The sequence below is a fragment of the Aeromonas sp. 96A genome, assembly GCF_051919165.1.
GTDB classification, from domain to species: domain Bacteria; phylum Pseudomonadota; class Gammaproteobacteria; order Enterobacterales; family Aeromonadaceae; genus Aeromonas; species Aeromonas veronii.
In genome coordinates this window covers 1,030,916-1,088,586 of record NZ_JBQBFE010000001.1, presented here as the reverse complement: position 1 = coordinate 1,088,586, position 57,671 = coordinate 1,030,916, and the positions used below count along the sequence as shown (strand labels likewise).

Annotated in this window: 50 protein-coding genes and 2 pseudogenes (2 of these 52 running past the window's edge); 22 read left to right on the top strand and 30 right to left on the bottom strand. The window is 53.8% G+C overall.

Going from position 1 to position 57,671, the window contains the following annotated elements:
* Positions 1-1,869, top strand: partial view of a hypothetical protein gene (locus ACTG2W_RS04955; RefSeq protein WP_127908164.1) — the 3' portion only. It extends 522 nt beyond the left edge of the window; only the last 1,869 of its 2,391 coding nucleotides appear in the window; the start codon falls outside the window, past its left edge; it ends in the stop codon at positions 1,867-1,869.
* Positions 1,870-2,070: 201 nt separating this feature from the next.
* Here the strand turns inward: ACTG2W_RS04955 and ACTG2W_RS04950 are convergent, their stop codons facing one another.
* The 6 genes from ACTG2W_RS04950 to ACTG2W_RS04925 all read right to left on the bottom strand — a co-directional run bounded on the left by ACTG2W_RS04950 (position 2,071) and on the right by ACTG2W_RS04925 (position 10,814).
* Positions 2,071-2,754 (bottom strand): metallophosphoesterase family protein, encoded by a 684-nt coding sequence (locus ACTG2W_RS04950; RefSeq protein WP_227656869.1) that lies wholly within the window; start codon positions 2,752-2,754, stop codon positions 2,071-2,073.
* Positions 2,755-2,905: 151 nt separating this feature from the next.
* Complete coding sequence (locus ACTG2W_RS04945) at positions 2,906-5,215, bottom strand: RNaseH domain-containing protein (protein ID WP_193758648.1); 2,310 nt, start codon at positions 5,213-5,215, stop codon at positions 2,906-2,908.
* A gap of 8 nt (positions 5,216-5,223) precedes the next feature.
* Positions 5,224-8,292, bottom strand: a complete 3,069-nt coding sequence (locus ACTG2W_RS04940) for a hypothetical protein (RefSeq protein WP_102988538.1) — start codon at positions 8,290-8,292, stop codon at positions 5,224-5,226.
* Positions 8,280-9,311: a restriction endonuclease-related protein gene (locus tag ACTG2W_RS04935; protein ID WP_127908165.1), complete on the bottom strand. Its 1,032-nt coding sequence runs from the start codon at positions 9,309-9,311 to the stop codon at positions 8,280-8,282. Before ACTG2W_RS04935 ends, ACTG2W_RS04940 begins: the two co-directional genes overlap by 13 nt.
* Before the next feature lie 297 nt (positions 9,312-9,608).
* Complete coding sequence (locus ACTG2W_RS04930) at positions 9,609-9,857, bottom strand: helix-turn-helix domain-containing protein (protein ID WP_440016076.1); 249 nt, start codon at positions 9,855-9,857, stop codon at positions 9,609-9,611.
* Positions 9,858-10,436: 579 nt separating this feature from the next.
* Complete coding sequence (locus ACTG2W_RS04925; RefSeq protein ID WP_102988540.1) at positions 10,437-10,814, bottom strand: hypothetical protein; 378 nt, start codon at positions 10,812-10,814, stop codon at positions 10,437-10,439.
* A gap of 166 nt (positions 10,815-10,980) precedes the next feature.
* On the opposite strand from ACTG2W_RS04925, the gene ACTG2W_RS04920 reads away from it, so the two are divergent.
* The 3 genes and pseudogenes from ACTG2W_RS04920 to ACTG2W_RS04910 all read left to right on the top strand — a co-directional run.
* On the top strand, positions 10,981-11,886 hold the full coding sequence (locus tag ACTG2W_RS04920; protein ID WP_102988541.1) for a hypothetical protein: 906 nt from the start codon (positions 10,981-10,983) through the stop codon (positions 11,884-11,886).
* A complete protein-coding gene (locus ACTG2W_RS04915) occupies positions 11,873-12,148 on the top strand; it encodes a hypothetical protein (RefSeq protein WP_102989885.1) in 276 nt (91 codons plus the stop codon). Before ACTG2W_RS04920 ends, ACTG2W_RS04915 begins: the two co-directional genes overlap by 14 nt.
* Positions 12,149-12,653: 505 nt before the next feature.
* Positions 12,654-13,286: pseudogene (locus tag ACTG2W_RS04910) on the top strand (M3 family metallopeptidase); the annotation flags it as partial.
* 63 nt (positions 13,287-13,349) lie between these two features.
* Here the strand turns inward: ACTG2W_RS04910 and ACTG2W_RS04905 are convergent.
* Complete coding sequence (locus ACTG2W_RS04905; RefSeq protein ID WP_440016075.1) at positions 13,350-13,703, bottom strand: solute carrier family 23 protein; 354 nt, start codon at positions 13,701-13,703, stop codon at positions 13,350-13,352.
* Positions 13,652-14,634: pseudogene (locus ACTG2W_RS04900) on the bottom strand (solute carrier family 23 protein). The gene ACTG2W_RS04905 and the pseudogene ACTG2W_RS04900 overlap by 52 nt, the downstream one beginning before the upstream one ends.
* A gap of 625 nt (positions 14,635-15,259) precedes the next feature.
* Here ACTG2W_RS04900 and ycfP point away from each other — a divergent pair.
* Entirely contained in the window at positions 15,260-15,799 is a 540-nt protein-coding gene (gene ycfP / locus ACTG2W_RS04895) for an alpha/beta hydrolase YcfP (RefSeq protein ID WP_440016074.1), read from the top strand.
* Between the two features lie 74 nt (positions 15,800-15,873).
* Complete coding sequence (locus tag ACTG2W_RS04890) at positions 15,874-17,166, top strand: NAD(P)/FAD-dependent oxidoreductase (RefSeq protein ID WP_440016073.1); 1,293 nt, start codon at positions 15,874-15,876, stop codon at positions 17,164-17,166.
* Between the two features lie 84 nt (positions 17,167-17,250).
* Here ACTG2W_RS04890 and ACTG2W_RS04885 read toward each other — a convergent pair whose 3' ends face one another.
* The 3 genes from ACTG2W_RS04885 to ACTG2W_RS04875 all read right to left on the bottom strand — a co-directional run bounded on the left by ACTG2W_RS04885 (position 17,251) and on the right by ACTG2W_RS04875 (position 21,780).
* Entirely contained in the window at positions 17,251-17,892 is a 642-nt protein-coding gene (locus ACTG2W_RS04885) for an energy-coupling factor ABC transporter permease (protein ID WP_064337685.1), read from the bottom strand.
* An 88-nt stretch (positions 17,893-17,980) separates the two neighbouring features.
* Positions 17,981-18,778: a pyruvate formate lyase 1-activating protein gene (gene pflA / locus ACTG2W_RS04880; protein WP_118853640.1), complete on the bottom strand. Its 798-nt coding sequence runs from the start codon at positions 18,776-18,778 to the stop codon at positions 17,981-17,983.
* Between the two features lie 65 nt (positions 18,779-18,843).
* Positions 18,844-21,780 (bottom strand): sensor domain-containing phosphodiesterase, encoded by a 2,937-nt coding sequence (locus ACTG2W_RS04875; protein WP_139494557.1) that lies wholly within the window; start codon positions 21,778-21,780, stop codon positions 18,844-18,846.
* A gap of 135 nt (positions 21,781-21,915) precedes the next feature.
* On the opposite strand from ACTG2W_RS04875, the gene ACTG2W_RS04870 reads away from it, so the two are divergent.
* From ACTG2W_RS04870 to pbpC, 4 genes are all read left to right on the top strand, one after another.
* Positions 21,916-23,604 (top strand): FAD-dependent oxidoreductase, encoded by a 1,689-nt coding sequence (locus ACTG2W_RS04870; protein ID WP_106843122.1) that lies wholly within the window; start codon positions 21,916-21,918, stop codon positions 23,602-23,604.
* Positions 23,605-23,818: 214 nt separating this feature from the next.
* A complete protein-coding gene (locus tag ACTG2W_RS04865; protein WP_106843121.1) occupies positions 23,819-24,478 on the top strand; it encodes a DedA family protein in 660 nt (219 codons plus the stop codon).
* 165 nt (positions 24,479-24,643) lie between these two features.
* Positions 24,644-29,530, top strand: a complete 4,887-nt coding sequence (locus ACTG2W_RS04860) for an alpha-2-macroglobulin family protein (RefSeq protein ID WP_440016072.1) — start codon at positions 24,644-24,646, stop codon at positions 29,528-29,530.
* Between the two features lies 1 nt (position 29,531).
* Positions 29,532-31,928, top strand: coding sequence for a penicillin-binding protein 1C (pbpC, locus tag ACTG2W_RS04855; RefSeq protein ID WP_440016539.1), 2,397 nt, complete (start codon positions 29,532-29,534; stop codon positions 31,926-31,928).
* Between the two features lie 426 nt (positions 31,929-32,354).
* Here the strand turns inward: pbpC and ACTG2W_RS04850 are convergent, their stop codons facing one another.
* Positions 32,355-33,320: a hypothetical protein gene (locus tag ACTG2W_RS04850; protein ID WP_113739236.1), complete on the bottom strand. Its 966-nt coding sequence runs from the start codon at positions 33,318-33,320 to the stop codon at positions 32,355-32,357.
* Between the two features lie 304 nt (positions 33,321-33,624).
* Here ACTG2W_RS04850 and ACTG2W_RS04845 point away from each other — a divergent pair, with 304 nt between their 5' ends.
* Both ACTG2W_RS04845 and ACTG2W_RS04840 read left to right on the top strand, forming a co-directional pair.
* A complete protein-coding gene (locus ACTG2W_RS04845) occupies positions 33,625-34,983 on the top strand; it encodes a tyrosine-type recombinase/integrase (protein ID WP_106843044.1) in 1,359 nt (452 codons plus the stop codon).
* 631 nt (positions 34,984-35,614) lie between these two features.
* Positions 35,615-36,067, top strand: a complete 453-nt coding sequence (locus ACTG2W_RS04840; RefSeq protein WP_106843228.1) for a hypothetical protein — start codon at positions 35,615-35,617, stop codon at positions 36,065-36,067.
* Between the two features lie 583 nt (positions 36,068-36,650).
* On the opposite strand, the gene ACTG2W_RS04835 is transcribed toward ACTG2W_RS04840, so the two are convergent.
* Positions 36,651-37,376 (bottom strand): KilA-N domain-containing protein, encoded by a 726-nt coding sequence (locus tag ACTG2W_RS04835; protein ID WP_106843043.1) that lies wholly within the window; start codon positions 37,374-37,376, stop codon positions 36,651-36,653.
* Positions 37,377-37,617: 241 nt separating this feature from the next.
* Here ACTG2W_RS04835 and ACTG2W_RS04830 point away from each other — a divergent pair, with 241 nt between their 5' ends.
* On the top strand, positions 37,618-37,860 hold the full coding sequence (locus ACTG2W_RS04830) for a hypothetical protein (RefSeq protein ID WP_146142113.1): 243 nt from the start codon (positions 37,618-37,620) through the stop codon (positions 37,858-37,860).
* A gap of 99 nt (positions 37,861-37,959) precedes the next feature.
* Here the strand turns inward: ACTG2W_RS04830 and ACTG2W_RS04825 are convergent, their stop codons facing one another.
* The 13 genes from ACTG2W_RS04825 to ACTG2W_RS04765 all read right to left on the bottom strand — a co-directional run bounded on the left by ACTG2W_RS04825 (position 37,960) and on the right by ACTG2W_RS04765 (position 47,655).
* On the bottom strand, positions 37,960-38,430 hold the full coding sequence (locus tag ACTG2W_RS04825) for a ribonuclease H family protein (protein WP_106843042.1): 471 nt from the start codon (positions 38,428-38,430) through the stop codon (positions 37,960-37,962).
* On the bottom strand, positions 38,427-38,627 hold the full coding sequence (locus ACTG2W_RS04820; RefSeq protein ID WP_106843041.1) for a hypothetical protein: 201 nt from the start codon (positions 38,625-38,627) through the stop codon (positions 38,427-38,429). The genes ACTG2W_RS04825 and ACTG2W_RS04820 overlap by 4 nt, the downstream gene beginning before the upstream one ends.
* Positions 38,624-38,839, bottom strand: a complete 216-nt coding sequence (locus ACTG2W_RS04815; protein ID WP_106843040.1) for a hypothetical protein — start codon at positions 38,837-38,839, stop codon at positions 38,624-38,626. Before ACTG2W_RS04815 ends, ACTG2W_RS04820 begins: the two co-directional genes overlap by 4 nt.
* 57 nt (positions 38,840-38,896) lie before the next feature.
* A complete protein-coding gene (locus ACTG2W_RS04810) occupies positions 38,897-39,400 on the bottom strand; it encodes a hypothetical protein (protein ID WP_005901957.1) in 504 nt (167 codons plus the stop codon).
* Positions 39,401-39,510: 110 nt separating this feature from the next.
* Entirely contained in the window at positions 39,511-40,095 is a 585-nt protein-coding gene (locus ACTG2W_RS04805; protein ID WP_106843039.1) for a hypothetical protein, read from the bottom strand.
* Complete coding sequence (locus ACTG2W_RS04800; RefSeq protein ID WP_106843038.1) at positions 40,095-40,319, bottom strand: hypothetical protein; 225 nt, start codon at positions 40,317-40,319, stop codon at positions 40,095-40,097. Before ACTG2W_RS04800 ends, ACTG2W_RS04805 begins: the two co-directional genes overlap by 1 nt.
* Positions 40,320-40,523: 204 nt before the next feature.
* Positions 40,524-41,609 (bottom strand): capsid protein, encoded by a 1,086-nt coding sequence (locus tag ACTG2W_RS04795; protein ID WP_106843037.1) that lies wholly within the window; start codon positions 41,607-41,609, stop codon positions 40,524-40,526.
* Between the two features lie 627 nt (positions 41,610-42,236).
* The gene (locus tag ACTG2W_RS04790; RefSeq protein ID WP_106843036.1) at positions 42,237-42,425 is read right to left on the bottom strand and encodes a hypothetical protein; all 189 of its coding nucleotides are present in this window, start codon (positions 42,423-42,425) and stop codon (positions 42,237-42,239) included.
* 2,717 nt (positions 42,426-45,142) lie between these two features.
* On the bottom strand, positions 45,143-45,715 hold the full coding sequence (locus ACTG2W_RS04785; RefSeq protein WP_106843034.1) for a recombinase family protein: 573 nt from the start codon (positions 45,713-45,715) through the stop codon (positions 45,143-45,145).
* Between the two features lie 13 nt (positions 45,716-45,728).
* The gene (locus tag ACTG2W_RS04780; RefSeq protein WP_106843033.1) at positions 45,729-45,941 is read right to left on the bottom strand and encodes an Hha/YmoA family nucleoid-associated regulatory protein; all 213 of its coding nucleotides are present in this window, start codon (positions 45,939-45,941) and stop codon (positions 45,729-45,731) included.
* Between the two features lie 464 nt (positions 45,942-46,405).
* A complete protein-coding gene (locus ACTG2W_RS04775; protein ID WP_141108821.1) occupies positions 46,406-46,696 on the bottom strand; it encodes a hypothetical protein in 291 nt (96 codons plus the stop codon).
* Between the two features lie 40 nt (positions 46,697-46,736).
* Positions 46,737-46,922: a hypothetical protein gene (locus tag ACTG2W_RS04770; protein WP_106843032.1), complete on the bottom strand. Its 186-nt coding sequence runs from the start codon at positions 46,920-46,922 to the stop codon at positions 46,737-46,739.
* A 589-nt stretch (positions 46,923-47,511) separates the two neighbouring features.
* Entirely contained in the window at positions 47,512-47,655 is a 144-nt protein-coding gene (locus tag ACTG2W_RS04765; protein WP_235656991.1) for a hypothetical protein, read from the bottom strand.
* An 86-nt stretch (positions 47,656-47,741) separates the two neighbouring features.
* Here ACTG2W_RS04765 and ACTG2W_RS04760 point away from each other — a divergent pair, with 86 nt between their 5' ends.
* Positions 47,742-48,206 carry a toll/interleukin-1 receptor domain-containing protein gene (locus ACTG2W_RS04760; protein WP_234799738.1) on the top strand — a complete coding sequence of 155 codons (465 nt, stop codon included), beginning with the start codon at positions 47,742-47,744 and terminating at the stop codon, positions 48,204-48,206.
* A gap of 54 nt (positions 48,207-48,260) precedes the next feature.
* Here the strand turns inward: ACTG2W_RS04760 and ACTG2W_RS04755 are convergent, their stop codons facing one another.
* Together ACTG2W_RS04755 and ACTG2W_RS04750 are read right to left on the bottom strand one after the other, a co-directional pair.
* Positions 48,261-48,410 (bottom strand): hypothetical protein, encoded by a 150-nt coding sequence (locus ACTG2W_RS04755; RefSeq protein ID WP_440016071.1) that lies wholly within the window; start codon positions 48,408-48,410, stop codon positions 48,261-48,263.
* 86 nt (positions 48,411-48,496) lie between these two features.
* Positions 48,497-49,078: a helix-turn-helix domain-containing protein gene (locus tag ACTG2W_RS04750; RefSeq protein WP_420093698.1), complete on the bottom strand. Its 582-nt coding sequence runs from the start codon at positions 49,076-49,078 to the stop codon at positions 48,497-48,499.
* A gap of 46 nt (positions 49,079-49,124) precedes the next feature.
* Between ACTG2W_RS04750 and thiI the strand changes: the two genes are divergently transcribed.
* The gene (thiI, locus tag ACTG2W_RS04745) at positions 49,125-50,573 is read left to right on the top strand and encodes a tRNA uracil 4-sulfurtransferase ThiI (protein ID WP_106843029.1); all 1,449 of its coding nucleotides are present in this window, start codon (positions 49,125-49,127) and stop codon (positions 50,571-50,573) included.
* 75 nt (positions 50,574-50,648) lie between these two features.
* Here the strand turns inward: thiI and ACTG2W_RS04740 are convergent, their stop codons facing one another.
* Complete coding sequence (locus ACTG2W_RS04740) at positions 50,649-51,041, bottom strand: hypothetical protein (protein ID WP_005361529.1); 393 nt, start codon at positions 51,039-51,041, stop codon at positions 50,649-50,651.
* Between the two features lie 100 nt (positions 51,042-51,141).
* Positions 51,142-51,774: a trimeric intracellular cation channel family protein gene (locus ACTG2W_RS04735; RefSeq protein ID WP_005333975.1), complete on the bottom strand. Its 633-nt coding sequence runs from the start codon at positions 51,772-51,774 to the stop codon at positions 51,142-51,144.
* A 373-nt stretch (positions 51,775-52,147) separates the two neighbouring features.
* On the opposite strand from ACTG2W_RS04735, the gene ACTG2W_RS04730 reads away from it, so the two are divergent.
* The 7 genes from ACTG2W_RS04730 to ACTG2W_RS04700 form a co-directional block, all read left to right on the top strand.
* Complete coding sequence (locus ACTG2W_RS04730) at positions 52,148-53,056, top strand: flagellin N-terminal helical domain-containing protein (protein ID WP_106843028.1); 909 nt, start codon at positions 52,148-52,150, stop codon at positions 53,054-53,056.
* A gap of 580 nt (positions 53,057-53,636) precedes the next feature.
* Complete coding sequence (locus ACTG2W_RS04725) at positions 53,637-54,542, top strand: flagellin N-terminal helical domain-containing protein (protein ID WP_106843027.1); 906 nt, start codon at positions 53,637-53,639, stop codon at positions 54,540-54,542.
* Between the two features lie 36 nt (positions 54,543-54,578).
* Positions 54,579-55,013: a flagellar protein FlaG gene (locus ACTG2W_RS04720; RefSeq protein WP_106843026.1), complete on the top strand. Its 435-nt coding sequence runs from the start codon at positions 54,579-54,581 to the stop codon at positions 55,011-55,013.
* A 25-nt stretch (positions 55,014-55,038) separates the two neighbouring features.
* Positions 55,039-56,436: a flagellar filament capping protein FliD gene (gene fliD / locus ACTG2W_RS04715; RefSeq protein ID WP_106843025.1), complete on the top strand. Its 1,398-nt coding sequence runs from the start codon at positions 55,039-55,041 to the stop codon at positions 56,434-56,436.
* A 23-nt stretch (positions 56,437-56,459) separates the two neighbouring features.
* Positions 56,460-56,882, top strand: a complete 423-nt coding sequence (gene fliS, locus ACTG2W_RS04710; protein ID WP_106843024.1) for a flagellar export chaperone FliS — start codon at positions 56,460-56,462, stop codon at positions 56,880-56,882.
* On the top strand, positions 56,882-57,205 hold the full coding sequence (locus ACTG2W_RS04705) for a hypothetical protein (protein ID WP_106843023.1): 324 nt from the start codon (positions 56,882-56,884) through the stop codon (positions 57,203-57,205). Before fliS ends, ACTG2W_RS04705 begins: the two co-directional genes overlap by 1 nt.
* On the top strand, positions 57,205-57,671 hold the beginning of the coding sequence (locus ACTG2W_RS04700) for a motility associated factor glycosyltransferase family protein (RefSeq protein WP_106843022.1). Its footprint extends 1,624 nt past the window's final position; the window shows 467 of its 2,091 coding nt (coding positions 1-467); its start codon is at positions 57,205-57,207; its stop codon lies beyond the right edge, outside the window. Before ACTG2W_RS04705 ends, ACTG2W_RS04700 begins: the two co-directional genes overlap by 1 nt.

The following is a 57,671-nucleotide window of genomic DNA, read 5'->3' as shown; positions in this document are numbered from 1 at the left end:
CGTCGTCCACTATTCGTCGTCTATGACGAAGGACATAACCTTTCAGAGCAGCAGTCGGAAATTCTTGCAGAATTAGAGCCGGACGCATACTTACTTGCCAGTGCAACCCTGAAGCTGCCTGCGAGCTTCAACAAGGCCGTAATCCAGCCAATCAGGCTGTGGGTGGATGAGGCCGCGCAGGATAGCAAGGTGTTTACTGACCTTGGTGCTGTTGATAATAGCGGAAATCCTGATGCACAGCGCTTTGTCACGACTGCAGTTGATAGTAAGAAGGTGGTCTCTGCTCAACTGGTTAAGAAGGCAATTCAGTTCGATGGCACGACGGCCCCGATGGAGAAATGCCTAGATGACCTCCACAAGCGGTTGGGGCTCATTGAGGACGAGATAGAGTCATGCGGCTTCGGCTTCAAACCGAAGGCTATATATGTCTGTAAAACCAACATTGCGGATGATGGCGAGAAAGATGACCATACCAAGCCCTTCGAGCATCGCAAGGCTCCACCAATTCGTATTTGGAGGTATCTTGTCGAGGAAAAGGGGATTGCGCCGGAAGAGATCGCTATCTATGCCAACTTATCTTTTGCCAACGGGAACAAGCCCGATGCGGTCAATTTATTTTCCAAGGGTGAGAACGATTTCGATGATTTCCGATCAGGAGATTACAAGCACATCATTTTCAACCTCTCGCTGCAAGAGGGCTGGGACGACCCTGCGTGCTATCTCGCCTACATCGATAAGAGCATGGGATCCTCTATTCAGGTGGAGCAGATCATCGGACGGGTACTGAGACAGTACAACGCCAAACACTACGACTCGCCCCTACTTAATAGTGCCCACTTTTTCCTACGTGTGGATAGTCAGAGCGTCTTCGCCGATGCCATTGGGGCTGTAAAAGAGAGACTCAAGGCCGAGGGCGCTCCTATCGAGATCACTGACAATTTTGGTGGTGGAGCAGGAGGAGTGGATGAGTTGACTCCGAAAGACGGGGTTGATGTTGTTATCCACCAGGTGCATGTCGATGCCTCGGACGCATGTATGCAGATCGCGGACATTGTCGCGGACTTTCCTGTTTTTACGGAGGGAGGGTCGGACACCTTGGGGCAGGCCCACACAGCATCCCAGATTATTGAACTTGACGGCCTGGCTAAGGAGGGCGGAGGCGCGGAATGGAAGGCTGATGGGCACACTAACCCGGTTCGGCTGCGCTGGCTAGTAAACACGGCCATCCGAGCACGCTCCAATCGAGCTTTGGCTGTGACCGATCTCAACGATCCAAAATTCGATGTCAGGGTGCAAATACAGAGCCCTGCAGAGCGCTATGCTATCAAGCTCGCAGCGGAAATCGTTTCAGCCTACTATGCTCATTCCGAACTTGCGTATGAGAGTGAGGCCCCATTCCGGTTTGGAGTACTTCGTACCGCCAAGAATGCGACAGCATTCCAAAATGGCCTATACGAGAAATACACCGGAATGAATAAATTTGAGGGGCCATTCGCTGCAGCTCTCGACGAGTCTGGTCATACTTGGCACCGTAACCCAAGCAGTGGTGGTTTCCATATACCGCTGCTGTCCGAAGGCGATACAGCCTCCTTCTACCCCGATTTCATCGTGTGGAAGGGAGGTTTAGTCTATTGTCTTGACACCAAGGGTGGGCATCTTTTGACTGACGCGGTTGCCCGTAAGCTCTTTGATATTCAAGAGGATGGGAAAACGAAGTTGCTCGTGCGCTTCATCACTGAGGGAAAGCAGACTGAATTGCGTGGTAGGGCAATAAAGGGAGGGTACACAGTCTGGAAAATGAAATCTGGAACTCCGACACCCATTCACGTAGCCGATCTTGATAAAGCAGTGAAGGAGTGTCTGAGATAAGCAACGCTTATAGCCAAAGTAGTTGAACGGGAAAGGAAACTACGTGTGCTTCTCATCGCACCTCTAAGGCAGCTGAGGCACTTAGAAATAAAGTGATTTGCCCCTCCGTAAGCGGCGGTTCGTTCAGTGCGCAGCATTGGGGCTTATTTCCAAGACCTCTAGGGGGCAGTGCAATCTGTTCTTCTGGAAAAGTCATAATTCTCAGCAAGTCAATTCAAACAAATCCCGCAAGCCGATATTCATATAGTTTTGTGAACCATAGTTGAAAGGATCGTGATGATGACCATGAATGATGAATTTTGCCTCTAGTGACTTAGCCAGCTTGTCGATAGCCTGAAAGCCATGAGGGTGGGCGCTTGGGGCCTCATGGGTTACAAGGATATCGGCCTTGAGACCATCGAAAGATTGTATGTCCTCGGGGAAAATTGAACTTCGATGCTTGCGAGGCAGGCCGCCTCGCCATAGGTTCCCTTTCCCACAGCGAGCCATGAAATCATTTTTGGTGATGTGTTGTGGCTCTTCAGGTGGATACCATACTTGATTACGAAAAATGCCACCAAGACCGGCAATTTTTAGTCCGTCAATTTCAATGACACGACCATGAAGGTTGCGGTCATGGTAAGTGAACAGATGATCGTAGTAGTGAACAGTATCTGTATCATGATTGCCATGGATGAACCAAATGTCAGTGGACTCCAGGATGGCAGCGAAGGTCTGCTCGAATGGCTGTGACATACACTGATCTCCCAGCATTATAACTGCTGCGGGCTTCGCCTGCTGAACACGCTGGATGATGTGGTCAAATTCTCCATGAGGGTCCCCACAAAATAAAATCATTATATATCCGTCTATTTTTAGATGATTGTTCTGCCTCTCGGAGAGCATCAAGTCATCTCTAGTGCCCGACATCATTGATGCTGCATGGTTCGATTGAGCATGCAACATCCGATGCAGAAGGTCTAGCTTTCAAAGAGCATATACAAGCGACTTATTGACCCATAATAATATGGGCGCCGACGTCAGTATCGCAAGCTAGCTATGTCCCATGAATCCTACGATTGATTTCTATGAGAGGATGGTCCTCTGAAACCTGCTTTGCCATATGCATTGGGCTAGGTAACCGCAAATTTCCCTCCCAAAGAGGTGCATTTCGGCATAATAGTGCTGTCTGGTGTGCAATATCTAGTTCACTAGCAAAGTTTGCCGAGCTGATCACCGCGATCTCTGTTACCCCTAGTTGCTGCCAAGGGTCACGTAGGGATCTATCCAAGATATCAAAGCGAGTGTTTTTACGCTGTGAAATAACGCGGCCATATTGGTTTGATGGTGATACAAAGTAATACAAGTCAGAACGGTCTTCCACTCGATAGAGACCGATTTTTGTACCGATAAATGCTGCCTCTAATGGATGTTTTATATTGTCGCCGCTCATCTGAGCAGTATCATCATCAGCGCGGATTCGAACTAACCATGCGCTATTATTTGCAATCTCAGGTAAATTATTTCCCCCACTATCTTTTAATCCGTCATAAACTGCTCGCAAACCACTATGTAGGTAAACCAGTAAAGGCATGTCCGCAATTGGTGTTGGAGCCAAGAAGGCCTGCATTACTAAATTCTGAACCTCATCCTTTGTAAAAAGATGTTCCGTTGCATGGATACGAGCTGTGCCTGTACGATAGTCAAACCATCTTGTAGTTTTTGACTCGTTATCAAACCAGAATATCTCTGTATTACTACCATAGAGACCAACCCGAGTAATCACAGGTAAAAATAGGGCGGGCCCCTTAGTTTGTATTCTATCGACATAAATAGATACAATGGTTGTATTTTTTGGCAATGATTTAACTCGAGGTAAAGCACCAGGTAAAACACCAGACTGACGAATTGCCTCGATCAAGCATGCAGAAGCGGCATAATCTGGATCACTCGGCTCAGCATCAAAGATGAACTGCGTTGTCACTCCCTGTTTTGCAAATAGTTCACGTAACCGAAACTTGGGGTCATGCTCAGCTTTTGCTTGTGCGACGGATAACGAAGTTTCGATTATTGCTGTACCCTCTGAATCATGAATATAAGGTTTAACCTCATATTGAAACCATTCTTCTAGACTCATCATCCCCATTCCTGGTTCACATAATGCTTGCTCGGCATTAGAAGGAGATATATGTCGTAACTCTACAATAGGGAGTTGATTTCCTTTGAATAAATGCTTTTCATCGGCCAGTAGTTTATTTGCATTTTCTAATCTAACACTAGTCCTGGAGTGTGCTGATACAACTAGAACCGACTGTGTTCCGACACTGACGTCGGCGCCCGTGTTCACAGATTTTTTGAGCATACTAATAGCTTTGTTTGCAAGCACAGGTGCTGTTTCCGGCAAGCTTTCCATTAGATGCCAACAGGCCTGATCTAGGAACAATGGCCCTGTTCCAGAAGCAATTAAAGGTGATGATGGCATGTGTGCGTGTATTGGTCTAACATTCCCTCTAGGAGAAAGTTCGCTAGTGCCAAGATGGGGGAAAGGATCAATTCCCATATGACTCAGCAAGCGACTTGTTGCATTAAAGTAATCTGTTTCGTAAGAGCCATCTTCATTTTTTTTGGTAAAGATAGATAATTTGGCGATAGTATCATTTGTTTGTAATAGTACATGACGAGTTTTGTGCCGCCATTCCGTTAGAATATGGCTTAAATGCACACGAATAGCGATAAATGGTAATTCTGCATTTCGGAGCAGAACCAATTGTGGTCTTATACCATGTAGAGCCATAGCTCGTCTTTGGCCGCTCTCTGAAACTATTGGGTTATCCCAAGCCAGAAGATCTCCATCAGATGTTAGATGTAATGATAGAGGCACCGTTGATGACATGGGAGTGGGAGTCATGGCGGATGACACCAACCATGGAACGATTGTGTATGCTAGTGTGGAAGGTCCGCTATTTTTAGCGATGATATCCTCTGCCCGTAATATGGTTGAAGAAAATACATGTAAATTGTCTGGCACGCTAGATTCAGAAGAGCTAGAGCGGTGTAATAAATCTAGTGCCCAAATATGTAGTGCACGGTTCACGAGTTCAATGCTGATAGGCTTCAACGTAACAATTGCAGGTAATAACTTGTTTCGATCAGGATTAGTATTAACCCATACCGGTCCCTTTGATAGTATTGACAACATTTCTGACAATAACTTTGTCGGCATATTATAGCGATTATTACGATTCCAGATGTCGTTCAGTAATCGCCAAGCGGTTTGGTAACGTTCAGATGCTCGAAATTGAAATGCATCCGGCAACAGTGCAGGGTTAAAATGGAATAAGTTTGTACGTAGTTGACCGACTTTCACCTAGCCTCCTAGATCGAATTTTCGATGTACTTTTTAATTGCCGTGGCAAGTGCTGCATGATGACGGGAAAACTGTGTCCATTCCCCGCTATCCTTTAGTCGTTTTACAGACTCGTTGAGTAGTTTAGCCCAAGTGGTCTTACCATCGAAGAAAGCCGCATCAGCGAAGTAACATGTTACCTCTGTCCCCCCTCTTCTAGCTCTTCCCATAAGTTGGGTTAGCGTAACAAGGATATTCATCACTGTATAATGGCGAATATTTGACGGTTGCTGGCTAAATGCTGGTGAAGAACTACGAATACTGAAGAGAATGCCGTTGGCAAGTCTCCGTTCTGCAATCACACCCTCTCCTGGTTTGAAGGAAGCAGATATAGTATTCCCTGTTTCGTAACAGATATGCGCAAGATTGTTTCCTGGCCGATCAGATGAAGGCAATGGACGAACGCATACTACAATGCCACCAATTGCCGATTCACTATTTGAGTTAACAATATTGTGTCCTCTCGCCATTGGGAATATAGAGCTGACTAATATACTTTTTGCCGCATGAGGTCCCTGAGTAAATGAGGCGAGGTCAGCATATGAAATTATCTGATCATCCGGTAACCGATGGGCGCCGACGTCAGTGTCGGAACCTCGCACCAGTAGCACTTGTTTCCCTGGGCCATCCATAAGTCCATATAGTGCCGATGCCAGTTCTTCGGCATCTGTATCGCTGCTTGTTACTAGCAGCAATCTCGCTCGGTTAGCTGTCCGTGCATCTGACCGCAGCTTTGCTAAACGTGACTTCAACCATGGCCAAAGTTCTTTTGACAAAGCTCGGATCCGCTCTCCACGTTCATACAGAGATGCTCCTGATACCGCAGTCGTGACGTTCACGTTTTCAAATCTCATATGCCCTGGCATGTCAGGCACATCAATCAAATTGATTGCGGGGAGATCAAAGCTGCTTGCACCAGGGAAAAATGCCGTTGCGGAAAAGCCGATAAACAATCGTTCAACTCCGGCAAAAGATAAAGCGGTCAGTTCCGGCAATGCAAGTAACGTCCGGTGCGGATCTCCTCGCATAGCGACAACATCGAGAGTTGATTCATCATGGCTCAACTCTTTGCGCTTAAAACCATAAACAGTTCGATGCAAAGGACCATTTGGAGTTGGGGTTACTGGTTCTGGCCCCTTCAATGCCTGTTGTACATCTAATGCATAGTCGACATTCGCCCTTACTAGTACTGGAAGGTCGCGCTGTAGGTTTCGTAGCTGTTGCTCAAGGAAAGATAGTCGCCCTCGTAATATCAACGATGCTTTCATCTTTTGTCGTTCTTTGGGCTTACTACCTTTTGCAAATTTTCCTAGGTCAGCAAGCTCGTCAATTATCAATTGAAGCTCCATGGCCATAGATTCAGGAGAAAGATTTCCGTCACTTCTTGCCCAATAAGACAGATTGTTTTGTAATGGTCTTAGTTCGTCAGATACCAATTTATTCTGAGTAAATAGGTCATCAAGTGACTCCAGTGATATTTTTAGGTTTTCTATCAAGAGCCCATCATCAGCAGTTGGCCAAGTAGTTTCTTTTTTAGGCCATGTGAAATAACCAGAGTGATGAAGATTTAGTAACTCGTTAACCATTAAAGTACAATAGGCGAGCGCCCAGCTGACCCTTATATGGCTGCTACGTTTTAGTCCATAAATCGGTGTGTTGGGAAATTCGACATGTCGTCTTAGTTTACCTAGTAGGTTGGCAGTATATTGATTTCCAAGCTCTAGCTCAAAAACACTACAGCTAATAGCTGTCTGAAGCAGACCATCAATCTCATCTGCAAGAAATACTTGAGAACGATTTAATAATAGGTCGATGGTGCTCCTGACTCCTGCACCATCAGACTTGTTTGAAATCGGTATTCTTGTTGAGCCAGATAAGAGAGAGTGATGATTGACTACGACAATATCTGCTTCAAGAGCCTGTGAAAGCATAGATGTCTTGCCGCACTTAAATAAAAATGGGCAATGGTGAACTCTATAATCTTTATCTTTACCAGAACGATTGTTGCTAATGGACATATGCAGATTGAAACACGGTTCCTTGCCTGGAAGACTGAGGCTCTCATCACTAGAGAATGCATCTAATAGGCAACTGTAGTCATATGGATGGCCACTATTTTTATCAATAAAATAGGGCTCAGCCATATCGGCTATCCTGGACTGTGAGTGAAGTGGAGCGATTTTAAGGCTCTCTCTCAACACTTGTGCTGATTTGGTTAGTGCTGTAACCATATTTCTGACATCAACCAAGCTAGGTACCGCAATCGTGATCTTATATCCACGCCGGGCAGCATCTAAAGCCATCATAAGCATCACTACGCTCTTACCTGCTCCTGTAGGTGCATTTACCCGATAAAATTTACCTGGGTTGGTAATAATATTAGCATCGTCCTTTAATAATTTATTTAGTGATGATTTATGGCTGTTATGGAGGTTGTCTGACTTATCTAGTTCTTCTGCTAAAACTGATAACTCGTCAAATCTCCATTGTATTTCACTTGTGCCTTTACTCGCATTTAACGGTATAGATTGCCCCGTTTTTGCCAAGTGGGGACGAAATTCATCTGGAATGGAAAACATCCTGATGCCGTCGCTTAAAAACTGCTTTATGATTATGTTGCCAGAGTCAGGTAAGTCTATTGTTCTCCGTTCACTACGCCAGTTAGATATTACATTAAGTAACTCAGCGACAACTCTCTGAGGTTCAAGTGGTTTTACTAAACGATAGCATTGTTTTTCTGAAATCTTGTTAGAACTGTCTGTATTAGTATCGGTTAATTCAAATAATGGCAGTTTTTCCTTGAGTAAAGATGATATTTCTTCTAGTAATGTTTTTGGCTGAGCCAGCTCTGCTGGACGGAATCTAATAAACTTAGCTATTACGAGTTTATCTTCTATTGGGAGCTCTTGCCAACCAGACCAAAGATGAATTCTTCCAGCAGCAAGAGCAATAGCATCTGCGAAGGATGGCTCACATGAGATATAACGAGCAGTTAATGCAAGGCATAAGGCCGCAGAGTTTTCCATTAGGCTTTGCATAACTTAACTATCTCCCTTAGACATCCACTTTCGGTGAAAACTGGTAATGGACTCATCTCACGTAGATAGGATAAATCACGTTCCATATAGTCAGGAATGACGATCCAGTTATCTTGGCTAGGTGCCATTGACTGTAGGTGTGTAGCGAGTCTTGGGGCTGAGCGCCAAACCTTGGCATCAATATTTATCACCCTGTCGTTAATTAATGTACGAACATCAGATGTATCTACGTCAGGCCACAATAAAGCCTCTAGCCCTATTTCTCCGATGCGTCGTGCAATAGATAATTCTAGTAGTCCAGGTATAAGGGTATATTGCCAAATAGGAGGGCGCAGCATCCAGGTTTTATTGGAATCATAGCCAGATATTTCAGCGCCAGAATTAGTATGAACTAAACCATGTGAAGTCCATTCATACACCCCTCCTGTAGCCACACACCATTGAGACCCACATGTGACAGGGGATGAGTTGATTGCCATCGGCCAACCACACACTGGACATGGGTAAGTAAGCTTGTCACGTTTTAGGTGTTCAGGGATTTCCGTGTAAAGGTCAGCTAGTCCAATGCCTAGTGGCACGAAAACCTCATGAACATCTGAGTTTTGTCCAATGATAGGATGTTGAATTATATATGATCTAAATGTTCGGTATAAATGTTCACCTCCATTTCGCAGTCTACACGAGTCTCTGACTTGTCTTATGATTCCTTGTACTCGCTCAACTCCAACAGCTGGTTCTAATTCGAGAGCCATTTCCATACAGGATGGTGAGGGATAGCCACCAATACTCAGTGGGCCTGTGTAGGGGCCTCTAACAGCTTCATCCAGCCAGTCCTCAAGAGGTACATGGATTTGTTGCTCCATTTCCAGCAAGGTCAATGGCTTGCATGATGGGTTTAGTCTCCAGTAGAGAGAAATTGCTTCTCGCAATGCAGGCACTGCCAAGGATCTATCCGAAGCCAGTAAGTTGGCGCATTTTGATAAAACTCGTAGCAGCCGAGTAGCAATGGTTTCATCCATGAATATCCTCCCAAGAGGTTACAACTGTATAGATATCTTCAGGAAAAACGGCGATCTGCATCCCATAGTGCATCAAGATAGGTGCCAAATGTACTTTCGCGCCACCGTAAGGGGCGCCGACGTCAGTGTCGAAATGTGATTCGGTGTGACTTGGCTCCTGTCTGTCTAATGTTTGTGATGTAACGGAGTCCAACAGCAGCGAAAGCCGTACTCGCGTAAGCGTAAGGTAGGTCGTGAGTAGTAACCAAATGATATGGGTTAGGCTGACTTTACAGAAAGATTCTCAACAGGAGCATGCTAGTGCTTATTGCTGTCTTTTGGTTTTGTTCGTTCTGACACTGACGTCGGCGCCGATCGATTTGTGGTGGCTTCGTCAGAGAATGGCGGGGCTATCGGGTAGTGTTGTTCCTCATAGACTTCAACCAGAGTTGCCAGCAAGTTCAGCTCGTCACTCTCTGGGGTGCCTGCTGGCGCATCAAACAGAAGTTCTATGCGGGCCAGTGCGGCCTCATAGTCCGCATCGTTTCTGATGGCTGTAATGCGCATTTCATGTAACCCCATTTGCTATGGACGAGCCCAACGGAACAGCACCGCGAACGCTCCTGCCCAGCAGGCCGCACCTAACCACATGGGGGCCGCATAACTGTATACATCGTTCAGCCCAAACAGTGTGAAGAGTAGCCCGTTAGACCAGCAAATAACGGCCCTGATGAGCAGAATTATCGCCAGCAAAGCAACGATATGCCAAGCCCTGACCCCTTTCATTTCTGTCCTCCATAGATATCCAATGGTTGTTCGTGCTCTTGGGTCGTAGATGAACGAGTCTATTCTGCATAACCTGAGTTGGCCATTCTTAGGTGTCTTAATCGAGGTTATCCTGTTTCACCTTGAGGCGCAAACCTAGCTCCCAGCAGGGATTTCAGTTCTTGCCACGAATGATGGTTTTGTCTCAATTATTTGAGGGAAATCTCATCTATTTCCAAAAATGACACTATTCATCACCAAACAGAGCTTTATTGTACACGTGGATAATTGAACCAATAATTCATACTAAATAAAAGGGATGAATTTCAGCCCTTTGTACATCCTCCGCCCGCCTGTTACCGGCTAAGCCAGGGTTGTGATCTATCTTTCACTCGATGTTTCGGCTTTACTGTGATGCCACCACAACCAAGTTAATCCAATTGGGGCAATGAAGATCGCCATCCCCCAACAAATCACGATAGTGAACAGCTTGACCAACAAAAAAATAGGTATGGCTAATGTGATGACGGTATTTCCCATTATAAAATCTTTAACGCTATCCCACACAAATTTAGAGTAAGGATAAAGTAGCGTATTTAGACCGAAATAGAACATAGCCGATACTGGCATTGGCTTTGCCGTTGAGCTTTGGCTCGATATGAAAATGATAAAAACAGGCAGCAGTGCCCCGAAGAATAGTTGGCGAAAGTAATAGGCTTTATCCAGCCCCCCGAACGTCTTGGCTAAAATGGTTTTCATGGTACCCTCATTGCTAAAACCCGCATTTTTACACGAGGGCTCGAATGATAACCAGCACAGTTTCTTTCGACAACCAGTGTCGTCCCGTATCATTGCTGTTTTGGGCTCACTCGCACCTTGTGGCACAATGGCATTTTTGAGTTAGCCAATAGCTTGGGGGGGAGGCATGGATTCAGTGCGTTTTAAGCAGTTAATGAAAGCGCGGGGACACTGGAGGGATGCAGAGCTTACTTCCGCTGAGCCTGCCTTTCGTGATGAGCGGGGGATCGTCAAGCTTATCGAGAAAAACACAGGCTACTGGGTCGATGATGAGAGCCAATGTGAAGCACCGGCAAACCCGCTAGCGAATGGCATTTTTATCTGGACTGAGATCAAAGGGACTGGGCATGCCTTCATTTCAGTGCATGAGAATAACAGCCCCTTTGTGTTCACTTATGGGCGCTTTGGGCGAGTCGGTGAGCCACTGGAGGCTGTAGGGGATGGGATCTTGAATGCTTTATCCTATGGCGATGCCAGGGATTACTATAGAAAGCAGCTCTATGAGATGGGGGCTAAAGTTTTCCTGATTGATGATGCCGATATATCAATAACAAAAAAATATTTCGAGCGGTTATGGGCTCGCGGGTCTCCGGCAAAGCAAACGGAAGGCATGAGGGACAGCACCAAAAGAAATGGGCATACAATCGATCAATACGATGTGACCGGTGTTAATTGCACGACCCATGTAACGAAAGGGATAAAATTTTCTGGGTCTCGCGTCTTTGACGGTGGGTATACAACTAACTCCCTTATGAGGATTGACTCTGAGGAGGATTTTGCGGTGCCCTTGTCGCTGCAACGATACCTGGAGGACAAGAGCCGAGATCCTTCGATGCTTGTTGTTGATATGACCAGCGAGTTTAAGAAGCAGTACCCCAACACTGACGGGATCGCTCCGATGGATGAATCATCAAGCAGAGTAAAGGCATATCGAGCAATGTCAGAAGTTGCCTCTTCAGTGGGTAAGTTGTCGCCATATTCTGGTGGGACAGTCGGCGGGTTCCTAGAAGGGGCTTATGATGTTAACCAGTAAGGCAAAGGCAATTATTCGATGGATGGGCATATGTTTAGTCGCCCTTTCTTATTATGCGTGGCTTGGTCTTGCAATCCTTTCTTTTGGTCACATAGACGAAAAGGAAAGCATGAGGCTATCAGAAAAGGTTGTTACGGAGGACTATCATCAAGCCATTGTTAAAAGCATTTATCACGCCACGGATAATGTGATTGAAGTCGCCTCAATTGGTTTTCCAATTGCAGTTATACTTATTCTGATAATTTTCAAAAAAATTAGGTAATAACTTAATGGGGCTGTTATGAAACTGATTGGCCGGATTGAGATTGATGGGGTAGCTGATGTTATTTGTGACATTTGCGGCGGAAGTACCACAATAAAAGACGACTCCCCCCTGAGTTTGCGACCCTGAAAGCAGCATGGGGGTATCCCTCAAAACATGATGGTAAATCTTACGAGCTCCATTTCTGCGAAGATTGTTTTTTTCAAACGCTCGCCAACCTGAAAGAGCAGAGAAGAGGGGCGCTGATATTTTCTGAACAAGGTTACACCCCTGATCCTGATTTTGGGTTACTCAATAAGCAAGCTTAGAACGAGTGTGGCGACGTCAGTGTCGGAACGGAGCTTGGTGGTTGGTAACTGTTACCTTTGTAAAAAGTGAGAATCATAGCCAGATGATTCTCACCTTTTTTAACATTATTTATCGATAAGTCGAGAATCCCCTGTAAGCCTTGCGCCACAAGAACCTTCATATCATTCTCAATAATATTAGTGCATTAGTGATGTGCCATGCCTGGCACAACTGGGTGATCCGCGATCTGCCGATGAGTCAGCGCAGCTACCCCATGACGCTGGCGGAGACCGCCTCCATCTTCGCCGAAACCCTGGTGCGCAGCGCCCTGTTCGAGCAGGCGCAAAGCCCGGAAGAGCAGTTGGCCATCGCCTGGGCGGAGGCCGACGGCGCGGCCACCTTCCTGGTCAATATCCCGGCTCGCTTCGATTTCGAGCAGGCCTTGGTGGCTGAGCGGGCGCAGGGTTATGTATCCGCAGAGCGGCTCAAGGCGTTGACCGACGAGGCGTGGGGACGCTGGTATGAGGGGAGCCTGACCCGCTATCACCCCATGTTCTGGGCGGCCAAGGCGCACTTCTCCATCGCGGGGCTGGGTTTTTACAACTACCCCTATCTGTTCGGTTACCTGTTCAGCCTCGGGGTCTATCAGCAGTTGATGAGCCGCAAGGCGGCGGGGGAAGAGGGCGTGGCTGAGGCCTATCGCGCCTTGTTGCGCGATACCGGCCGGATGAGCGCCGAAGATCTGGTAGCCAAGCATCTGGGGCAGGATATCCGTGAGGCCGCCTTCTGGCAGGGGAGTCTGGCACAAGTAGCGCAGGCGATAGAACGCTTCGCACAGTTGCCGGCCTGATTGGGTCAGCGGTGATATGAACAACAGGCCCCCGGACAGTCTCGCTGTCCGGGGGCCTGTTTGTTATGCCTGCTCTTGCTGCGGTTTGATGGGGCCAACGAACAGGGGGCGGGTCTGGTGAGTCAGAGCCGGCTGATAGCCGTTGAAGAAGAGGTTGAGCAGCACCGAGCTGATGGTGGCCAGCAGGATACCGCTATGAAAAAGCGGTTGTAGCTGCGCCGGAAGCTGCTGGAAAAAATTCCCGGAGACCGTCGGGATCATGCCAATTCCGAGACTGATGGCGACGATATAGAGGTTGTGGCGGTTGCTGTTGTAATCGGTGCGCGCCAGGATACGAATACCGGTGGCCAGCACCATGCCGAACATCACGATGCCAGCGCCCCCCAGTACGAAGGGCGGGATGGAGGCGACCAGCACCGACATCTTGGGGATGAGGCCAAAGGCGAGCAGGATCCCCCCGACATCACGCAGACCCAGCGACTCGATACCCCGGTCACGCTCACCAGACCGATATTCTGGGAGAACGAGGTGTGGGGGAAGCTGTTGAATATCCCACCAATAATGGTGCCGATGCCATCCACCCGCAGCCCGCGCACGATATCACCGCGCCTGGCCGGATGGCCTACGATGTCGCCGAGCGCCAGAAACATCCCCATCGATTCGATGAAGGTGATCAGCATGATCACCGTCAGGGTGGCGATGGAGATGGGATCGAAGGTGGGCCAGCCGAAGGCGAAGGGCACTATGGGGGCAAACCAGGCAGCCTCGCCGAGGCCATCGAGGCTCACTTCGCCCATGGCGATGGCCACCACGAAACCGAAGATGATCCCGAGCAGCACCGAGATATTGCTGAAAAAGCCCTTGGTGAAGCGGGTCACCAGCAGGATAAAGACGAGCACCAGAAAGCTGGTGCCGATATAGCGCAGGCTGCCATATTCCGGATTGCCCTTGCCCCCCGCCATCCAGTCGATCCCCACTTGCATGATGCTGATCCCGATGGAGGTGATAACCACCCCGGTCACTACGGTGGGGAAGAGCGGCATCAGTCGTCCTATCAGCGGCACCAGCAGGGTCGAGATGATACCGGCGGCGATGGTGGCACCGAAGATGCCCGTCAGACCCAGATCCGGGTTGGCTCCGATGGCCAGCATGGGCATCACGGCGGCAAAGGTGACCGACATGATGACCGGCAGCCGGATCCCGGCAAAGCGGCCAATCCCGACACATTGCAGCAGGGTGACGATGCCGCAGCAGAAGAGATCCGAACTGATAAGGTGGAGATCTGCTCCTTGGGCAGCCCCAGACTGCCGCCAATCACCAATGGCACCGCCACGGCGCCGGCGTACATCACCAACACATGTTGCAGGCCCAGGGTAAATAGTTGGCCCATGGGGAGCATGCGCTCCACTTCATCCACCGGGCGCTTACGCGCACCCGGTCGGGGGGAGGTGGGATTGGTCTCGTTCATGAACAGATCACTCCTTGAAGCCCGCGCAACTGCTACAGGCAAGATAGTGAAAGCCGCAGCTTTCCCGGTCATTGATCTCGTGTATTGACAGAGGTGCCAGATCCCTCGGCAGTAGTGAGAGGGAGCCGGTGCAGCACGGGTCAGTGCACAAAACATGCACAACGCCACTCACGAGAGAAAACGTTTGGCGATAACGCCTTGTTTTTGCGGGATGAGTCACATACCGGCCAGATAAGTGTCCGGCTGCTGGCAGGGGAAGGAGGTGAGGGCATCTCAGATTGGTAAGGGGTTTATCATTATCGGTCTGGCGATCTCACTTTGATAGCCAGGCACCAGAGCGTTGCTCGCAATGCGCCCCTCTGCATGTGACGGCGCTCGCGGGCCGCAGGGCGCAATCGGGGGCGGGGGCGTGATCCAAAGCAAGAAAGTTGGATGTTTTGGTGGCGCACGGGGCCGCCGCTGGGGTAGTTTCGATAGAACCGACACAGATCCTGAGGTCTTATCCATGATCATCTATCTGCATGGCTTTGATGCCACCAGCCCAGGCAATCACGAGAAAGTGCTGCAGTTGCAGTTTATTGATGATGATGTGCGTTTCGTGCACTACAGCACGGTTCACCCCCGTCATGATATGAGCCATCTGCTCAAGGAAGTGAAAAAACAGCTCGATATGAGTACCGATCCTAAACCGCTGATCTGCGGCGTGGGTCTTGGTGGCTACTGGAGCGAGCGGATCGGCTTTCTGTGCGGCATTCGCCAGGTGATCTTCAACCCCAACCTCCATCCGGAAGAGAACATGCAGGGCAAGATCGACCGTCCGGAAGAATATGACGATATCGGTACCAAGTGTGTAACTGAATTTCGTAAGAAAAATTCAGGAAACTGCCTGTGTATCCTTTCCGTTCAGGATGAAGTGCGCGATAATCGGAACACTGAACGTGAATTGAAGAACTATTACGACATCGTGTGGGATGAGCGCGAGACTCATAAGTTCAAAAATATCTCGCATCATCTGCAGCGGATGAAGGCCTTCAAAGAAGCCTGATCCATCACGTCGACCGATTTCGTTTTAGGGAGCCAATGGCTCCCTTTCGTTTTGAGGAACCGAGGAAAATCATCATGATGAATATTGTCGTTGTAGGCGGCGGCGCCGGTGGCCTGGAGCTGGCCACCAGTCTGGGTCGCAAGCTTGGCAAGAAGAACAAGGCCAAGATCACTCTGGTCGATCGCAACCGCACCCACCTGTGGAAGCCCCTGCTGCACGAAGTAGCCACCGGCTCCATGGACGCGGGCATCGATGCCCTGAGCTACCAGTCTCACGCCAAGAACCACGGTTTCGACTTCCAGCTCGGCACCCTGACCGACATCAAGCGTGACGATAAACGCATCGTGCTGGCCCCGATCCACGACGACAATGGCGATATCGTGGTCAACGAGCGCGAAGTGCCCTACGACTATCTGGTGATGGCCATCGGTTCTGTCTCCAACGACTTCAACACCAAGGGCATCAAGGATCACTGTATTTTCCTCGATAGCCCCTCCCAGGCGCACCGTTTCCACAACAGCATGATGAACCGCTTCTTGCAGTTCGCCACCGAATATAAGCCGGGCGACAAGGTGAAGATTGCCATCGTCGGCGGCGGCGCCACCGGCGTAGAGCTCTCTGCCGAGCTCTACAACGCGGTCGAGCAGCTCTACGCCTACGGCTTCAAGAACCTCACCACCGACAGCCTGAAGGTGACCCTGGTGGAAGCGGGCCCGCGCATTCTGCCGGCTCTGCCGGAGCGCATCAGCGGCGCCGCCCATCAGGAGTTGGTCAAGCTGGGTGTGGACGTGCGTACCGCCACCATGATCACCGAAGCGACCAGCGACGGTCTGCACACCAAGGATGGCGAGCTGATTGAAGCTGACCTGATGGTGTGGGCGGCCGGTATCAAGGCGCCTGACTTCATGAAGGATATCGCTGGTCTTGAGACCAACCGCATCAACCAGCTGGTGGTGAAAGAGACCCTGCAGACTACCCGTGACGAGAACATCTTCGTTATCGGTGACTGCGCAGCCTGCCCGCAGCCGGATGGCAAGTTCGTGCCGCCGCGCGCACAGTCTGCCCACCAGATGGCCAGCCAGGCGTTCAAGAACATTCTGGCCAAGATGAACGGCGGCGAGATGAAGCCCTACCTCTACCACGACCACGGTTCGCTGGTCTCCCTCAGCCGCTTCTCCACCGTGGGCAGCCTGATGGGCAACCTGATGCGCGGCTCCATGATGGTGGAAGGTTACATCGCCCGTCTGGTTTACATCTCTCTCTACCGGATGCATCAGATCGCCCTGCACGGCTACGTCAAGACCGGCCTCATCATGCTGGTGGGTCGCATCAACCGGGTACTGCGCCCGACCCTGAAGCTGCACTAAGCCGGGATTTGGCACCATGTTGAATACCAAAAGGAGAGGCGATGGCCTCTCCTTTTTTATGGGCGCAGATCAGGAAAGAGGGAGCTACTTGCCCAGATAGGTGCGGTCGAAGAAGGTATTGACCCAGTGAGGGCGGTAGATGGCCAGCACCGTCATCGCCATGCCGTTGAGCAGGGCTTCGGGGAATAGCAGCAGTGGCCAGATGGAGAGGTAATCCGCCGTGATGGTGTGCCAGGGGTAGCTGTGACTCAGCCCCATCAGCAACGCACTGGCGGCCACCTTGACCGAGATGGTGATGGCGCCGCCGAGAAAGGCGGCCACGAAGATATAGACAAAGAGGTGGCGCGGCAGCCAGGCCCAGCTGGCCAGAAACAGCAGCCAGCTGGTGGCTACCGGCAGGGCGATGCCCACCAGCGCTTGCCAGCCAAAATCGGCCAGATTGGTGACACCAAAGTAACCGAGCACCAGCAGGGTCAGGCAAGGGGCGAGCAGTGCCAGCCGCCAGCCAAGCAGCAGGGTGAGGGAGGTGAGCCCGAGAAAATGGACCTCCAGCCCCTCATGCAGACCGGCCCTTAGATACCAGAGCGGCACCAGCGCGATGGCACTACCCAGCAACAGGTGCTGATAGAGGGGGTTGTCACGGAGGGTCTGCCACAGGGAGCGGCGCAGGCTGAAGGCCAGCAGTACCAGCCAGATCAGGAGGGCGGCGAGTTGTCCTTCACTCATCTTGTCGTCCATTCATGCAGTAGAGTCCGGGCGGCCTTCCCGACCGCCCCATAGCAGAGCAGGCTGACGAGTCAGCCTGCTTTTACCATCAATATTTGACGTTGTTGTGGTACTTGCCGAGGATGCCCTTGACCCGTTCCATGGTCTCCTTGCTGGGGGGCTTGATCCCGCTCAGCTCGTACGGGTCGCCCAGCACATCCCACTTGTGTTTGCCGAGCTCATGGTAGGGGAGCAGCTCCACCTTCTCCACGTTCTCGCCCAGCTCGGCGATAAACTGACCCAGCCCTTCGGCGCTCTCGTCGTCGTCGCTCCAGGTCGGTACCACCACGTAGCGGATCCACATGGTCTTGCCTTTGGCCGCCAGATAGCGTGCAAACTCCAGGGTGTATCTGTTGCTGACGTGGGTCAGTGGAATGTGTTTCTCGTCATTGATCTGTTTGATGTCGAGCAGCACCAGATCGGTCTGGTCGAGCAGCTTGTCCACCTGTTCGTCGAGATGGCGGACGAAGCCGTTGGTGTCGAGACAGGTGTGGATCCCTTTCTCTTTGCAGGCGGTAAAGAGTTCGGTAATGAAAGCCGGTTGCAGCATGGCTTCACCGCCGGACGCTGTCACGCCACCGCCGGAGGCATTCATGAAGTGGCGATAGCTGGTGATGTCACTCATCAACTCCGGTACGGTCACTTCGCGGCCACCTTCGGTATCCCAGGTATCGCGGTTGTGGCAGTACTTGCAGCGCATCAGGCAGCCTTGCATGAATACGATAAAGCGTATTCCCGGGCCATCGACAGTGCCGCAGGTTTCGACGGAATGGATCCGGCCAACGGTGCCGTGAGCTCCGGCTGGCTGGCTGATTTCAACGGCAGGGATCCGATTAATGACAGACATAAACAACTCCAACGATTCGAGCAGGCCGTTATTTTATTACATAAACCCCTATTGATCCTACACCTTTAGTCCGGCGCCCGGCTGCCAAGCAGCTGCTCCAGCCCCTTGACGGTGAGCGGCCGACTGGTGAGAAACCCTTGATAATGCTGGCATCCCAGTGCTTTGAGGATGGCTAGCTGCGCTTCCTCTTCCACCCCTTCGGCGGTGACGGTAAAACGGAAGACCTGGGCCAGATCGAGTATTGCCTTGACGATGGCTCTGTCCTGTTCGCTGTGTACCAGGGTCTGAATGAAGCTTCTGTCCAGTTTCACCTCGTCGGCGGGCAGATCCCGCAGATAGGCCAGCGACGAGTAGCCGGTACCGAAGTCATCGATGGAGATGAGGATGCCGAGCTCCTTGAGCTGGCGCATTCTGGCAATACTCTCCTGCCTATTCTCCAATACTACAGATTCGGTCACCTCCAGCAGCAGGCGGGAGGGGGGCACACCGGTATCGCGCAAGATGTACTCCACCTGTTGTACGAAGCCCTGGGTGTGGAACTGGCGGGCACTGACGTTGACCGACAGATGGGGGATCTGCAGGCCACGGTTGAGCCAGAAGCTGTATTGGGCGCAGGCGGTCTTCATCACCCAGTAGCCGATTTCGAGGATCAGGCTGGTCTCTTCGGCGATGGGGATAAACTCCCCGGGCGGCACCATGGTGCCGTCGCTGCGCTGCCAGCGCAGCAGCGCCTCGATGCCCGACAGCGAGCCATTGTCGACCCGGTATTGCGGTTGATAGTGGAGTTGCAGCTCGTGGTGACGCAGGGCATCGCGCAGCTCATTGGTGAGGGTCAGCCGGTTCTTCTCATGCTGTGCCATCGCCTCGGTAAAGAAGACGTAGTGGCCCTGACCGGCGCGCTTGGCCATGTGGGTCGCGGTGTCGGCCTGTTGCATCAGAACCAGATGATCCGTCTCGTTGCCGGAGAAGAGGCTGATCCCCACCGAGGCGCTGCAGTGAAGTTTGTGATCGCCGATGTCGAACGGGGTGCGAAACAGCCCCATCAGCTCGCGGGCGAAGTGCTCTGCCAGAATTTTGGCGGTGACTTCCCCTTGTCCCAGCTGGGTAAAGAGCAGGGCAAACTCATCTCCCGAGATGCGCGCCTGCACCAGATTGTCCTGGGGCAGCTCCCTGAAACGCTGCACCACGGCCTGCAGCAGCAGATCGCCGCAGGCGTGACCGAGAGAGTCGTTGATCGACTTGAAGTTGTCGAGATCCACCAGCAGCAGGGCGCCCCACTGGCCGTTGGTGGCGCTCAGGGTCTGCTGCAAAATATGGTTGAGGCTGCGCCGGTTGTGCAGACCGCAGAGATCGTCGTAGTAGGCGAGCTGCTCGATGTGTCTGGCCGCCTCTTTTTCCTGGGTGATGTCGTAGAAGCTGCAGATGAAGTGGCTGAGCTCCCCCTGCTCATCCTTGACGCCGTTCACCATCAAGCGCACCGGAAAGAGGTGACCATCCTTGTGTAGGCAGCGCTCTTCCCCGAGCCAGAACTCCTGCTCGTTGACGGTGCGGCTGACATCTTCTTTGAGATGATCCCCGTAGTAGGTGGGGCGCAGCTTGCGAATGGAGTGACCGATCACCTCTACCTCGCCAAATCCGGTGATCCGGCTGAAGGAGTGGTTGACCTTGAGGATGATGCCGTTGTGATCCATCACAATCAGCCCATCGTGGGTATTAAAGGCTACCTCGGCCAGCCGCAGGGCATCGTCGGTGGCGAGGCGCTTGAGTTCGATGGCGGCCCGCTCGTGCTGGCTGCTCAATAGATCCAGCAGCTGTTCGGGCTCCTCAAGGGGGGTATCGAGCAGCAGGGTGATCTGGCCAATGGGGGCGCCGCTCTGGCCATGGAGCGGAATGCCGATGTAGGCGCTGGCATTGAGGGCCAGCAGCCGGGTCGCCTTGGGATAGCGCACTGGCAGATCTTCCACATAGATGGCCTGACCATGCTGGAACAGCTCCTGAGCGGGGCCGGGGTCGAGCTGGATGGGCTTGAGGGTGGAGCAGATCTCCTCGTTGATGACGCAGCGGGGGATGATCCAGAGATCCTGACCGCGGGGCTGGAACTCGCCGATCCAGCCCACCCGGGCACCGCTGGCGCTCATGGCCCAGCTTACCAGCGTCTTGCAGTAGTCGATGCCGGTCTGCTGGTGCAGCTCGGGCGGGAGGGCCAGCTCGGCGCGGTGCTCTTCCGGTTGCGGTTGCCAGTGGCCGAGCAGCTGGGCACTGCTGCGCACCAGTTGCAACATCTCCTCGCTAAGGGGGGTGGGATCGAGATACTCCAGACTCAGCACCCCGAACAGCTTGTCCTGCTCCAGCAGGGCACCATCAAGGCGTGAGCGCACACCGGCACTGGTCAGATAGAGGTGATTGCTCAGCATCGGCTGGTGGGCGGCCTCCGAGAAACTCAACGCTTTGCGGGTACGCAGGGCGCGGATATAGCGGCTGTCACCACGGATGGGGTAGAGCGCCTCGACCCCCAGGGTGAACACAGGGGTGAGTTGCTCGCTGCCGAGATCGCCGTTGGCCTGATAGTGCCAGAGGATGAGCCGATCGGCCCCCAAACTCTCTTTAAGGGCCTCGAGCAGGGGCGCATACTGTTGTTGGCTCGCCATCTGGCTGAGGCGCGGCAGTTGCAATGCCAGATCGGCGATGGGCTCCTGGCGAAGGTTCTGCAGACAGATGAGCCAGAAGCCATCCTGCTCGTGGGCGAGGGCGATATGCCACAACTGGCTGGCAAAGCGCACGGTGATCTTGCCGCCATGGCCGTTGGCCAACAGTTGTTCGATGGGCAGGCGCAGGGCATCGGGCAGCTGGGCAGGCCAGGGGGCGCGCGGTTCGTCGAGCCAGTAGAGCGGGGTTTGCATCACGTCGGTCAGGGCGACCAGCCGTTGACTGCGCAGATCCAGACGGAAAAAGAGCGGCGTCTGGAGGGCAGGAGGAAGATGACTGAGTGCGGTAGACGACATGAACAAACAACATCCTGTTAAGCAACCGTCGGGGTTGCAAGAATACTGCAAAATGGTGCGAAACAAAATTTCATTGAATCCTAAATTAGAAAAGCCTAATTTATTGCCCATTATCATGTATGAGGAGTCTTGCAGATGAAACGGATCCTGATTATCGGTGGTGTCGCGGGGGGCGCATCGGCGGCGGCTCGTGCTCGTCGTTTGAGTGAAGAGGCAGAGATCGTGATGTTCGAGCGGGGCGAGTTTGTCAGCTTCGCCAACTGCGGTCTGCCCTATCACATCGGGGGCGATATCCCCGACCGGGATGCCTTGCTGCTGCAGACTCCCCAGAGCTTCAAGCGCCGTTTCAATGTCGATGTGCGGGTCTTCCACGATGTGATTGAGATCGACAAGGCGGGCAAGACCTTGCTGGTGCGCAACCTGCAAACCGGTGAAGAGCAGCGCGAGCATTACGATGTGCTGCTGCTGAGCCCGGGGGCGGCGCCGATCCGTCCTCCCTTCCCCTGTATCGACAGCCCCCATGTCTATACCCTGCGCAACATCCCGGACATGGATCGCATTCTGGCGGCCCTGCATCACGATCAGCCGCGCCACGTTACCGTGGTGGGTGGCGGTTTTATCGGCCTGGAGATGATGGAGGCGCTGCATCAGCGCAAGCTGGATGTCACCCTGCTGGAGCTGGCCGATCAGGTGATGGCGCCGGTGGACAAGGAGATGGCCAACATGCTCCATGCCCGCATCCGGGAAGAGGGGATCGACCTTCGCCTGCGCACCGGCCTCACCGCCATCGAGAGTCTGGATCTGCCTGCCGAGAAGACCTCCGCCGTGCCGACCGCCAAAAGCGGTGGCCTGCGCCTGACCCTCAATGACGGTTCCCATCTTGATACCGGTCTCTTGATCCTCGCCATCGGCGTCAAGCCGGAAACCCTGCTCGCTGCCAAGGCGGGGCTGGAGCTGGGCCCACGGGGCGGCATCAAGGTGGATGCCGGGATGCGTACCTCGGATCCCTTTATCTATGCGGTGGGGGATGCGGTGGAAGAGATTGACTTCGTCACCGGCGAATCTGTGCTGATCCCGCTGGCGGGCCCGGCCAACCGGCAGGGGCGCATCGCCGCCGACAACATGCTGGGCCGAAGCGAAACCTACAAGAAGACCCAAGGGACCGCCATCTGCAAGCTGTTCGATCTGGCGGTGGCCAGCACCGGCCTCAACGAGAAACGACTGGTGCAACTGGGATTGCCGTTCGAGAAGGTTTATGTCCATCCGGGCAGCCACGCCGGTTACTACCCGGGCGCACATCCGGTCAGCCTCAAGCTGCTGTTTGCCCCGGATGGCAAGATTTATGGCGCCCAGGCCATCGGCAAGGATGGCATCGACAAGCGCATCGACGTGCTGGCAGTGGCCCAGCGCGCCGGTCTCACCGTGTTTGACCTGCAGGATCTGGAGCTCACCTATGCGCCGCCCTTTGGATCGGCCAAGGATGTGATCAACATGGCGGGCTTTGTGGCGAGCAACCACCTGAAGGGGGACACCCTGCTCTGCCACGTGGCCGAGGTGCAGGCTCGTAACCCCCATCAGCTGGTGGTGGATGTGCGCAATGGCCCGGAGCTCGACAAGCTGGGTCGCATTCCGGGGGCGCTGCATATCCCCCTCGACGAGTTGCGTGGTCGCCTCCATGAGTTGCCCAAAGAGAAAGAGCTGCTGATCAGCTGTCAGGTTGGGCTGCGCGGCCATGTCGCCTGCCGCTTGCTGAGCCAGCACGGCTTTAAAGTGAAGAATCTCTCCGGCGGCTTCAAAACCTGGCAGATGGCCACCGCCGAGTAACCGTTTTATTTCTGTGCCTGTTTGCCCCTCTCCCTTGTGCGTGCAAGATGAGGGGCTTTTTGTTTCTGCTTTTCGCCCTCCTTGCATTCCCTAATTGCAGCAATATTTCGACACACTTTATTTCCTGTGCCGGACAAAATTAACGTTTTGTTCAGGGGATGGGTGCTATAACCCCTGCCTCGTTCATGATGAACCGTGTAGTAGGGAGAGTGACATGCTGGATATGCTGATGGCCATTTGGCATCAGGATTTTGACGCCCTGGTTCAGATGCAGGCGGTACCCCTGCTGATCAGTTGCCTGATGCTGGTACTGCTGCTGGAGTCCGCATTCGTCTTCCTGCCCCTGCCGGGGGACAGCCTGGTACTGCTGGCCGGTGGGTTGGTTGGCATGGGGGTGTTTGGCCCCGAAGTGACTCTTGTCTATCTGCCGTTGGCTGCAGGCATAGGTTCCGTGCTCGCCTACTGGCAGGGACGGGCCCTGCAGCGCACCCGCTTTATGGATCATATCGAACGGATGTTGCCTCCCGACAGCCTGCCCAAGGCGACCCGGCTGCTGAAAACGTACGGTTTTCTGGCGATGTTCTCCTCCCGTTTTATCCCGTTTGTGCGGGTGCTGACCCCCATGTTGATGGGGATTGGCCGCCTGAGCGTGCTGCGGATGTGCGTGGCCAGCTTTGCCAGTGCCTTTATGTGGGCGCTCTGCCTCAGTTTGGTGGGCAAGCTGGCGATGAATACCCCCTTCTTCCTCCACCACAGCGAACTGTTGACCCGGGCCCTGCTGATTACCTCGCTGGTGCTGTTTCTGGCGGCCGTCATGGCCATCCTGTTTCGCTGGTTCAAAGGCGGAGCAAAAAACGAGACCAGCCACGACTAGATGACAACCCTTGCCGCACTGGATCAGTGGGCAAGGGGGTTCTCGTGCTGCAGGGGGGCGGAATTGTGCCCATTCGGGTAATGAGCTTTGTGTCGGGTGAGCAGGATGCCTTATCCTGTTTCCAGCCACGCTGCGTTTGCAGCGCTCCAACTCGGGATGGAACTTATGCGCCTCTTCGACTCTCCCTCTGCTTCTCACCGCTCTACCGCTGGAACCGGCACTCTGCGCCGCCGCTGCTCGGCCCTGCTGCTATCCGGGCTGACAGGTTTGCTGCTGGCTGGTTGTGGCCCTGACAAGCCCGCCAGCCAAGTACCGACCACAGAATCCACTGCGCAGCAGGAAACGGGTGCCCCAAGCGCCGTGGTGCAGGCCAATGCCCGCCAATATCGCGATGCGCCGGCACTGGCGCTGGTCTTCTCCGGCCCCCTGGCGCCGAAGGCAAACTGGCAGAGCTGGCTCGGGGTCAGTGAGGGGGGTAAGCAGGTGCAGGGGGAGTGGATCCTCGCCGACGATGGTCGCACCCTCTATTTCCCGAACGTTCAGCCCGACAAAAGCTACGAGGTGAGCCTCAAGGCGGGGCTGGGCCCATCCCCCCAGAGCTGGACTCTCAAGACCCGGCCGCTGGAGGCGGGGGCCTCCTTTACCGCGAGCGGCATGGTATTGCCGCTGCGTCAGGAACTTCGCTTGCCCATCAGCGCGGTCAACGTGGACGAGGTCAATATCGATTTCTTTCGGGTCGATGCGGAGTATCTGCCCCGTTTTCTGGCGGAATATCGCCCCGGTGCCGGCATGGGTAACTGGGAGCTTGAGCAGATCACCAAGCGGGCCAAGCGGGTGTTCAGCGGCCGCTATGCGCTGGAGCTCGATGCCAACCGGCGCGAGACCCGCCTCATTAATGTGAAAGAGCCGCAGCTGGCGGAGGCTGGCGTCTATTTTGCGGTGATGTCGCCCCTTGGCAACTACGACTGGCGCAAGGAGACCACCTATTTCGCGGTGAGCGACATGGGGCTCAGTGCCCGCCGTTACCGCGATCAGCTGGAGGTGTTTGTCAGCTCCCTGGCCAGCGCCGACCCGCTCAAGGATGTGCAGCTCTCCCTGCTCGATGAGAAGGGCAACCGGTTGCAGGTGCAAACCACGGATCCACAGGGTCATCGCCGCTTTGATCAGGTGCAGGGGGCTCGCTTGCTGCTGGCCGAACAGGGCAACCATCTGGCGGTGCTGCGCCTCGATGGGGCTGCACTCGATCTCTCCACCTTCGATCTCGGTACCCAGCCCTGGCAGGCCCAGCAGTTGTATCTCTTTAGCGGGCGCGACCTTTATCGCCCCGGCGAGCGGCTCGACAGCGAGATCCTGCTCAAGGGGCAGGATGGCCAGCTGCTGCCCGGTATGGCAGTGGAGCTGGAGGTGAAACAGCCGGATGGTCAGCTGCTCGAACAAAAGCGGCTGCTGCCGGACAATTTGGGCGCGGCCCACTACGGTCTGCGTTTGCCGGATGATGCGCCGCTCGGGCGCTGGACCATCAACCTCAAGACCGCCGCTGGCAGCCGTTTCGAGTGGCCCTTTTTGGTGGAGGAGTTTCTGCCGGAGCGGCTCAAACTGCAGCTTGGCAAGGGGCCGGATGGTGAAGTGACGGATCTGGACGCCTCCCTCACCCTGCCGTTGCAAGGGGACTATCTCTACGGTGCACCGGCGAGCGCCACCAAGGCCAAGGCAGAGGTGAAGATCAGCCGCGCCACCATGCCCTTTACCCAGTGGCAGGAGTTCACGCTGGGTGACGTACTGCTCGCCGAGCAGGCCAAGGATCTCGAGCCCCTCAGTCTCACCCTCAATGAGCAGGGGCAGGGGACTTTTTCGCTTGCTGATGAGCTCGATGGGGTACGCGGTCTCGGGCCGCTGGAGGTGACCTATCGGGTGTCGCTCTCCGAGCCCGGTGGCCGCGCCGTCAATCGCAGCCGCACCCAGTATGGCTGGCCTGCGGGCAGCCAGTGGCCGGCACTCAAGGCCGACTTCGTGGCCGATCGGGTAGAAGGTGGCAAGCCGCTCCCCTTCCAGATCCTCAACCTCGATGCGCAAGGCCAACCGGTGGCGGGAGCGGTGAAAGTGCGCCTTATCAACGAGTACCGCGATTACTACTGGCACTACGCCGATGGCGAGGGGTGGAAGTACGAGTTCAACAGCCAGCCCTATCTGGAGCAGGAGCAGACCCTGCAGCTGGACGGCAAGGGGCCGACTCCGCTCACGCTGCAACTGGCGGCGGGCTGGTATCGGTTGGTGGTGGAGAACAGTCAGGGCCATCAATCGAGCCTGCGGGTGGAGATCGGCAGTTACGCCTGGGGCGGCGGTGGCGAGCAGGCGCGGCCTGACAAGATTGCCATCACCCTCGACAAGCGCGCCTATCAGGCGGGCGACAAGGCCAAAGTGACGCTGGTGGCCCCGCGCCCCGGCAAGGGGTTGTTGCTGGTGGAAGATGGTGACGGCCTGCGCTGGTGGCAGCGTATCGAGCTCAAGGGCGTCGCTGGCGATGCCAAGGATGCCCGCGGCGAGTTCGAGATCCCGGTCAGTCCCGAGTGGCAGCGCCATGACTTGCATATCTCGGCCCAGATCGCCGCGCCAGACAGCGCCTCCAAACCGGCTGGCAAGCAGCAGGGGCAGAGCCTGCGCTCGGTCGGGCTGGTGCCGCTCACGCTGGATCGGGAAGCGCGCCGTCTGCCGCTTACCCTGAGCGCGCCGGACAAAGCCGTGCCGCTTACCCGGCTGGAAGTGACCGCAACCTCCACCCCCAATAGCCAAGGCCGTGTGGTACTGGCGGCGGTGGATCGGGGCGTGCTCAATATCAGCGATTATCAGCCGCTCGATCCGTTCGAGATCTTCTTTGGTCGCAAGCGCTTCTCCCAAGATTTGTTCGACAACTACGGCCAGGTGATCCCGCCGCAGGATGGCAAGCTGGCCCGCCTCAACTACGGGGGCGATCGGGCGCCGCTGAAAAAGGGTGGCGCGCTGGAGAGCCGGGTCGAGATAGCCGCACTGTGGAGCGGCGAGGTGAGTTTTGACCAGCAGGGTAAAGCGGTGATCCCGCTCGACTTGCCCAACTTCAACGGCGAACTGGCGCTGATGGCGCTGGCCTGGAACGAACAGCAAGTGGGTGAGGCCGAGCGCGCCGTCAAGGTGGTGGCGCCCTTGGTGGCCGAGATCGGCTGGCCGCGCTTTGGCGCCAGAGGCGATGAGACCCGGGCATTGGTGCAGTTGCGCAACATGAGCGGCGAAGATCAGACCCTCTCCCTTGTCTGGACCCTCAACGGTGGGCTCAAGGCAAACGGCGAGCTGCCCGGCACCCTGGCTCTTAAAAATGGCGAAGAGCAGTGGCTGACCCTGCCGCTCACCGTGACCGGGGCGAGCGGCGTGGCGAGCCTGCAGTTGGCGGCCAGCGGCAAGGATTTTGCCATCAGCCGCGACTGGTATTTGCCGCTGCGATCCCCCTGGCCGGCCGAGACTCGCCAGCGTTATCAGATGCTGGCCCCCGGCCAGCAGATGAGCTTTGCGCCTGCTGAGCTGGCCGGGCTGGACCGTGCCAACCTGCAGGGGCTGCTCAGCCTCTCCGGCACTCCCCCCTGGGATCCGGCAGCCCAGTGGCAGGCGCTGGCTAACTACCCCTACGCCTGTCTGGAGCAGACCTTGTCCCGTGCCTGGCCTTACTTGCTGACCACGACCGATGAGCGGGCCGCCTGGAGCAAACCCGCAGAGGGCAAGAAAGCGGCGAGTGAGGCGGATGTGCAACGCGCCCTGCTACAACGGCTGCAGCGGTTGCAACTGCCCAGCGGCGGCTTTGGTCTGTGGGATGGTCGCTCCGACGAGGAGCAATGGCTCACCGCCTATGCCGCTGACTATCTGCTGGCGCGCAAGGAGGCGGGTGACGCAGTGCCGGAGACAATGCTCAATCAGGCGCTGAACCGGCTGCAAAGCTATCTCACCGACAGCCAGTATGGCGAGCGCTGGAGCAGTGCCCCCGAGCACAGCCGTCTTGCCTATCAGGCTTACAGCGCCTATGTGCTGGCCCGGGTGGGCAAGGCGCCGCTCGCTACCTTGCGCCTTATCTGGGAGCAGCAGGCCGATCACGCCCGCTCCGGCTTGCCGCTCTTGCACCTCTCGCTGGCGCTCTCGGCCATGGGGGATGAGCAGAACGCCGCCAAGGCCCTCAGCCGGGCATTGGCGACCGAGCGCGGGGATGACTATCTGGGTGATTACGGCTCACCGCTGCGCGATCAGGCCCTTGAGCTCTCCTTGCTTCGTCAGCACAAGCTGGCTGCGGAGCGCTGGCCTGATCTCAGCGCCAAGGTAGCCGATACCCTGGCCCATCGTCAGTGGCTCAGCACTCAGGAGCGGCTCGCTCTGTTGCGACTGGCCCGTTTCGACTCGGCCGTCGACTGGCAGGCCAGGGTAACTTCCTCTCTTGGCAGTGGATCCCTGAGCGGTTCGGCTCCGCTGCAGCAGAGTGCCCCCGAGGCACTGGCCGCGAGCACCGTCACCAACGAGGGCAAGGGATCCCTCTATGTGCAGCGCACCCTGATCGGTTACCCCGAACAGGCTCCTGCCCGTTTGAGTCAGGGGATAAGCGTGACCCGCAGCTGGTTCAACAGCGATGGTCAACCGTTCGATCCCGCCAAGGTGAAGGTGGGCGATCTGGTGGTGGTGCGGCTCAATGTCAGCAGTGAATCGGCGGTGCCCGATGCCCTGCTGGTGGAGATGGAGCCCGCCGGCTTCGAGCTGGAGAACCCGGCCCTTGGCAACAGCATCAAGCTGGAAGAGCTCTCCATTGAGGGGAAACCGGCGTGGCAGAGCGAGTGGAACGATTATCTCAAGCATCAGGAGTTTCGCGATGACCGCTACACGGCAGCGCTGGATCTGAGCGAGGGGAGCAACCAGCAACTGGTCTACCTGATGCGGGCGGTGACGCCGGGTCGCTATCAGGTGCCGCCGACCCAGGTGGAGGATATGTACCGCCCCGAGCTGCGTGCCGTGGGTGAGGATATCCATGAGGTGATCATCTCTGAGTAACATTCCCTCCCTTGAGCGGGTTCGCCCGCTCACTTTTTGGCAGCGTGGCTGGCTGAAATTAGGTCGCAGTGGCCGCGCTGGCTGGCGCTGGCTTGGCCGTCTGCCACGCTGGCTACGTGTCTCGGTATTGGGGGTCATCACCCTATGCCTGTCGCTACTGGCGCTGGATCGCATTTTCCCGCCGCCACCGCTCGACCCTGCCTACGCGCGGGTGGTGCTCGACATGAAGGGGCGGCCGCTGCGCGCCTTTGCCGATACCAGCGGTGTATGGCGCTACCCCGTGACCCTGGAGCAGGTCTCCCCCCGCTATATCGAGGCGTTGCTGGGTTACGAGGATCGCTACTTCTGGCGTCATCCCGGAGTCAATCCGGTGGCCATGGTGCGCGGGATCTGGCAATGGCTGCGTTACGGGCGCGCAGTGTCGGGGGGCTCGACCCTCACCATGCAGGTGGCCCGCCTTATCGAGCCCTACCACAGGAGCGTGCCCGGCAAGCTGCGCCAGATGGCCCGTGCGCTGCAACTGGAGTGGCACTACGACAAGCGCACCCTGCTCACCGTCTACCTCAACCGGGCGCCCTTTGGCGGCAACCTGGAGGGGGTGCAGGCGGCAAGTTTTGCCTATCTCGGCAAGAGCGCGGTCAAGCTGACTTATGCCGAGGCTGCGTTGTTGGCGGTGCTGCCGCAGGCCCCCAGTCGCAACCGGCCGGACCGGCATCCCGAGCGGGCCCGCGCCGCCCGTGACAAGGTGATGCAGCGGCTGGTGGCACAGGGCGTCTGGCCGGAGCAGGTGTGGTTGGAGGGACGTATCGAGCCGGTGCTGGCCCGCGGTCACTTCACGCCGATGGAGGCGCCGCTCTTTGCCCGTCTCGCCGCCGACCATCAGGCCGGGGCGCTGGTGCACACCACCATCGACGGCGATCTGCAGCGCTGGCTGGAGGGGCGGGTGGCAAGCTATATCCGCCGTTTCCCCGAGCAGACCTCAGCGGCGTTGCTCTTGGTAGATAACAAAACCATGGCTGTGCGCGCTTATGTGGGTAGCGCCGAGTATGGCAATTTGCGCCGCCACGGTTATCTCGACATGGTGCAGGCAATCCGCTCTCCCGGCTCCACCCTCAAGCCCTTTATCTACGGTCTGGCGATGGATGAAGGGTTGGTGCACTCGGCCTCCCTGCTCTCCGATGCGCCGAGGCTGGGATCTGACTATCGCCCCGCCAACTTTTCCGGCGCCTTTCAGGGGCCGGTGACCCTCGCTCAGGCACTGCAGCAATCCCTCAACGTGCCGGCGGTGCAGGTGCTGGAGGCGCTCGGGCCCGACAAGCTGGTCAGCCGCCTCGACAACGCTGGGGTGCGGCTGGCGCTCTCCGACAAACCCAATCCGGCCATTGCGCTGGGGGCGGCGGGCATTCGACTCGAGCAGCTGGTGGCCCTCTACAGCGCACTGACCCGGCAGGGGCAGGTGGCAATGCCGGTCTGGCTGGCGGGGCAGCAGGCGGTGTCACGCCCCTTGCTGAGCCCGGGAGCGGCCTGGATCATCTGGCAGATATTGAGCGCGCAGGGACGGGCGGACCAACCCTTTGCCAGCGAGGCGACCGGCCGGGTCAACAGGCTGGCCTGGAAGACCGGTACCAGCTATGGCTATCGCGACAGCTGGGCGATGGGGGTCTCCGGTCGCTGGACCATCGGCGTCTGGCTGGGGCGCCCCGACGGTACCCCTATGCCCGGTTTTTACGGCCAGAGCGCGGCGGTGCCGCTGCTGCTTTCGGTCTACTCGCGACTGGCTGACAACAGCCCTCTGCCGGCACAGCCCAACACGGTGAGCGAGGCCGAGATTTGCTGGCCGCTGGGGCGCAAGGCGAACGCGACCCTGCCTGAAGCCTGTTTGCAGCGCCAGAGCGCCTGGTTGCTGGAAGGGCGCGATCCTCCCACCTTGCCGGATCCCATGGACTGGCCCTCGCCGCTGCGGCAAGTTGCACTCACTGCCGAAGGCAAGCCGACGCTGACCCGTTGCCCCGATGCGGCACAATCCGGTTTTCGGGCACTCTGGCCGTTGTCGTTGGAGCCTTGGCGGTCCCCCAGCGAGCGGCGGCAGTCGCTGCTCGCCAGCAGTTGTGCAGGGGAGGGGCAGAGCGCCGAGCTGCAGGCCCCCATTCGCATCGTGGCGCTGGGGGAGGGCAACCTTATCCGCAGCCAGCGCTATCGGTTGCAGCCCAAGGTGCTGGGCGGTGTCGGCAAGTCGGCCTGGTTTCTCAACGGCCAGCGACTGCGCTGGGACGGGGATCAGGTGCTGAGTGTGGCGGGTCGTTATCAGCTGGTGGTGGTGGATGAAGCGGGCAACAGCGATCGTATCGAGTTTCGCGTGGTGCATCCTGACAGTGATGCCGGCACCATCACCCGTTGATCGTTTTGCCGACAGCCATTGAGGTGAATGTAATTAACTATTTGAAATGCATCAATATTTGATTGGATGAATTAATTTATGAATAATTACGAGTTCATTCAAATCCAATCGGGAGTTCTCTTTTGCTGCGTGTTCTGTGTCCCTTGCTGGTGCTGATGAGTTCGGGTTGTGCCACAACCAATCATGGTGATCACCATGTTTCTCCTGAACGTACCGGGTTCTATTCACCTTTCGAACCAGCTTCCGAGAGTTTTGCGCGTTGCTATCAGAAACAGTTTGCCTGTACCCCTTCCAATATCCGCCGTGACAGGGCGATGGAGGCGCGCAGGAAGGCGCAAGAGCGGGCCAATCATCGTGGTGATGATTGGTAGGCCGCAGATAACGAGAGGGGTTGGCAAATGCCAACCCCTTTTTCATTCCGCCCATTCAGCCCGGTTGGCGCAGATGGCCGAGCCGGGTGAAGAAGTGCTGGCTCTTGCGCTGGTGAAAGTGGCTCTTCTTGATGGGATGGAAGATGAGGTTGCTTTCGGGGTGGCTCGCCTTTAACTGGTGGAGCATGGCTACGGCGGGCAGGCTGGTGCTGACCAGGGTGGTGAGTGGCATGCTGAGGGTCTCGGGCCCGAGCAGTTGATTGAGCCCTTGCTGAGCCTGCTCAAGGCGGGTCAGGGCCGCCGGGTCGGCATAGCCGCTACCCAGCATGGCGAGCAGGTTGTCGATGGCCAGATGAAATTCGGCCAGCTGTTGGCGAAAGCCGCTGCGCCCGCGCAGGGCAATCAGCTCTGCAAACGGAATGTCGGCCAGGTGAGTGGGCACTTGCAACGGGATCTCGAGGTGGAAGCAATCCTGACCACCGCGATTGTGGTAGCGGGATTCGAGCAGATGGAGCAGGCGGTCGAGATAGTCGTGATCGGTAATAAGCGCCCCGTCATTGGCGAGTGCCCACTCACGGGCGAGACGCATGGAGAGCAGGTTGGCAAAGCGCCGCGCCATTCTGATCCCCCCTTCATCCCGGGTCGCAAAGCCGTGAGTCAGGCAAAAGCCGTGCAGCCGCTCCAGCCCCGCCTGATCCGGGCAGAAGCAGTCGTGGTTGGCCTCCTGACGCCAGCGACCAATCAGCTCCTTGTTGCCAAACACCTTGTGGCGGACGAAATCGGGGGCCACCAGGCCGCTTATCTGGTTCTCCAGTTGCGGGGTAATGGCGGCAAAGAAGGCGGCATCGGGCCGCTCGGCCAGCAGATCGGTCTGCTGTTGAAGGGTATCGAGCAGGGCGGTGAGACCGCTCTTTTCGCTGACGGTGAAGACGAAGGCGAGCCGCTCCAGATAGAGCAGGGCAAATTTGAGCCAGAGCTCGTCACGTACCTCCATGCCGGGGTAGTAGATATAGGTCTTCATCGGATCAGTCTGTTGTCAAAAATCTGGCGAGGCGCAGGGTCGGGAATATACGCAAGATTGGCGCTGCACGGCAAACACTGCGTGGGGTAATGTGAGCAAACGCTCATCCAGTAGGCGCTGGCCACAAAGTTCTGATATAATTCGCGCCCTTAAATCAAGGTCACCCGAGTCATTACCATGAAGTTCATTATCTTTTGACTCCATGCGTAACGCATTGAATTTATAGCTAATCAACAACTTACAGCACAAAGATGGAAACATTGGCGGTAACTTTTGTGGTAAGACTAGCATAAGTGAGGTGTGTATGAGAAGGCGTGAGACTTGGGCCTTACAGCAGAAGGCAAATGGCTGGTACTTGGTGTGGAATGTCCCCAAGGCTATCCGTGGATTGCCGATGTTTGGCGGTCGGAGGCTCTACACAAAGACGTTACAAACAGGCGACCTCAAAGAAGCCCAGAGGAAGCGTGACCTCATCATTGCCAACTTTGACCGGTTGGTGGCACAGGCTGAAGAAGCCCCCAAGCGTCTGCGATTTAACGCTTACATCGAAGAGATTCAACAAGCCGTCAGGGAAGCAGAGCAGCGCATTGAGGTTGTCATGCTGCCAGATGGACAAGAGGTTGTCGTTGAACCTGAAGGGCTATACCACGCTTATGACGTCGAGGCAGCAATTGCGCGTGGGGATGAAGAACTGGCGGACGCCATAAGGCTTGCCCTCCACGGGGAGCTAGAGGTGGGCGATAAGTACGCCATCACTCTACAGGAAGCCTCCAAGGCATTCATCGAGAGTGAGAAGGCCAAGGCCGTTAAGGGTCTTAAAGCCGCAGCTCCGGCAACGTTGAGTCGCGCCAAACACGCAGCAGAAAGCCTTTCATCCTTCCTTGGTCGTCCAGCGGTTCTGCTGAAGGATGTGGAGCGGAGGGACGTGACTTTGTGGCTAGATTCCCTGGCTGGTAGCAAGAGCGATAGCACACGGGTTGGTTACTTGTCGGCTTTGTCCCTTGTGTGGGAAAACTGCTATCTCACTCGGAGCGTGGAAGGGGATAACCCATTCAAGAGCGCAGGAATCAAGAGCACAGGCGACTCCCAGTCATACGTCCCTTTCACGCTTGAAGAGATGGCCCAAATCGTTGAGAAGGCACCGCATGATCTTCGCATGTTGACGAAGTTTGGACTTATCACTGGTTGCCGCCTAAGCGAAATTATTGGTCTTCAGGCTGATTCCTTTGAGGTTAGCCAAGGTGTTCCGCTGGTGCGTATCAAGGCTGGCAAGACAGCAAACTCCATTCGTGCCTTCCCTCTTCCGCTCGGTCTCTGGGAAGAACTCAGGCAATGCGTTGTCGGTAACGTGTGGCCTGTCCCTAAGTCGAAGAACCCCCACGGATGGTCCAGCAAGTTTGGCAAGCTGAAAGAGGCTGCCACAGGCGTCAGAGATCGCACCAAGGGCTTCCACAGCTTGCGTGGCATGGCTATTACCGCGTACCAACGTGCAGGCATTCCAGAAGACGTTACAGCTCCGATAGTTGGGCACGGGACCAAAGGGCTAACCATGTCTTATGGTCTCTATTCATCCGGCCATGACTATTCACGCCAGCTTGAAGCCGTGGAGACCATGCTTGCGTCCGACTACATGTCCCAGTTTCTCAAGTTGTTCAACAAATAATCATCGCAAACAAAAAGCCCCCTCGGTGAACATCAGGTAGTCCTGAAGTCCGCCAAGGGGGCTTATTCGTTGAGCGGAGCGTTTTGTGTTTCCTTATCTTGTGGATGGTAGTTACCCAATAACACCAAGAGAGCACTCGCACTGTTACAGTGGCCCATTGTGTCAGTTACAGGGCAGCACATCTTCGCCGAGCTATGGAATAGTGAACATGGGCGGTGAGATGTATGAGACTTAATTATAGGTGAGGCACTGAGAGTGCGCTGGCGAGGAGCTTAGAATCTACCAGTGGGGCACTGAGAGTGCGCTGGCGAGGAGCTTAGAATCTACCGGTGGGACACTGAGAGTGTGCTGTTGAGAAACTTAGAATCTATCGGTGAGGGACAGAGAGTGCGTGGGTGAGGAGCTGGCAGTCAATTATCGTAGCACTGAGAGTGCAACTGATAGCGCAATGTGGCGCAATGTGGCGCAATGTAGCGCCAATAAATTTAAATCCGGCGACAAAGGCTGAAGCCCTATAATGCAAGTAGGCCAAATCAATAATGATTTATTGAATGAGGATCGATGAAGATCGTTGATCGGTGAATGAGAGAGGAGTAAACTGGTCCGCATGAACTCTTTGGAGGGGACTTTAATGTTTGACAATCTCAATTTTAAAGCTGTGACAGCGGCAGGCAAATCATCATCAGAGCTTGTCAGCATAACCCACAGCTTCAAGACCAAAAAAAATGAGCTGCTTTTTAGGATCAGTCATGAAGCGATGGAGCGGTGTGGCTTCCAGTATCAGGACAAAGTCCAGCTTCTTTTTGCTAACGGCAATACCGTTTGTCGGATCATGAAATCAGATAAGCCTGGCAGTGTCACGCTGAGCCAACAAACAAAGAAAAGTGATACATCGCCAGCAGTTATTCGGCTTTCATTTCGTGCTGGTTTACCTGATTTCTTAGCTCAAGAGAGCAAAGGAACAGACAAAAAACTAAGCCGAGTCAAATACTTGCATAAAGATGACATGATTGAGTTCAAAGAGGGTTGCCTGACGTTTCAGCTGGATCTCGTTGATTCAGAAGAAGACGAGGTGCTCTGGTAAGACAAAAGGCACCCGTTAGGATGCCTTCTGAGGAGGGTCGGATTGAACCAGATTGACCAGCATTGGCGTGCTGGAAGGCTACAACCCCTAGTTAACCGCAACTTGGATAGTATGCCGTCAACGCCTGGAAATCAATCCTACTCAATTGGTTCACCTGCATTATGGGAGGCAAAGATGCTGAACGCAGGTGCTTTAAAAAACAGGTTTAAGTTCGACAAAGTCGCAACTAACCCTGTGTGCCAATGTAGAAACCATCAGCTTTGCTTGTGGTGTTCTATGAGTAGTTCTGGACATGAGGAATGCTACAATGAGCGATAAAACATACCCTTACGTAGAAGATGGCTACGTCTACTGCAAGCGCTTCAAGCATTGGCGCAGTGGTGAGTATGTATACCCTAAGACGGCAGAATGTTTCCGGTTTAAGATCGGCGGCAAGTAATGATGAAGAGGGAACCGCAAGGTTCCCTTTTTTTCATGAATAGCTTGAGTGACAAAATCCAATGGAGTAATCATCTTCGCGGTTCACTCATCGAGAATGAGTTAATCATGCTGATTAACACTCATCGCTTGCATTGCCCACTCATCATCCATTGCTTGCAGTAAAACCATCATACCTCCAGCTTTCGATTGCCTTCATAACATCTTTAGCAAGGGCTGCTTTGATCATCATGTAGTCCATCCCCGCGTCCAGCAGCGCTTCCACCTTGCCTTCAATGCGGGCCATAACTCCAAGCCGCTTGCCATCATCTTGATACACCAAGAAGTCACGCGCGGACATACCATAGCGGTTCTTGAATGCCGTACCGTCCAGACCAGTCACTGCCTTGCAGACAAGAGACTGTATGTTAGCCATGACGTGGTTCAGGTTGCCTTTCACGTTCCCTTCTTTTTGTGCAGTGTAGATAGCGTGACAGAAAGCCTTATTGCCTTCACGAAGGGTTTCACGCCATGTCAGAGTGACAGAGGATTGAGCGATCTTCACAGCCCCTTCAGCATCACCACGGGCAGCAGAGGAGAAGGTCTGGAGGACAGCGTTGTGGAAATCATCGTCTAGCCATGAAGCGTAGGCATAGACCCCTTGCTCATTCGCATAGGTGCCGCCGTGCTTGCCCTTGAAGGTGGTCAAATTGTAATGGCGACTTTTCTCGCCATTAAGAATCCCTTTGCACCAGTCGTGCGGCTTCTGTTTACGGCTCATACCACCAGTGTACGCACGGTGCAGGTCGTTGAGACAGAACAGGCCGTCCTTCTGGTTGACGGTCACTGTGTTGCCCATGAAGCGCAGGGAGATTGATTCGACTTGTTTCATTGAATGGGTTCCTTATGTTGTGCCTCTCATGCCGTCCTCTCTCCAGCAGGCCCCCACTGCTTACCCATAGGCAAGCTGGAGCAGCAGAAGAAGCACGACATAAAGACGCAGTGATTGATTGAAAGTGACCAGAGGAAGGTCTGTTGCTTAGGTCAGGGAGAATCGACTAAAGGTGTTGACGGGACAGTCAATCGAGACCGTGTTAGGCTCTTTATTCCTTTTAACGCAGAGGGCAATCAGCATGGTTTGGGATGAACTTGAACTCACTCAAGAAGAGTATGAAGAGCTTGAGCAAGCAGGGATCGTGTGGGAGCTAGATGAAGGCAGTAGCGGCGAAACGCCTAACAGTTACTACGCATACGTCCCTGAAGGCGTAAGTCCTGAGATTCTGGAAGCACAAGGCTGGAAAGTCGGTGACTCACTAAGGGTTTCACTCTGGGCTTTCGACGGTGAAGACGATTCAGCATTTGCTCCAGAAGACTAATAACCGATTACTCCTACGTGAGATCTCGGGGACAATCTACCTGTGACTCTTCAGGATTTCACGTAGGCTCACCAGTAGTTGACTTGTTCACTCGGCTTTTCACTGCCCGTAGCGATTCATTCCGGCCACAGCCAGTTGATCCGCTCGTTCGTTCATCGGGTGGCCGCTGTGTCCCTTCACTTTCTTGAAGGTCACTTGGCGGGTGCTCAGTAGGTCATCCAGCTGTTCCCAGCGGTCCTTGTTCTGGACTGGCTTGTTGTCTGCCTTCTTCCATCCCTTCGCCTTCCATCCGGCTAACCACTGGGTCGCCCCATTGATCACATAGGCGGAGTCCGTCAGGACCTCGACCACAGAGTCAGGTTTAAGGAGTGACAGCCCTTGAATGACTGCTTCCAGTTCTCCGGTCTGGTTGGACTCCCCAGCGCCCACGCAGTAGCCGCAGCGTTCAACTTTGCGGCCATCGCTACGGACGGCAAGGAAGCCCCAGCCAGCCACACGGACTGACGCTTTGGTGTGGTTGGTGTTGCAAGCGCCATCAGTGGCGAGTGTGTAGGTGTACGGTTGGGTCATTTGGTGTTGTCTCCGGTGGTCTTGATGAAGTGCCTTGCGAGAAGACGCAGGCGGCCATAATCGCGCTTCAGACGTTTTGCCGTAGTCCGGCAGGCTTTCTCCAAGCAGTCTCCTTGGAGCCTCCGATAGGCCACGCAAAAGAGGGCATGGCGGATCTTGGCTTTGCGTATGTGGCTCCAGTCCTCAATGGTGATCATCCGGCGGCCTCCTGTTCGGCTGTCGGGAACAGCTCACGGACAAGCGCAAGCATCGACTCTCGGTCTGTCCCGTGGGATTGCATGACGTATCGGTTGATTGCGTTCTGCACCTGACCAGTAGACGGACGGCGACCAAGGGCCAGAGTGGCGAAGGCTTGAAGGCGCTTCACGAAGTCGCTGGGATGGACAAGAAAGGTTTCATTAGCGGTCATGTTGATAGGTTCCTTGGGTAGAGCAGGGGAGACGCTGGGCCTCCCCCGTGGGTTGCATTAAGCGGTCAGCAGGGCGGCCAGCTTGGCCTTGACCTTCGGAAGGGTCCGCTGGGCATGTTCGCGGCGGTCCTTGTTGTGTTCTTCAGTCGCACGGCTCCAGCCCTCCAGATCCTTCAGGGCTTCCAGCAGTTCGTCTTGGGTCGGCTCGTGGTACTTAAAGGAGTGATCGCGGCCATGCTCGGAGCCGTTGCGTTCGCAGATAACCAGCCATTCAGTCGCCGCTGCTTTGCCCCACTCTTTCGCATTGTTGAAGTCGAAGCGGGTGGCGTAGACCCAAGCGGCCATCTGTTGGTGATCCTCTTCGTAGGCTTCACGGTTGGCCTTGGCTTTTGCTTCAGCAGCCTTGGCCCGTTGGTGACGCTGGGAGGCTTCCATTTGGAGCACTCGGACTTGACCAGAAGACAGGCCAGCCAGTTCAGCCAGTTTGTTGATAACAGCGCGTTGGCCGTTGATTACGTCCAGCAGTTCTTCGGACAGGTCAGCAATGGTGATTTTGTTCATGTCGGTTTCCTTATGTGTGTGTTGAGACGGGCACAGTGGCCCCTCCAGAAGGCCGCAGAGGCTTTCCGGATGGTTGTGGTATGGGGTAACTAGGGGTTAGAGAAAGTGGGTTATTTGACGGATTGCAGGGCGCGACGCAGGCGATCCCATTTGGTCATCGCGGAGTCGTATTCCCCAGCGATACCGTCAGCGATAGCCTCTCGCAGCAGCTTCAAGCCAGACTGGGAGTTAAACGAGCGGACGCGGTTGATGTCGTTCTGAAGCTCGTTCATCAGGTAGTCGCTGGGCATTCCTACCTGTGCGGCCATGTCGATCATTACCGCTGTTGCATGGGACTGGATTTCCTCCCGACTCATACCGGAAGAAGAGACCACAGAGTCCATTCGGCTTTCGCCTAGACCCAGCAGCTCGTCAGCGTAGAACTCAGCGACTCCACCGCCTCCCAGCGCGTCATTCACAGCGTTCAAGCCTGAAAGAATGGTGTCCGGTAGGGACTCGGTGTCGTTGCCTTGGGAAAGCGAGTGATCGTCCTCGTCGTCGAAGAAGTAGTCCTTGAAGTCCTCGGCCTGTGCCTTGGTCATTTCGATCCCATCGAGTTCATAGAGGGCTTCCCCTTGGTCGTTCACGCCGCTGGAGTAGGAGGGCAGGTCGCAGGTCTCCACGCTGAAGCCGTAGTCGGTGGCCTGGTAGTCCATCACTGCACCTCCACAGCCAGTTCACCTTGAGAGCGCAGTTTGTCGAACTCACGGTTAATCAGTGCGTTGAGCATCTGGGTGCGAGTCAGGGCAAAGCCTGCTTGCTTGGAGAAATGGAGGGTCAGAGCGTCAGCCTTCGGGATAACGTCTTCCCACAGGATTGCAGTGGTACGGGCTTGGGGTTTCTTGCGTTGCAAGCTCGGGTGTTGAGTTTGAGTAGACATAAAATCTCCTTGTAGTTGGGAAGTAATAGGTCAGAGCAAAGTTATTCAAAGAAGAACCCCCAAGGGCAGCCCCCGTGTTAACCACAGGAACTACGCATGGGGGTCTAAGGAAGCACCGAATGACCATCAGCTATGCAAACCATCAGATGTCGAGAGGACCCTGACCGGAAACCTCTCTTCATCCTTTGGTCAGGGAAATCCCTGTTACGCTTCCAGCAGAGCGACCGCACAGGCCGGACGCAGGATGTTGTGACCGACGAACATCTTAGCCAGCGCGGTGTTACCGACACGCAGAGGCTCAGGGACCCACTGGGTCACAATGTCGCGTACCTTCACGGTAGCCGCGCAGTCCTTCGTGTAGACCAAGCCAAGCAGCTTGGAGAAGTTCCCACGGTACGCAGCGGTACGGCCAGAGCCACCGTCTTCCACGCTCAGGGGTTCCGGTGAGCCGATCAGCCCCTCGCTTTCGTCTTGGTCCGGCAGGTTGTTGGACTCGTAGATCTTCATACCGGCGACACGAAGGCCAGTGTCAGCGTTACCGTTGGACTTGTCCTCGCCAGTCTGGCCCAAGAAACGCTTATCCAGCCATGCCATGTTGCCGATACCAGCAGCCGCATTGGTCAGGGCCTCGAAGTCGTCCGGCTTCAGGACACACACAGGGATGCCTGGGACGCTCGCCTTGCGGAACTCGGTGCGGGCACGGTAGATGGCGTCCACGATTTGCTGACCACGGGTCATCGGACGGCCTGCCGCATCGGTTGCTCGCAGGGTAATGTTCTCGGTGAAGGTCTCGTCATCCAGTACGCCGTTCTCACCGAATTGAGCAATAGCCAGCTCTTTGTTGGTAATGAAGGCAGCCTTGGCGATGGTCCGGAAGACGTTCTTGTCGATCATGTTCGACAGCTCATAGGCCAGCTCACGGGCATAGTGAGAGCGAACCTCAAAGGTGCTCAGGTCTTCGTCTTGTTCTGCCACGAACACAGCAGCCACAGCGACGTCATCCACGGTGACAGTGCGCAGGACGTTCTTGATGCCGCCAGCTTGAATCAGCTCGCCGGGCTTGTGGTACTTCGCATTGTGGCTCATGCCAAGTACAGGGAAATCGAATGCCTTGCCGCCCTTCAGGGTCATCACTCGGGTGGTGCCCAAGGAGACGCACTGATTGCGGAACATCGTCAGGACTTCACCAGCGAACAGCTTCATAAAGAGGGCTCGGGTATCGCCTTGACCGTTGTTCTGACCTACATGGGTTACGTTTTGAAAAGTCGGGAAAGTGCCGTAAGCAGACATAGTTGTTTTTCCTTGTTGATAGGTGGATGGCCCTTCGGCCAAAGAGAAAAAGGGAAAGGGAGTCAGGACGTAGAAAAAGGGAGCCCGCAGGTTTCCCCACAGGCTGGTCCTTGAGTTACGTGCGCACTTCTGCGCGTCCTCATACGTTCTTAGGTCAGGGAAATCCGGAGGGAGGCGAGAGGGTGTCCGATTCTGCGGATTCCGCATTTCCGGACAGGGGGATTCGAGAGGGTGCCCGATTTTCCGGATTCCGGATTTTCGGGCAGAGGGACGCTGGGTTCCCAATTTTGGGGAATCCCCAGTTTTGGGAAGGCGGGAGACAGGGGGTCCCCAAAAGACAAACTCTCTTTTCGGGAGGGTACAAATTCTCCTGATTCAGGATTTTTTGTAGGGGGACGCTGGGTTAGTAATTTTGTTGCTGTAGCATTTTTACTAAGTGCGCAAGGACGTCCTAGGGTCTGACGCTGGGTGTGTAGTTTTGCCAGTCTGGCGGATTTACACAGAGCTTCAGGGCGTCCTCGGGCCTGTCTTGGGGTGTGTAATTTGGCGGAATCCGCAATTTTACTCAGAGCTTCAGAATGTCCTCGGGTCTGGCGCTGGGTGTGTAATTCTCCTGATTCAGGCTTTTTACACAGCGTTACGCTTGGCCTCGACCTCGGCAGGTGTCAGACCCATAAACCCCCTGACAGCTTCACGATTCAGCTCCCAGCGGTTCTTCAGGTACTTCTCCGGCTCAGTGGTAGTAAGGTGGGAGATCACCCGCAGGCGTTCCTTAACGACTTCAGGATGTACGGTGGTGATAGAGATTGCAGTCATAGCGGCTCCTTGTGAGTTGATAGGTGTATCGCTATGGGCAGGGAGAAAGGGGAGGTGCGCAGATTTGTTACGCTAACATTTTTGCGAAGGTAGACGCATGGGTGAGGAAATTTGTCTTCAGGGCATTTTTCCGCAGACAGACGCAGGGGAGGATGCGCAGATTTGGGGCGAGACCATTTCCGCGCAGGCAGACGCAGGGGTGAGCGGATTTCGGGATTCCCGATTTTCGCTCAGGGTCGCATGGGGCTACCGGATTTGCCCTCGGGGCATTTTCGGTAAGGGGACGCAGGGGACTACCGATTTTACGGATTCCGCATTTTCGGTAAGTGGACGCAGGGGTGAGCGGTGTGGCGGATTCCGCTAGTTCGGTAAGGCAGACGCAGGGCCATCCTCGGGACAACAGAGGGACTGACTTCGGGGGGGGGGGGGTGGGTATTTTCCCCAGATTGGGATTTATACCCAGTGCGTCTTCAGGTCGTCCTCAGGTCTGACTTAGAAATTTGTCCCAAGGGCATTTTTCTAAGTGGGGAGTCCTCGCGGGTTTCGGAGCGGTCTTCAGTGGATGCCATCGGGACGGTGGAGGTGGAGACCTCGGGGGTGCGGCATTTTCCTGATTCAGGATTTTTGCCAAGGTGGCTTCAGGTCGTCCTCGGGTCAGTCGCTCGGGATGCTGTAATTTCCCTGATTCAGGGTTTTTACAGTACGGCTTCAGGTTGTCCTCGGGCACCGCCAAAGGTGTCATGCCGTTTTGCGGTCATCCTCGGGACCTCTTCCGGTTTTTCGGGATTCCCGATTTTCCGGAACCTGAAGGATGGACCTCGGGGGTCACATTTTCCTTTTTTGCCGCAAGGGCATTTCCGGAAACGCAAGGATGGACCTCGGGCTACTGGCGGATTTGCCTCAAGGGCATTTTCGCCACTCACCAAGACAGACCTCGGGGTGGTGCTAAAAGACAAACTCTCTTTTCGCACAGCCTCCAGACGAACCTCGGGGGTTGCTAAATGTCGTACCAGCATTTGGCTACCCCTCCAGATGGACCTCGGGGGTGTCCATTTTTCGGGATTCCCGATTTTTGGAGTATCGCAAGGATGGGCCTCGGGAATACGCCGGATTTGCCTCAAGGGACATTTTCGGCGTATTGCAAGGACGGACCTCGGGCTACTGACGGATTTGCCCAAGGGCATTTTCGTCACTCACCAAGACAGACCTCGGGGGTGTCCAAAAGAGAATTTGTCTTTTGGCTACCCCTCCGGACAGACCTCGGGGGTCACATTTCCCCAGATTGGGATTTTGAGACCCCCTTCCGGATTTCCCTGTGCACAGGGGCCACAGGATAAGTACCTACAGATTACCTATAGATAACTCCCTCTCCTTCCCTTGCTTGGATGGACAATGTTGATAGGCGATAAAGGGGAGAGTGGAGGGAGACGCTGGGAGGTGTCCGGATTTGCCCTCGGGGCATTTTCGGACAGTCCTAAGGTCCATCGCTGGGGAGGTGTCCGGATTTGGGCTGGGACCATTTTCGGACAGTCCCAAGGCCAGTCGCTGGGAGGTGTCCAGATTTGCCCTCGGGCCATTTTTGGACAGTCCCAAGGTCAGTCGCTAGGTGGAGATTTTTGCCCCTAGGCCATTTTTCTCCAGTCCCAAGGTCAGTCGCAGGGTGTTCCCAGATTTGCCTCAAGGGCATTTTTGGGAAGTCCCAAGGTCAGACGCTGGGTGGTAAGTTTTGGGGAATCCCCATTATTTACCAGTCCCAAGGTCAGTCGCTGGGTGTTCCATTTCTCCCAGATTGGGATTTTTGGAGTAGGCCCAAGGCCAGTCGCTGGGAGGTGGTCGGATTTGCCCTCGGGCCATTTTCGACCAGCCCTCGGGTCCGTCGCTGGGTACTCCATTTTTGCCCTCGGGGCATTTTTGGAGTAGTCACAAGGTCCATCGCTGGGTTATGCAATTTGCCCTTGGGACATTTTGCATAAGGTCATCCCTTTGAGTCTCATAAGGAACTCGCTATGTTCAACCAACGGATACTCTCACTTGATGATCCTTACTAGCTATCTGTCCTGAAGTTATCACTCGGTTGTCCTGGGGATGGTCAGTGGGATGTCTTGGGGAAGCGACAACAGGACAGCCCGTAGGCCATCCTGAAGGAGTCGTTGGGTAGACCTTGGGTAGTCTTAAAGATACCTATAGTAAGTAGAGTATAGAGAGATAGTATCTAGGGTATCTAATAGATGTCTTATAGATAGTCTTAGGGACGGGCGGAGGGAAGGAGAGAGAGGGGACCGGTCTTTCATTTCATTCAATGGTCAGGGTTTATTGTCTGCTAAAAGATGGTGTCTTTGCGAGATAATGTTCTATTGGCTTTGGGTGTATCAGAGATTTTAACTGCTGATTGTATGCCAGATGTAATCGGTATGTATTCCGTTGGTTATCGTCGGGATGGTCGTCGGGAATGCTGGTCTCGGGATTGACCTCGGGACAACAAACAGGGGCACTCAGACGAACAAGCCCAGAGTCGGCCCCAGCGTCTCCAAACGATAAATCCCCAAGGTGTCGCGGTGAACAGCCTCGGGGGTCGATTGAAAGATTCGATCAAAGTGGGTCACTCGATCAGTTCTTTCTATTGGTCAGGGTAAATTAGCTTTATCTAATGTTCTTTGGGACAGACCCAGTGATCGGTCCTTTCGATGGTTCCAGGCTCAGCCGATAGGCACACTCGATCAACTCAGCTCTCCATTCTCTCGCATCCTTGTTGATAGACGATGGACAGTCGCTCGGCTGACTCCATGAAGCGTAGCGATTTCCCGCAGGGACTTACCGCCTTCCAGCAGGGTCGCCTTGATTGCATCCTCGTCGATACTCTTGGGCCTGCCGGTGTACTTCCCCGCAGCCTTGGCCTTGGCAATCCCTTCCATCTGACGCTCCTTGCGTAGAGCCGTCTCGAACTCAGCAAAGGCGCCCAGCATGGTGAACATCAGCTTACCTTGGGCTGTCGTCGTCTCTAGGTTCTGGTCCAGTACACGCAGGGTCACACCCTTGGCTTCCAGTTGTTCCGTAATGTCCAGCAGGTCAGCGAGAGAACGGCCCAGACGGTCCAGCTTGGTGATCACCACATCGTCCCCCTCTCGGACATACCGCAGGAGTTCGGCTAGTTGCTCACGGCCATCTGTGCTGGTCCCTGATACCTTCTCTTGGTACACACGCTCACAACCGGCCTTTGTCAGCTTATCCAGTTGAACATCCAGCGATTGACCGACAGAAGACACACGTGCATAACCGATAACCTGTCCCATCACTCTCTCCTACTCAATCCACCAATGCCCAAGCTGTTATAGGGACTTTCCCCGCGTCGTAATGCTTTCCAGCTGCTATCTCTGCTTGCCGGTGGTCAATCGCAGCGATGACCTTCAGTTCTTCTTGGAGGCCCGTAGCCGCAGCCTTATCAAGCATCCTTGGGGCGACTCTATCCAGTGACTTCCTGTCCTTGAATCGGCGAAGCCTGATAACCAAGTCATTCATGCGGAAATCTCCTTCATCTTCTTCCTATTGCTTCAACGTGAGTCCTTGTCGGTGTCACGCTGTCACATTAAGGTCTTAGCCTGATGGGACTTAGATTATGAAACATAAATGAGACAGTCAATAGCCCCGTGTGAAAGAAGTTCATTAGGGTATACCTCAATGGGACGAAGAGGCAGGCAGAGAGACACAGCAGGAGGCAATAGGATGGCTTGGGGCAGGGACAAGGAGAGGGACAGACAGGCGCTCGGACGGTGAGAGAAAGAGGACGGGAGGGCTGTCTAATGGCTGGTTCTTGTGGGGGGTACGGGGGGAAATCGCGGGCGTTAAATCACTGAAGAGGGCGTTCAGATTTTTGCCAAAATTTACCTAGCAACATACAAAAAGCATAGAGAATTATTGGCAGATTCTTCAGCCGGACTTGAGTGCGCTTACTTGTTCACACAAATCCGGCTAGGCTTATCGTCTCATTCAAACGTCATGTAGGTGCTGCCTTTATGCTGACTAATCGATAGCACAGGCTTGGCATCGCATCCTTCACACCAGAAGTGGACGGATAGTCCATGGCGACGTGCACTTGGATTGCCTTCTAGGGAAGTATCCATTACCGCTTTGCCATCACTAACAGTTACATGCACACCGTGTGTCGCGTCTTCGGTGCATTCGAAGACTTCAACTTTGTCATGGTGTAGGCAGTTGAAACCACATGACGGGCATACAAGCTGCCCATCTTCAGCATGGTCGAATTCTGGAAGCATTTTTTCTCCTTTTCGTTTTGTGCCAAATTGCATAAAACCCTTAAATTTTCTCTTCAATGCTAACTACGGTGAAAGAGTGCAGACCAGCGCCACCTAGTAGGGAGGAAATAGATGGAGTGTGCATTACAGCATCGACGATTTGCTGAAAAACTGGTGTTTCGTCCGCTTCCATAGTGAATTCAATGTTGTTTGTACCGTTTGCAATGATCACCACATAGTTCTTCAACGTTGCCCCCTTGGTATCTTAGATACAGTTAGTCGCAGATCAATCTGCCTTATCACCTCATAAGAGTCCATGTTGTATTGGCATGTACTTGATAGAGGGCACGATAATAATGCCGATTTTGCCCTGACGGATTCGTTAGGTAACATGCTGTTGTCTGAAGAGGTTTTAATGGACTGCGGAGTGGCCAGATGAAGCGTGACTGGGAAACGGTGAGAGAAATACTGACAAAGGGCTCGACATGACCTTTGAGACGATCAAAGCCGTTGCCGCTGCTGCAATGACCTCCATGCTTGGGCTGTCTGTGTAGCACCACCTCTAGCCGCGCTCCAATTTGAATTCTTGGTTCCTGTGACCTGAAAAATTCACGCACATAGGAGCACACCAGCAAAGCCCAGATGAATGATTTCCATTGGCCTCGCGTGATGCCATTGACTATTGATCGATCATTCAATTGTTCTCTAATACCCATTTGGGTTATAACCGTACTCTCATGCAGAGACCGATTTTAATTGATCTAACCAATTGAAATTATTTTGATTAATTCTGTGGTTAATACATTTGTAGGTTATAAAGGAGAGTTGAAAGATGGCTAGATGTACAGCACCAGTTCGGGGACATAGTTCAGCTGCGGCAGCGGCTGCCTGTCCTGCTTGTCGTTATAAAAGCCGAAGTTACGGTGGGGGATACAGCGGTAGTTACGGCGGTAGTAGTTACGGGAGCTACAGCCCTTCACCATCATCTTCATCGGGGAGCAGTAGCCGCAGTGTAAAGCCTAGCTGGTCAAAAGCCGGTTCCGTAGTTTTCTACACACCCAACGAAGTGACATCACTCACGCCAATCCGTCAAACTGTAGAGACAAGAGCAGCAGAGCAGCCTGATCTTCGTGATGTATTTTTGTGCCATGCGTGGGATGACCGGAAAGGGGTAGCCAAAGAGCTACATGATTTACTCGAAGCGGCGGGTGTCAAAGTCTGGTTCAGTGAGAAGGATCTTGGTCTCGGTGTTCCGATGATGCGGGCCATCGACAAGGGTTTGGCAAACTCCCGAATTGGGCTGGTACTTGTGACACCTGCTTTGCTGGAAAGATTGCCTAAAGAGGGCGTCGCTGACAAAGAGCTTTCAGCTCTATTGGCTGGCAACCAGCTTGTCCCAATCGTGCATAACACAACGTATGTTGCTCTCCGCAATGTCAGCCCTCTGCTTGCTTCACGCAGCGGCTTGGACACTGGGGAAGATACAATGTCGGTTGTTGCTGCAAAAATTGCAGAATTAGTAGCGGTTTAACTTAGTGATCCGTACAGGTTCCTAATTCAGGTGCGGTTGTTCTAAAAGTGTGCTTTAGCGATTAGGTAACTGGGTCAGCTTCTGGTTAGCCCAGTTACCGTACTTGTCCACATAGCCAAACCTCGGGCCTGTCTTCCAGCCCTGCACACGGCCAGACCGCTTGTTCACCTTCCGGTACTCACCGCCCAGCAGGATCTCCCACACGCTCCCATTCTCCCCCAGCACAGGGAATACCTGGCCCTCGGTTATCCCTAGTCCATCTTCCACGCACACAAGCTTTTTCTGTCCGTTCATCGTTGTGCCCTCAGCATGTCCTTGAGCTTCTGTAGGGCGTTCCTGTTGTGCTCTTGGCTGGCCTTCTTGCAGGCATCCCATTCCTCCGGTGTCTTGATGACTCGCTTGTGGTCGAACATGCCGAACTTACCCACAGGCGAAGAAGCGAGAGCGTTATCTTTGTTACTTTGTTTCTGTTTAGAAGAAGTCAAAGACTTAGCCGGACGCTGGGTGCTGGGGGTGCGGAAAATTGACATGATCGCAGAGCCGAGACGGTAAATTGACGCCAGATTCCAGTTGGCTATCTGGTCGTGCTTACGGTGTTCGGTCTTGATGAAACCAAGATCTTCCAGACGACGCAGCGCATTGCGGACTGTGCGAGTGGTGCAGCCGACAGCTTTAGCGATGGAACGTAGGTAGAGACAGGCAGCCCAGCCCTGAGCTTTGTTCATGTGACGGGCTATGACCAATGCAACTTCTTTGGTGTAGGGGGTCCCGAAGGTGGACGCTGGTAGTTTGGCAATGGTGGCAACAATCTGGTCGCTGTGAGATAATGTGCAGCTGTTCACGGGAACTCCTATTCTAACATTTGTTCCCATCGCCACTCGTAAGTCATTGATTTACTTAAAAATTTAAAGAGCCCCCATGAAGTTCATTATCAAGCTGTTCCCGGAAATCACCATCAAGAGCAAGTCGGTTCGCCAGCGCTTTATCAAGATTCTGCAGGGCAATATCCGCAATGTCCTGCGCTGCTTCGACGACGATGCCCGCGTACGGATGGATTGGGACAAGCTGATCGTGAGCTCCCGCAATGACCAGTTCCGCGAGCAGGCTATCGAAGCTTTGGCCTGTATTCCGGGCATTCAGGCCTTCCTCGAGGTACAAGCCAGCAAGTTTACCGATCTGCACGACATCTTCGAGCAGGTGAAAGCCGTGTGGGGTGACCAGCTCAAGGGCAAAACCTTCTGCGTGCGCGCCAAGCGCCACGGCAAGCATGAGTTCTCCTCCCTCGAGGTTGAGCGCTATGTGGGCGGTGGACTGAATCAGCACTGCGAAAGCAACGGCGTGCGCCTCAAGAACCCGGATGTGAAGATCAACCTCGAGATCGACGGCGAGGAGCTCTTCATCGTCAGCGCCATCCATCAGGGCCTGAGCGGCATGCCCATCGCCACTCAGGAAGATGTGCTGAGCCTCATCTCCGGCGGTTTTGACTCCGGCGTGGCGTCGTTCCAGTTCATCAAGCGCGGCTGCCGCGTGCACTACTGCTTCTTCAATCTGGGCGGGGCTGCCCACGAAATCGGCGTCAAGCAGGTGGCCTACCACCTGTGGAACCGTTTCGGCTCCTCCCACCGGGTACGTTTCACCGCTGTGGACTTCGAGCCGGTGGTTGCCGAGATCCTCGAGAAGATCGACAACGGTCAGATGGGCGTGGTGCTCAAGCGGATGATGATGCGTGCTGCCGCCAAGGTAGCCGATGAATTCCAGATCCCGGCGCTGGTGACCGGCGAGTGTGTGGGTCAGGTATCCAGCCAGACTCTCACCAACCTGAACGTGATCGACCGGGTCACCGACAAGGTGATCCTGCGCCCGCTCATCACTTGGGACAAGCCGGATATCATCAGTGAAGCCCGCCGCATCGGCACCCTGGAGTTCGCCGAAACCATGCCAGAGTATTGCGGTGTCATCTCCAAGAAGCCGACCGTGAAGGCCGAGCTCTCCCGCATTGAAGAGGAAGAGACCAATTTTGACTTCTCCATTCTGGACAAGGTGGTCTCCGAGGCCCGTTACCTCGATATCCGTCGTATCGGTGAAGAGACTGCCGCTGAAGTGCAAGAGGTGGAAACCACCCAGGTGCTGGGCGCTGACGAGGTGATCCTGGATATCCGCTCTGCCGACGAACACGACGAGAAGCCGCTGGTGGTGGAAGGTCGTGAAGTACTGCATATCCCCTTCTTCAAGCTGGCCACCGCCTTTGGCGATCTGCCCAAAGAGAAGACCTACCTGCTCTACTGCGATCGCGGTGTGATGAGCAAGCTGCAGGCGCTCTATCTGAAAGAGAAGGGCTTTGACAACGTCAAGGTGTACCGCCCGTAAGCGTGTTTTTACCTTCAATAAAAAAATCCGGCCAATGTGCCGGATTTTTTTATTTCACAGAGTGAGCCCTGACTATCAGGGACAGGGAACCGGAGTGAAGGAGTCTTGCCCCTGACAACGCCAGCCCATTTCCGCCTCCCGCATCTGCCACAGGTTGTTGCTGCGATAGAGGGTCAGGATGTAGATCATGTCGCTCTTGCTGCCGTCGAGGGCGACCGAGAGCACCAGATCATTGTCCAGCTGCTGGGCATGGATGCGGCTGGGTGTGTCACCATGACCGACGAATCGCAGAGCTACCTCACGGTAGTCATTAACCCAGTTTTGCTGTTGATGGCTTGCTTGGCGTATCTGCTGGTTGAACTGCTGCACCGGCGCCGAGGCCAGTCGTCCAAATACCACTTGTGCTTCGGCGTGGGCTGCCGTCACGTTCGCCAGGATAAGGGTGGTAAGCATACCGATTTTGCGCATGAGAAGTTCCGGCTAACAACGACTGCTTCTATGACAACAGAAAAGCTTATTTGGTTCAACGCGTGGCCCACAGCGACATGATGACGCTGTGGGCCTGCTCTCAATTGCGTTGCAGGGAGAAGGTGGGCAGCGACAGATGCCAGTAGATAGCCGCGACCCGCAGGCCAAACACGGCCGTCATGCAGATGAGCATGGCCGTTACCCTGTCCATGTTCGCCTCCAGTGCCAGGGTATAGAGAATGCCGCCGAGGATACAGGCGGTGGCATAGATCTCTTTTTGCAGCACCATGGGGACCTCCCGCGCCAGTACATCGCGGATCATGCCACCGGCTACCCCGGTCATGGTGCCCATGATCACGGCAATCAGCCCCGGGGTGCCGAAGTTGAGGGCCTTCTGGGCACCGATCACGGTAAAGAGGGCCAGTCCGAAGGCATCCGCCACCGGCAGCACATACCAGGGCATCCTGCGGGGCAGCTTGACCATCCACATACCGATCAGCGCTGTCGCGATGACGACCCAGATATAGAGGGGATCGCGCACCCAGAATACGGGGGTGGCTCCCAGGATCATGTCACGGATGGTGCCGCCGCCGATGGCAGTGACCGCCGCCAAAACCATGACGCCAAACCCGTCCATTCTGAGTCGGCCAGCCACCAATACCCCTGAAAACGCGAATACCGCAGTACCAAACATGTCGCTGATGTAAACAATCTGCTCAACCAGTGTCTGCATGGAGAACAACTCACGCCAAATTGTTGATGGGGCCGCGATTTTAGGGGCTGGTGAGCCCAATCGCCAACAGTGCTCGACAAAATTGAGAGTCGGGACGGATTTTTTCTCGCGGCATAAACGGTAGTGTCTCGTTTACCCCCTGCCGTTGGCTAGCTTCAGAAGGTTGAGCCCATCACAGGTTAAGGTCCGATTTTTTCCTTAAGTATCCCCCCGACCCGCCGATATATAAGGTAAGCGGCGTTAATGCGATGAAGCGTTGAAAAAAATGCTAAAGACATCCAAAAACGAGCCGTTAAATAAGACGCATCGGGCACAGAAAATAATAAAGCTCGAGCAAATAGAAGAGTAAATTTAATAGCTTAGGAGAATAGTCATGGGCCTTTTTATCAACACTAACGTTTCATCACTCAACGCTCAGCGTAATATGATGAATGCGACCAAATCACTGGATACTTCCTACACTCGACTGGCATCTGGTTTGCGTATCAACAGCGCCAAAGATGATGCCGCGGGTCTGCAAATTTCCAACCGCTTGACCTCTCAGATCAACGGTCTGGACCAAGGTAACCGTAACGCTAATGATGGTATCTCTCTGGCACAAACTGCGGAAGGTGCCATGGATGAAGTGACCGGCATGCTGCAGCGTATGCGTACTTTGGCACAACAGTCGGCTAACGGTTCCAACTCTGCCAAGGATCGTCAAGCGCTGCAAAAAGAGGTGGATCAGCTGGGTGCAGAGATCAACCGTATATCTACTTCCACCACTTTTGCAGGTACCAAATTGCTAGATGGTACTTTTAGTGGTGTTTTCCAAGTTGGTGCAGATGCACAACAAACAATTAGCTTTGGCTTGGATCAGTCGATGGGGTTCAGTATCTCTGGGATTGCCAAGGCTGCCGGTACAGCCGTTAATATGGGGACCGTGATTGGTACGGCGTTGGATGTGACTGCTATATTTACTGGTGGTGCCGCAACAGGGATTAGCATCGTTAGCCAGAGTAGTGCGCAGGAGGTGTTGGCTGCTGCAGACCTGATGCTAGCAGTTGTGGATGGTAAACGAGCTGAACTGGGTGCGGTACAGAACCGGATGGATTCGACTATTCGCAACCAAGCCAATATCTCAGAAAACGTCAGCGCCGCTCGTTCCCGTATCCGAGATGCAGACTTTGCCATCGAAACTGCCAACATGACCAAGCAGAATATACTGCAGCAGGCAGCCTCCAGTATCCTGTCACAGGCTAACCAGAGACCTCAGTCAGCACTTCAACTGCTGCAAGGCTAACAAAAGAAAACAGGGCGGTTGTTCAGGCCGCCCTGGTCAAGAGATGGAACAAAGGGGTGTTCGGGTCGCACTCTGTTCTATCAGGAGAGATATAATTCTCTACTAGTAATGCCAAGTGTTGTCCAGCTGTTCAGTTCTGTCACGCTTGGTCATATTCTCCTGAGCATATGCTCATCTTTAGGCCGGTTTACCGGCCTCTTTTTATTGTGTCGCCAAATTGACGTCGTTCTGTTCATTGCATGAACCGTGCCAATGTACCTCATGCCGTAAACTGCGTCATCATCAGCGGTGAGTTGTATGGTGACGCTGCTCAATTCATGTTCTGTTGCCGCCTGCCGGATAAAAGTTGCCGCTTTGGGCAACAATTTTCCTAAAGCTTGTCTCTGTGCTGCCGTTAAATAAAGTGAAGCAATCGAGGGGTGTTCGGAATCCAACGTTTGCACTACTGCGGGTGACCTGTTCGTTCAAACAGACACCCGCCTGAAGAGACTGGAATGTTCAACCTGCTCTTCAAACGGTGGGACGTCGTGCAGTTTTGACGACGCAACCTGCAGTCGCATGTTCTTCGGGAGAATTTATTATGGCCATGTTCATTAACACCAATACGTCATCACTGAACGCCCAGCGTAATTTGATGAATACCACCAAATCTCTGGATACCTCATATACTCGTCTGGCATCTGGTTTGCGTATCAACAGCGCAAAAGATGATGCGGCGGGTCTACAGATTTCCAACCGTTTGACTTCCCAGATCAACGGTCTGGATCAGGGTAACCGAAATGCTAACGATGGCATCTCTTTGGCGCAGACTGCCGAAGGTGCCATGGATGAAGTCACCGGCATGCTGCAGCGTATGCGCACTCTGGCACAACAGTCAGCTAACGGTTCCAACTCTGCCAAGGATCGTCAAGCGCTGCAAAAAGAGGTCGATCAGCTCGGTTCTGAGATTAATCGTATCTCCAGAGATACTACTTTTGCAGGAACAAAATTGCTGGATGGTTCATACACTGGGACCTTCCAGGTTGGGGCGGATGCACAACAAACCATAAGCTTTGGCTTGGATCAATCGATGGGATTCAGTATCTCCGGGATTGCCAAAGCTGCGGGTACAGCTGTTAACATGGGGACCGTGATTGGTACGGCGTTGGATGTGACAGCTATATTTACTGGTGGTGCTGCAACTGGGATTAGCATCGTTAGCCAGAGTAACGCGCAGGAGGTGTTGGCTGCAGCAGACCTGATGTTAGCTGTCGTGGATGGTAAACGTGCTGAACTGGGTGCAGTACAAAACAGATTGGACTCTACCATCCGTAACCAGGCGAATATTTCGGAAAACGTCAGTGCGGCTCGTTCCCGCATCCGTGATGCTGATTTTGCGACTGAGACGGCCAATATGACCAAACAAAATATTCTGCAACAGGCGGCGTCCAGCATCCTGGCTCAGGCTAACCAGAGACCGCAGTCCGCTCTTTCCCTGCTTGGATAATGAGTAGACCCAGCTGACTAAGATGGGAGATATAAGATGACAACTGAAATAGGCAATCTGTCATCTGCCCATGGCGCTTCCTTACAGCTAAGTGACAAGAGCGGCCAAGTGGCCGCTCAACTGCTTTCTGGAACGATGGAAGAAGCTGTGGAAGATGCTCATGTTGCGCCACGGAAAGAGCAAGAACCAAAGGATAATGGCCTCCTTCAGCAGCAAAATCAGTCAGATATTGAAAAGCAGGTACAAAATTTGCAGGAGTTTGGCCACCTGCAAGGGTGGACTGTTAATTTCAGTGTGGAGCAAGACTTGGGCCAAGTAGTGATTAAGGTTATGGATACTGATACCCAGTCAGTGATACGCCAAATCCCCACCGAAGAGTTGCTCGCCATTCACAAACGGATTCAGGCCTTGCGTCAAGGTGAGGCGGGGGCAAATCCCAAACTTGGATTGTTACTCGATCGCGAGATATAAATTGAAAGAATGAGGAGAAAATAACATGGCTATTACCTCTGCCGGTGCCGGTTCGGGAATCGATCTTGAGAGTGTGATTGCGGCTAGTGTGGCGGCCAAGAAGGCACAGTTGCAACAACCGATTATCAAAAAACAAAACAGCACCCAGATCGCGCTTTCTGGCATTGGTCAGCTCAAGTCATCCCTCACGACCTTCACCGATATTCTCGACACATTGAGCAAGCCCGGAGCTTTCAACAAGCGGTCTATCAACATCACGCAGGATAAAGATAATCCTGTGATGAAGGTTGAGAGTAAAAGTGGTGGCTCTAATGGTCAGTACAATGTCACAGTTAATAAATTGGCGACAACCAGTCGTCAGGAGGGCGTATTTGACAGCTCAACCGCACCACTCATTACTCAGGATGGTCAACTGACTTTCAAGGCTGGTGATAAAGAGTTCAAGATCGATGTTAAAGCTGGATATACCTTGCAGGATATTAGGAAAACCATCAATAGCAGTGGGGATAACTTTGGTCTGAGTGCTAATATCGTTAACACCTTGGATGGTAAAGCCAAGTTAATTATTGATTCCGGCATTTCTGGTGATGGTAAGGATTTGACTATCACTGGAAATACCTCAGAGCTAGGTATGTTCTCTATTGGTTCTCCTAGCAATGTTATGAGTCAAACACAGGCTGCAAGTAGTGCCGAAATTGTTGTTGATGGAAATGCACTTAAAAGTGATTCCAACGTTTTTGATGATTCTATCCAAGACCTGAAACTCACCGTGTTGCGAGTTTCTGATAAAGATAGCAGTGGTGATCTAAAATCAAACAAAGTAGATATCACAACAGATAAAAAATCTATCCAGGATATGGTTAAGCAGTTTGTTGATGGATACAACGCACTGCAGGATAAAATGGATGCGCTTGGCAAGCGCAACAGTATAGTTGGTGGTGTCAGGCAGGATGATGGTGGCGCTCTGGCTGGGGATGCAAGCACTCGGACAATCAGTAACTTTATGGCCAATACTATTACTAGTAAAACGGGTACCAGTACAACGTACTCGAGTATCTTCGAGATTGGTATAAAAATGGATAATAAGGGCAAGCTATCTCTGGATAACGAGAAGTTTGGCCAAGCTGTTGATAAAAACTTTGATCAGGTTGTTGCCTTGTTCGGTGGTGATAATGGCCTTGCCGGTGCATTGAATAAAGGATTAAAAGAGTATACCAAGTCCGGTGGTATGTTGGCTGAGCGTACCGATACATTGAATGCAGACTTACGTAGTTTGAATCAAAAGCAGGCAACATCAAATGCTCAGCTGGTAAAATATGAAGCATCATTGCGTGCACAATATGGTAGTCTGGATGCGTTGTTGGTTAAGATGAATCACTCTGCGTCAGCACTGCAATCATTACAGATTAATAACAAGAAATAAATTAATATTACGAGGAGCAGGCGATGTACCAGCGTAATCTAAAAGCATATAAGGCAACCAGTGTCGCTGCTGACTTGGCTGTTGCCGATCCTCATCGTGTGATTCAACTCATGATGCAAGGTGTACTTGAACGCTTGGCTCAAGCCAAAGGCGCAATTGAACGTCGTGATATGGAAGCAAAAGCTACAGCGGTATCTAAAGCACAAGGATTATTACACGGTTTACAGGATGCGTTGGATATGAATCAAGGGACTGTTGCTGAAAATTTGTATAGCCTTTATTCCTATATGGATGAGCGGATCTGGGATGGCAGCCTTGCATTGGATACCGCCCCAATTGAAGAGGTTATGGCGTTGATGGTGACTATAAAATCCGGTTGGGATCAATTACCTGAGGTCGCTAAACAACAAGGTTATCAAATGAGACAACAGCTAGGAGAGCTATAATGATAAGCCTAACCTCTTTGCAACAAGCACTTACAGATAATTACGAGCAGATCGAATCTCTCTTGTCGAAAAAATGTTATGATGAGGCATCTGTTAGGATGGATTATCGGCAATCATTGATTGAGAGCCTGTTACAGTTGGTTGAAAATAAACAAAATCTTAAACAGGATGCAATGTTATTGGCTGCCATAATTTACAAACAAGAAGAAAGTATGAAAAAAATGGCATCTGATCATCAAAAGTTAATATTTAAAAAGCTCTCTTCTATTGGATTGGCGAGTAAGGCCAAGAGAGTATATAGTGAGAATATTAAGGGGTTATGATGTCTGAATATATTAACAGTGTTTTGAAAGAAGCTGAGGATGTTGCTTTACGCCTAAAAAAACAGGCGGAACAAGAAGCCGCAATGTCTATTGCTTTACCACTTCGATTCTCACGGAGTATTGCTGCATTTCATAAATATATCCCTCATATTGCAGAGATATATGAATCATATAAGCCTACACGTCCATTTCGATTTTTTTGTAATGAAAATGGCCAACCTAATCTGGCTTGGGTTGATGATAATATCGCAGTCTATGGCGATGAACCATATCTTGTGTGCGAGACATTGGTTAAAGATTTTATGGCTAAAGGAGTGCTTTCAAAAGTGTCATTTAGCCAAGAAGATAACCCATTGGGATTTATGCACGTCGAGTATCTAAATAAACTTAATGCGTATTTTGATGACATTTTATTACGAGAGGACTCATTGGAGGTAGTGCCAAGCGAAGTTCCCAGTGCTTTGGT

Excerpts from the sequence above, each read along its gene's own strand:
- ACTG2W_RS04885 (WP_064337685.1), bottom strand. The coding sequence starts at position 17,892 with ATGAGTGAAGGACAACTCGCCGCCCTCCTGATCTGGCTGGTACTGCTG.
- ACTG2W_RS04870 (WP_106843122.1), top strand. The coding sequence starts at position 21,916 with ATGAAACGGATCCTGATTATCGGTGGTGTCGCGGGGGGCGCATCGGCG.
- thiI (WP_106843029.1), top strand. The coding sequence starts at position 49,125 with ATGAAGTTCATTATCAAGCTGTTCCCGGAAATCACCATCAAGAGCAAG.
- ACTG2W_RS04730 (WP_106843028.1), top strand. The coding sequence starts at position 52,148 with ATGGGCCTTTTTATCAACACTAACGTTTCATCACTCAACGCTCAGCGT.
- fliD (WP_106843025.1), top strand. The coding sequence starts at position 55,039 with ATGGCTATTACCTCTGCCGGTGCCGGTTCGGGAATCGATCTTGAGAGT.
- ACTG2W_RS04875 (WP_139494557.1), bottom strand. The coding sequence starts at position 21,780 with ATGTCGTCTACCGCACTCAGTCATCTTCCTCCTGCCCTCCAGACGCCG.
- fliS (WP_106843024.1), top strand. The coding sequence starts at position 56,460 with ATGTACCAGCGTAATCTAAAAGCATATAAGGCAACCAGTGTCGCTGCT.
- ACTG2W_RS04935 (WP_127908165.1), bottom strand. The coding sequence starts at position 9,311 with ATGGATGAAACCATTGCTACTCGGCTGCTACGAGTTTTATCAAAATGC.
- ACTG2W_RS04750 (WP_420093698.1), bottom strand. The coding sequence starts at position 49,078 with ATGGGAACAAATGTTAGAATAGGAGTTCCCGTGAACAGCTGCACATTA.
- ACTG2W_RS04925 (WP_102988540.1), bottom strand. The coding sequence starts at position 10,814 with ATGAAAACCATTTTAGCCAAGACGTTCGGGGGGCTGGATAAAGCCTAT.
- ACTG2W_RS04845 (WP_106843044.1), top strand. The coding sequence starts at position 33,625 with ATGAGAAGGCGTGAGACTTGGGCCTTACAGCAGAAGGCAAATGGCTGG.
- ACTG2W_RS04835 (WP_106843043.1), bottom strand. The coding sequence starts at position 37,376 with ATGAAACAAGTCGAATCAATCTCCCTGCGCTTCATGGGCAACACAGTG.
- ACTG2W_RS04805 (WP_106843039.1), bottom strand. The coding sequence starts at position 40,095 with ATGGACTACCAGGCCACCGACTACGGCTTCAGCGTGGAGACCTGCGAC.
- ACTG2W_RS04810 (WP_005901957.1), bottom strand. The coding sequence starts at position 39,400 with ATGAACAAAATCACCATTGCTGACCTGTCCGAAGAACTGCTGGACGTA.
- ACTG2W_RS04705 (WP_106843023.1), top strand. The coding sequence starts at position 56,882 with ATGATAAGCCTAACCTCTTTGCAACAAGCACTTACAGATAATTACGAG.
- ACTG2W_RS04850 (WP_113739236.1), bottom strand. The coding sequence starts at position 33,320 with ATGAAGACCTATATCTACTACCCCGGCATGGAGGTACGTGACGAGCTC.
- ACTG2W_RS04825 (WP_106843042.1), bottom strand. The coding sequence starts at position 38,430 with ATGACCCAACCGTACACCTACACACTCGCCACTGATGGCGCTTGCAAC.
- ACTG2W_RS04890 (WP_440016073.1), top strand. The coding sequence starts at position 15,874 with ATGATGAATATTGTCGTTGTAGGCGGCGGCGCCGGTGGCCTGGAGCTG.
- ACTG2W_RS04790 (WP_106843036.1), bottom strand. The coding sequence starts at position 42,425 with ATGACTGCAATCTCTATCACCACCGTACATCCTGAAGTCGTTAAGGAA.
- ACTG2W_RS04735 (WP_005333975.1), bottom strand. The coding sequence starts at position 51,774 with ATGCAGACACTGGTTGAGCAGATTGTTTACATCAGCGACATGTTTGGT.
- ACTG2W_RS04915 (WP_102989885.1), top strand. The coding sequence starts at position 11,873 with ATGTTAACCAGTAAGGCAAAGGCAATTATTCGATGGATGGGCATATGT.
- ACTG2W_RS04930 (WP_440016076.1), bottom strand. The coding sequence starts at position 9,857 with ATGCGCATTACAGCCATCAGAAACGATGCGGACTATGAGGCCGCACTG.
- ACTG2W_RS04940 (WP_102988538.1), bottom strand. The coding sequence starts at position 8,292 with ATGCAAAGCCTAATGGAAAACTCTGCGGCCTTATGCCTTGCATTAACT.
- ACTG2W_RS04815 (WP_106843040.1), bottom strand. The coding sequence starts at position 38,839 with ATGACCGCTAATGAAACCTTTCTTGTCCATCCCAGCGACTTCGTGAAG.
- pflA (WP_118853640.1), bottom strand. The coding sequence starts at position 18,778 with ATGTCTGTCATTAATCGGATCCCTGCCGTTGAAATCAGCCAGCCAGCC.
- ACTG2W_RS04920 (WP_102988541.1), top strand. The coding sequence starts at position 10,981 with ATGGATTCAGTGCGTTTTAAGCAGTTAATGAAAGCGCGGGGACACTGG.
- ACTG2W_RS04800 (WP_106843038.1), bottom strand. The coding sequence starts at position 40,319 with ATGTCTACTCAAACTCAACACCCGAGCTTGCAACGCAAGAAACCCCAA.
- ACTG2W_RS04860 (WP_440016072.1), top strand. The coding sequence starts at position 24,644 with ATGCGCCTCTTCGACTCTCCCTCTGCTTCTCACCGCTCTACCGCTGGA.
- ycfP (WP_440016074.1), top strand. The coding sequence starts at position 15,260 with ATGATCATCTATCTGCATGGCTTTGATGCCACCAGCCCAGGCAATCAC.
- ACTG2W_RS04775 (WP_141108821.1), bottom strand. The coding sequence starts at position 46,696 with ATGCTTCCAGAATTCGACCATGCTGAAGATGGGCAGCTTGTATGCCCG.
- ACTG2W_RS04720 (WP_106843026.1), top strand. The coding sequence starts at position 54,579 with ATGACAACTGAAATAGGCAATCTGTCATCTGCCCATGGCGCTTCCTTA.
- ACTG2W_RS04820 (WP_106843041.1), bottom strand. The coding sequence starts at position 38,627 with ATGATCACCATTGAGGACTGGAGCCACATACGCAAAGCCAAGATCCGC.
- ACTG2W_RS04865 (WP_106843121.1), top strand. The coding sequence starts at position 23,819 with ATGCTGGATATGCTGATGGCCATTTGGCATCAGGATTTTGACGCCCTG.
- ACTG2W_RS04785 (WP_106843034.1), bottom strand. The coding sequence starts at position 45,715 with ATGGGACAGGTTATCGGTTATGCACGTGTGTCTTCTGTCGGTCAATCG.
- ACTG2W_RS04795 (WP_106843037.1), bottom strand. The coding sequence starts at position 41,609 with ATGTCTGCTTACGGCACTTTCCCGACTTTTCAAAACGTAACCCATGTA.
- ACTG2W_RS04740 (WP_005361529.1), bottom strand. The coding sequence starts at position 51,041 with ATGCGCAAAATCGGTATGCTTACCACCCTTATCCTGGCGAACGTGACG.
- ACTG2W_RS04780 (WP_106843033.1), bottom strand. The coding sequence starts at position 45,941 with ATGAATGACTTGGTTATCAGGCTTCGCCGATTCAAGGACAGGAAGTCA.
- ACTG2W_RS04725 (WP_106843027.1), top strand. The coding sequence starts at position 53,637 with ATGGCCATGTTCATTAACACCAATACGTCATCACTGAACGCCCAGCGT.
- ACTG2W_RS04840 (WP_106843228.1), top strand. The coding sequence starts at position 35,615 with ATGTTTGACAATCTCAATTTTAAAGCTGTGACAGCGGCAGGCAAATCA.
- ACTG2W_RS04950 (WP_227656869.1), bottom strand. The coding sequence starts at position 2,754 with ATGCTCTCCGAGAGGCAGAACAATCATCTAAAAATAGACGGATATATA.
- ACTG2W_RS04830 (WP_146142113.1), top strand. The coding sequence starts at position 37,618 with ATGGTTTGGGATGAACTTGAACTCACTCAAGAAGAGTATGAAGAGCTT.